General features: G+C 63.2%; 62 protein-coding genes, 1 tRNA gene and 1 pseudogene (2 of these 64 cut by a window edge). 23 read left to right on the top strand and 41 right to left on the bottom strand.

The features are described from left to right. The 11 genes from FJ546_RS25950 to FJ546_RS25900 form a co-directional block, all read right to left on the bottom strand. Positions 1-174, bottom strand: the 5' end (the start) of a protein-coding gene (locus FJ546_RS25950) for an acyltransferase (protein ID WP_140891911.1). It extends 930 nt beyond the left edge of the window; 174 of the gene's 1,104 nt are visible here — the first part of the coding sequence; its start codon is at positions 172-174; its stop codon lies off the left edge, out of view. A gap of 74 nt (positions 175-248) precedes the next feature. Continuing rightward, positions 249-2,678 carry an SGNH/GDSL hydrolase family protein gene (locus tag FJ546_RS25945; RefSeq protein ID WP_140891910.1) on the bottom strand — a complete coding sequence of 810 codons (2,430 nt, stop codon included), beginning with the start codon at positions 2,676-2,678 and terminating at the stop codon, positions 249-251. Between the two features lie 290 nt (positions 2,679-2,968). Then, positions 2,969-3,289: a T6SS immunity protein Tdi1 domain-containing protein gene (locus FJ546_RS25940; protein ID WP_246686972.1), complete on the bottom strand. Its 321-nt coding sequence runs from the start codon at positions 3,287-3,289 to the stop codon at positions 2,969-2,971. Beyond that, positions 3,211-4,713 carry a hypothetical protein gene (locus tag FJ546_RS31755; RefSeq protein WP_246686966.1) on the bottom strand — a complete coding sequence of 501 codons (1,503 nt, stop codon included), beginning with the start codon at positions 4,711-4,713 and terminating at the stop codon, positions 3,211-3,213. The genes FJ546_RS25940 and FJ546_RS31755 overlap by 79 nt, the downstream gene beginning before the upstream one ends. After that, positions 4,714-5,253: a hypothetical protein gene (locus FJ546_RS25935; RefSeq protein WP_140891909.1), complete on the bottom strand. Its 540-nt coding sequence runs from the start codon at positions 5,251-5,253 to the stop codon at positions 4,714-4,716. It lies immediately after the preceding gene. A gap of 3 nt (positions 5,254-5,256) precedes the next feature. Further along, on the bottom strand, positions 5,257-5,925 hold the full coding sequence (locus FJ546_RS25930) for a hypothetical protein (RefSeq protein WP_140891908.1): 669 nt from the start codon (positions 5,923-5,925) through the stop codon (positions 5,257-5,259). 266 nt (positions 5,926-6,191) lie between these two features. After that, complete coding sequence (locus FJ546_RS25920; RefSeq protein ID WP_140891907.1) at positions 6,192-8,675, bottom strand: hypothetical protein; 2,484 nt, start codon at positions 8,673-8,675, stop codon at positions 6,192-6,194. Positions 8,676-8,768: 93 nt separating this feature from the next. Beyond that, positions 8,769-9,362, bottom strand: coding sequence for a hypothetical protein (locus FJ546_RS25915; RefSeq protein ID WP_140891906.1), 594 nt, complete (start codon positions 9,360-9,362; stop codon positions 8,769-8,771). A 124-nt stretch (positions 9,363-9,486) separates the two neighbouring features. Continuing rightward, positions 9,487-10,476 (bottom strand): Coat protein, encoded by a 990-nt coding sequence (locus tag FJ546_RS25910; protein ID WP_140891905.1) that lies wholly within the window; start codon positions 10,474-10,476, stop codon positions 9,487-9,489. 180 nt (positions 10,477-10,656) lie between these two features. After that, complete coding sequence (locus FJ546_RS25905) at positions 10,657-11,568, bottom strand: hypothetical protein (protein ID WP_140891904.1); 912 nt, start codon at positions 11,566-11,568, stop codon at positions 10,657-10,659. Between the two features lie 97 nt (positions 11,569-11,665). Then, positions 11,666-12,238 (bottom strand): hypothetical protein, encoded by a 573-nt coding sequence (locus FJ546_RS25900; protein WP_140891903.1) that lies wholly within the window; start codon positions 12,236-12,238, stop codon positions 11,666-11,668. Positions 12,239-12,509: 271 nt separating this feature from the next. Here FJ546_RS25900 and FJ546_RS25895 point away from each other — a divergent pair, with 271 nt between their 5' ends. Beyond that, the gene (locus tag FJ546_RS25895) at positions 12,510-12,827 is read left to right on the top strand and encodes a YMGG-like glycine zipper-containing protein (protein WP_056570230.1); all 318 of its coding nucleotides are present in this window, start codon (positions 12,510-12,512) and stop codon (positions 12,825-12,827) included. Positions 12,828-12,921: 94 nt separating this feature from the next. On the opposite strand, the gene FJ546_RS25890 is transcribed toward FJ546_RS25895, so the two are convergent. From FJ546_RS25890 to FJ546_RS25870, 5 genes are all read right to left on the bottom strand, one after another. Next, entirely contained in the window at positions 12,922-13,236 is a 315-nt protein-coding gene (locus FJ546_RS25890; RefSeq protein WP_140891902.1) for a hypothetical protein, read from the bottom strand. Positions 13,237-13,244: 8 nt separating this feature from the next. After that, on the bottom strand, positions 13,245-13,526 hold the full coding sequence (locus FJ546_RS25885) for a hypothetical protein (RefSeq protein WP_140891901.1): 282 nt from the start codon (positions 13,524-13,526) through the stop codon (positions 13,245-13,247). Next, positions 13,526-16,039 carry an HNH endonuclease gene (locus FJ546_RS31355; protein ID WP_181168090.1) on the bottom strand — a complete coding sequence of 838 codons (2,514 nt, stop codon included), beginning with the start codon at positions 16,037-16,039 and terminating at the stop codon, positions 13,526-13,528. The genes FJ546_RS25885 and FJ546_RS31355 overlap by 1 nt, the downstream gene beginning before the upstream one ends. A 421-nt stretch (positions 16,040-16,460) precedes the next feature. Then, positions 16,461-16,781 (bottom strand): hypothetical protein, encoded by a 321-nt coding sequence (locus FJ546_RS25875; protein ID WP_140891900.1) that lies wholly within the window; start codon positions 16,779-16,781, stop codon positions 16,461-16,463. Then, the gene (locus FJ546_RS25870; RefSeq protein ID WP_246686965.1) at positions 16,778-18,553 is read right to left on the bottom strand and encodes a portal protein; all 1,776 of its coding nucleotides are present in this window, start codon (positions 18,551-18,553) and stop codon (positions 16,778-16,780) included. Before FJ546_RS25870 ends, FJ546_RS25875 begins: the two co-directional genes overlap by 4 nt. A 309-nt stretch (positions 18,554-18,862) precedes the next feature. On the opposite strand from FJ546_RS25870, the gene FJ546_RS25860 reads away from it, so the two are divergent. Next, positions 18,863-19,477 (top strand): methyltransferase domain-containing protein, encoded by a 615-nt coding sequence (locus FJ546_RS25860; protein WP_140891898.1) that lies wholly within the window; start codon positions 18,863-18,865, stop codon positions 19,475-19,477. 227 nt (positions 19,478-19,704) lie between these two features. Here FJ546_RS25860 and FJ546_RS25855 read toward each other — a convergent pair whose 3' ends face one another. Beyond that, a complete protein-coding gene (locus FJ546_RS25855) occupies positions 19,705-20,274 on the bottom strand; it encodes a hypothetical protein (protein ID WP_140891897.1) in 570 nt (189 codons plus the stop codon). 377 nt (positions 20,275-20,651) lie between these two features. After that, a complete protein-coding gene (locus FJ546_RS25850) occupies positions 20,652-21,035 on the bottom strand; it encodes a hypothetical protein (protein WP_246686964.1) in 384 nt (127 codons plus the stop codon). Between the two features lie 416 nt (positions 21,036-21,451). Here FJ546_RS25850 and FJ546_RS25845 point away from each other — a divergent pair, with 416 nt between their 5' ends. Continuing rightward, positions 21,452-21,871, top strand: coding sequence for a hypothetical protein (locus FJ546_RS25845; RefSeq protein WP_140891896.1), 420 nt, complete (start codon positions 21,452-21,454; stop codon positions 21,869-21,871). 78 nt (positions 21,872-21,949) lie between these two features. Here the strand turns inward: FJ546_RS25845 and FJ546_RS31350 are convergent, their stop codons facing one another. From FJ546_RS31350 to FJ546_RS25815, 6 genes and pseudogenes are all read right to left on the bottom strand, one after another. Further along, positions 21,950-24,139, bottom strand: coding sequence for a hypothetical protein (locus FJ546_RS31350; RefSeq protein ID WP_181168089.1), 2,190 nt, complete (start codon positions 24,137-24,139; stop codon positions 21,950-21,952). A gap of 382 nt (positions 24,140-24,521) precedes the next feature. Further along, a complete protein-coding gene (locus FJ546_RS25835; protein ID WP_140891895.1) occupies positions 24,522-25,277 on the bottom strand; it encodes a terminase family protein in 756 nt (251 codons plus the stop codon). Between the two features lie 207 nt (positions 25,278-25,484). Next, complete coding sequence (locus tag FJ546_RS25830) at positions 25,485-25,838, bottom strand: hypothetical protein (protein ID WP_140891894.1); 354 nt, start codon at positions 25,836-25,838, stop codon at positions 25,485-25,487. 121 nt (positions 25,839-25,959) lie between these two features. Next, positions 25,960-26,619 (bottom strand): annotated as a pseudogene (locus FJ546_RS25825) (terminase family protein); the annotation flags it as partial. Continuing rightward, entirely contained in the window at positions 26,576-26,971 is a 396-nt protein-coding gene (locus FJ546_RS25820; RefSeq protein WP_140891892.1) for a hypothetical protein, read from the bottom strand. The gene FJ546_RS25820 and the pseudogene FJ546_RS25825, both read right to left, overlap by 44 nt. After that, entirely contained in the window at positions 26,964-27,377 is a 414-nt protein-coding gene (locus FJ546_RS25815; protein WP_140891891.1) for a hypothetical protein, read from the bottom strand. Before FJ546_RS25815 ends, FJ546_RS25820 begins: the two co-directional genes overlap by 8 nt. A gap of 325 nt (positions 27,378-27,702) precedes the next feature. On the opposite strand from FJ546_RS25815, the gene FJ546_RS25810 reads away from it, so the two are divergent. Further along, on the top strand, positions 27,703-27,972 hold the full coding sequence (locus FJ546_RS25810) for a hypothetical protein (protein ID WP_140891890.1): 270 nt from the start codon (positions 27,703-27,705) through the stop codon (positions 27,970-27,972). A 115-nt stretch (positions 27,973-28,087) separates the two neighbouring features. Beyond that, a complete protein-coding gene (locus FJ546_RS25805) occupies positions 28,088-28,393 on the top strand; it encodes a hypothetical protein (protein WP_140891889.1) in 306 nt (101 codons plus the stop codon). Between the two features lie 59 nt (positions 28,394-28,452). Here FJ546_RS25805 and FJ546_RS25800 read toward each other — a convergent pair whose 3' ends face one another. After that, a complete protein-coding gene (locus FJ546_RS25800; protein WP_140891888.1) occupies positions 28,453-28,878 on the bottom strand; it encodes a DoxX family protein in 426 nt (141 codons plus the stop codon). A gap of 531 nt (positions 28,879-29,409) precedes the next feature. Between FJ546_RS25800 and FJ546_RS25795 the strand changes: the two genes are divergently transcribed. From FJ546_RS25795 to FJ546_RS25780, 4 genes are all read left to right on the top strand, one after another. Next, positions 29,410-29,589: a DUF3606 domain-containing protein gene (locus tag FJ546_RS25795; RefSeq protein WP_010910426.1), complete on the top strand. Its 180-nt coding sequence runs from the start codon at positions 29,410-29,412 to the stop codon at positions 29,587-29,589. A 212-nt stretch (positions 29,590-29,801) separates the two neighbouring features. Continuing rightward, the gene (locus FJ546_RS25790; RefSeq protein WP_140891887.1) at positions 29,802-30,257 is read left to right on the top strand and encodes a GFA family protein; all 456 of its coding nucleotides are present in this window, start codon (positions 29,802-29,804) and stop codon (positions 30,255-30,257) included. A gap of 116 nt (positions 30,258-30,373) precedes the next feature. Then, positions 30,374-30,610 (top strand): DUF982 domain-containing protein, encoded by a 237-nt coding sequence (locus tag FJ546_RS25785; protein WP_140891886.1) that lies wholly within the window; start codon positions 30,374-30,376, stop codon positions 30,608-30,610. A 26-nt stretch (positions 30,611-30,636) separates the two neighbouring features. After that, positions 30,637-30,882: a DUF982 domain-containing protein gene (locus tag FJ546_RS25780; RefSeq protein WP_140891885.1), complete on the top strand. Its 246-nt coding sequence runs from the start codon at positions 30,637-30,639 to the stop codon at positions 30,880-30,882. A 122-nt stretch (positions 30,883-31,004) separates the two neighbouring features. On the opposite strand, the gene FJ546_RS25775 is transcribed toward FJ546_RS25780, so the two are convergent. Then, the gene (locus FJ546_RS25775) at positions 31,005-31,307 is read right to left on the bottom strand and encodes a hypothetical protein (RefSeq protein ID WP_140891884.1); all 303 of its coding nucleotides are present in this window, start codon (positions 31,305-31,307) and stop codon (positions 31,005-31,007) included. Positions 31,308-31,461: 154 nt separating this feature from the next. Between FJ546_RS25775 and FJ546_RS25770 the strand changes: the two genes are divergently transcribed. From FJ546_RS25770 to FJ546_RS25740, 7 genes are all read left to right on the top strand, one after another. Then, on the top strand, positions 31,462-32,364 hold the full coding sequence (locus FJ546_RS25770) for an alpha/beta hydrolase (protein ID WP_140891883.1): 903 nt from the start codon (positions 31,462-31,464) through the stop codon (positions 32,362-32,364). A gap of 197 nt (positions 32,365-32,561) precedes the next feature. Continuing rightward, positions 32,562-32,858, top strand: coding sequence for a hypothetical protein (locus tag FJ546_RS25765; protein ID WP_140891882.1), 297 nt, complete (start codon positions 32,562-32,564; stop codon positions 32,856-32,858). Positions 32,859-32,895: 37 nt separating this feature from the next. Next, a tRNA-Gln gene (locus tag FJ546_RS25760) sits at positions 32,896-32,969 on the top strand. 115 nt (positions 32,970-33,084) lie between these two features. After that, positions 33,085-33,273, top strand: coding sequence for a type II toxin-antitoxin system HicA family toxin (locus FJ546_RS25755; protein ID WP_140891881.1), 189 nt, complete (start codon positions 33,085-33,087; stop codon positions 33,271-33,273). A 6-nt stretch (positions 33,274-33,279) separates the two neighbouring features. After that, positions 33,280-33,681: a type II toxin-antitoxin system HicB family antitoxin gene (locus FJ546_RS25750; RefSeq protein ID WP_140891880.1), complete on the top strand. Its 402-nt coding sequence runs from the start codon at positions 33,280-33,282 to the stop codon at positions 33,679-33,681. 1,131 nt (positions 33,682-34,812) lie between these two features. Next, a complete protein-coding gene (locus FJ546_RS25745; RefSeq protein WP_140891879.1) occupies positions 34,813-35,058 on the top strand; it encodes a DUF982 domain-containing protein in 246 nt (81 codons plus the stop codon). Positions 35,059-35,174: 116 nt separating this feature from the next. Further along, positions 35,175-35,408 (top strand): DUF378 domain-containing protein, encoded by a 234-nt coding sequence (locus tag FJ546_RS25740; RefSeq protein ID WP_140891878.1) that lies wholly within the window; start codon positions 35,175-35,177, stop codon positions 35,406-35,408. A gap of 189 nt (positions 35,409-35,597) precedes the next feature. Here FJ546_RS25740 and FJ546_RS25735 read toward each other — a convergent pair whose 3' ends face one another. Next, positions 35,598-36,719 (bottom strand): PAS domain S-box protein, encoded by a 1,122-nt coding sequence (locus FJ546_RS25735; protein WP_181168088.1) that lies wholly within the window; start codon positions 36,717-36,719, stop codon positions 35,598-35,600. A 76-nt stretch (positions 36,720-36,795) separates the two neighbouring features. After that, positions 36,796-37,035: a hypothetical protein gene (locus FJ546_RS25730; protein WP_140891877.1), complete on the bottom strand. Its 240-nt coding sequence runs from the start codon at positions 37,033-37,035 to the stop codon at positions 36,796-36,798. Positions 37,036-37,307: 272 nt separating this feature from the next. Between FJ546_RS25730 and FJ546_RS25725 the strand changes: the two genes are divergently transcribed. Both FJ546_RS25725 and FJ546_RS25720 read left to right on the top strand, forming a co-directional pair. Next, positions 37,308-37,613, top strand: a complete 306-nt coding sequence (locus FJ546_RS25725; protein WP_140891876.1) for a hypothetical protein — start codon at positions 37,308-37,310, stop codon at positions 37,611-37,613. Between the two features lie 163 nt (positions 37,614-37,776). After that, complete coding sequence (locus FJ546_RS25720) at positions 37,777-38,781, top strand: aldo/keto reductase (RefSeq protein ID WP_140891875.1); 1,005 nt, start codon at positions 37,777-37,779, stop codon at positions 38,779-38,781. Positions 38,782-39,022: 241 nt separating this feature from the next. On the opposite strand, the gene FJ546_RS25715 is transcribed toward FJ546_RS25720, so the two are convergent. Next, the gene (locus FJ546_RS25715; RefSeq protein ID WP_140891874.1) at positions 39,023-39,322 is read right to left on the bottom strand and encodes a DUF1236 domain-containing protein; all 300 of its coding nucleotides are present in this window, start codon (positions 39,320-39,322) and stop codon (positions 39,023-39,025) included. 212 nt (positions 39,323-39,534) lie between these two features. Here FJ546_RS25715 and FJ546_RS25710 point away from each other — a divergent pair, with 212 nt between their 5' ends. Then, positions 39,535-40,218 (top strand): DUF1236 domain-containing protein, encoded by a 684-nt coding sequence (locus FJ546_RS25710; protein WP_140891873.1) that lies wholly within the window; start codon positions 39,535-39,537, stop codon positions 40,216-40,218. Between the two features lie 125 nt (positions 40,219-40,343). Here FJ546_RS25710 and FJ546_RS25705 read toward each other — a convergent pair whose 3' ends face one another. The 7 genes from FJ546_RS25705 to FJ546_RS25675 form a co-directional block, all read right to left on the bottom strand. Continuing rightward, entirely contained in the window at positions 40,344-40,574 is a 231-nt protein-coding gene (locus FJ546_RS25705) for a hypothetical protein (protein WP_140891872.1), read from the bottom strand. A 109-nt stretch (positions 40,575-40,683) separates the two neighbouring features. After that, complete coding sequence (locus FJ546_RS25700) at positions 40,684-41,580, bottom strand: aminoglycoside phosphotransferase family protein (RefSeq protein ID WP_181168087.1); 897 nt, start codon at positions 41,578-41,580, stop codon at positions 40,684-40,686. Positions 41,581-41,697: 117 nt separating this feature from the next. Continuing rightward, positions 41,698-43,686: an AI-2E family transporter gene (locus tag FJ546_RS25695; protein ID WP_181168086.1), complete on the bottom strand. Its 1,989-nt coding sequence runs from the start codon at positions 43,684-43,686 to the stop codon at positions 41,698-41,700. Between the two features lie 205 nt (positions 43,687-43,891). After that, positions 43,892-44,965: a D-alanine--D-alanine ligase family protein gene (locus FJ546_RS25690; RefSeq protein ID WP_140891870.1), complete on the bottom strand. Its 1,074-nt coding sequence runs from the start codon at positions 44,963-44,965 to the stop codon at positions 43,892-43,894. A 29-nt stretch (positions 44,966-44,994) separates the two neighbouring features. Further along, positions 44,995-45,612 carry a C39 family peptidase gene (locus FJ546_RS25685; protein WP_140891869.1) on the bottom strand — a complete coding sequence of 206 codons (618 nt, stop codon included), beginning with the start codon at positions 45,610-45,612 and terminating at the stop codon, positions 44,995-44,997. 123 nt (positions 45,613-45,735) lie between these two features. After that, entirely contained in the window at positions 45,736-46,251 is a 516-nt protein-coding gene (locus FJ546_RS25680; protein ID WP_140891868.1) for a hypothetical protein, read from the bottom strand. 211 nt (positions 46,252-46,462) lie between these two features. Further along, positions 46,463-46,891, bottom strand: a complete 429-nt coding sequence (locus FJ546_RS25675; protein WP_140891867.1) for a VOC family protein — start codon at positions 46,889-46,891, stop codon at positions 46,463-46,465. A 336-nt stretch (positions 46,892-47,227) separates the two neighbouring features. On the opposite strand from FJ546_RS25675, the gene FJ546_RS25670 reads away from it, so the two are divergent. Next, on the top strand, positions 47,228-47,482 hold the full coding sequence (locus tag FJ546_RS25670) for a hypothetical protein (RefSeq protein WP_246686963.1): 255 nt from the start codon (positions 47,228-47,230) through the stop codon (positions 47,480-47,482). Between the two features lie 22 nt (positions 47,483-47,504). Here FJ546_RS25670 and FJ546_RS25665 read toward each other — a convergent pair whose 3' ends face one another. The 4 genes from FJ546_RS25665 to FJ546_RS25650 all read right to left on the bottom strand — a co-directional run bounded on the left by FJ546_RS25665 (position 47,505) and on the right by FJ546_RS25650 (position 50,435). Next, positions 47,505-48,692 carry a PLP-dependent aminotransferase family protein gene (locus FJ546_RS25665; protein ID WP_246686971.1) on the bottom strand — a complete coding sequence of 396 codons (1,188 nt, stop codon included), beginning with the start codon at positions 48,690-48,692 and terminating at the stop codon, positions 47,505-47,507. A gap of 162 nt (positions 48,693-48,854) precedes the next feature. Next, complete coding sequence (locus tag FJ546_RS25660) at positions 48,855-49,307, bottom strand: GNAT family N-acetyltransferase (RefSeq protein WP_140891864.1); 453 nt, start codon at positions 49,305-49,307, stop codon at positions 48,855-48,857. Between the two features lie 188 nt (positions 49,308-49,495). Next, positions 49,496-49,828, bottom strand: coding sequence for a hypothetical protein (locus FJ546_RS25655; protein WP_246686962.1), 333 nt, complete (start codon positions 49,826-49,828; stop codon positions 49,496-49,498). Between the two features lie 109 nt (positions 49,829-49,937). Beyond that, complete coding sequence (locus tag FJ546_RS25650; protein ID WP_246686961.1) at positions 49,938-50,435, bottom strand: hypothetical protein; 498 nt, start codon at positions 50,433-50,435, stop codon at positions 49,938-49,940. Between the two features lie 103 nt (positions 50,436-50,538). Between FJ546_RS25650 and FJ546_RS25645 the strand changes: the two genes are divergently transcribed. Next, positions 50,539-51,135 carry a DUF922 domain-containing protein gene (locus tag FJ546_RS25645; protein ID WP_140891947.1) on the top strand — a complete coding sequence of 199 codons (597 nt, stop codon included), beginning with the start codon at positions 50,539-50,541 and terminating at the stop codon, positions 51,133-51,135. A gap of 6 nt (positions 51,136-51,141) precedes the next feature. On the opposite strand, the gene FJ546_RS25640 is transcribed toward FJ546_RS25645, so the two are convergent. Next, entirely contained in the window at positions 51,142-51,675 is a 534-nt protein-coding gene (locus FJ546_RS25640; RefSeq protein ID WP_140891863.1) for an alpha/beta hydrolase, read from the bottom strand. Between the two features lie 108 nt (positions 51,676-51,783). Between FJ546_RS25640 and FJ546_RS25635 the strand changes: the two genes are divergently transcribed. Together FJ546_RS25635 and FJ546_RS25630 are read left to right on the top strand one after the other, a co-directional pair. Next, positions 51,784-52,266: an Lrp/AsnC family transcriptional regulator gene (locus tag FJ546_RS25635; protein ID WP_140891862.1), complete on the top strand. Its 483-nt coding sequence runs from the start codon at positions 51,784-51,786 to the stop codon at positions 52,264-52,266. A 67-nt stretch (positions 52,267-52,333) separates the two neighbouring features. Beyond that, positions 52,334-52,890: the start of a cytochrome-c peroxidase gene (locus tag FJ546_RS25630; protein ID WP_140891861.1), read on the top strand. The gene runs 724 nt beyond the window's last position; the window shows 557 of its 1,281 coding nt (coding positions 1-557); it begins with the start codon at positions 52,334-52,336; its stop codon lies beyond the right edge, outside the window.

Here is a 52,890-nt window from a genome sequence, read left to right as displayed (position 1 = left end):
CAGGAAAACCACGAAGCCGGAAATCACAAAGAAGAGGTCGACGCCAGATGGGCCGATGGCCCCGACGAACTGTGACCAATGATTTCGCATAGGAACAAGTGGGTAGAAGGAGTGGGTGAACACCACCATCAGCGCCGCGATGGCGCGGAGGCCCTGAATATTCTTGGAATACATGCCGCATGCCTAGTTCTGACGGCAGGTGGCATAGCAGCACAAGGCAGACGCGGCAAATGCTCAGGCGCTAAACTTCACTCCCAATGCGCGTCGGACAACCGCATGAACTTGTTGGTGGCATCGACGCCATACACATTCACCACGCCGGTTGACAGGATTTCAATCCAACCCTGGGTGTTCGCCTTCTGCGTGACCGTGGGGAGCCAGATTGTCCGGCTTGGCCGCATATACGTGGGGAGCTGCAGGACCTGTGTTCCATCCGCGAGGTTTGCACCGGCCGCGTTGGAAATGATGCCGTCAATGTGCTTGTAGCCTCGCTCATCCATCCAGAAAACCGGGGAAGTCAGCGCGGCCCAATTGTTCGTGTACCACCCGGCAGGAATTGCCATGACCGGATAAGCCCGCGTACGCCTCGGGCTGATGACACCGTAGGCCGACCTTGCAACGCCCTGAGCTATCTTCGTGCGAGCCAAGCGGCTCTCATGGATGTTGTCGAAGACGTTAAGGTCCACACGGTTCTGATCTGACGCCCAGGTAAGATATCGCGCAAGGCTCGGGCCACAAATCTTGCCGGCGTCGGTGATGCTGACTGGCTTTCCATTCCCGCGATAGGTTGCGCAGACCTGTCGCATGATTTCGCGATACGCCGGCACACGCTGCCCGCCCGCCGAGTTCTGCCCTTGGTTTGCAAAGCCGGTCTTCGCCACGCCATCCGCACGGTCCCAGAAGGCGGGCGTAAGGAGGACATGGAGGCGAGCCCCGAGGGACAGCGCTTGATCGAAGAGGAGGCCAAGGTCGGTAGCGAAGGTCGCCTGGCTGGTGTTGCCCTGGGCGTCGTTGGTGCCGAGCCCAACGAACACATCGGTATAGCCGGTCATGTTCTCGGCGAGGAGGCGGGTCTTCTGCTGCACCAAGGTTTCGCCGGCAACCGCGATGTTCTTGGTATACTCCCATTGCGTTCCCATCGAACCCTGCATGATGCGGGCAATGTCACGCGGCCAGCCGATGATGATGTCATCCATCTTACTGTCGCCGACGAACATAGCCCTGATGGGGCGCGAAGCGAGCCTGGTCGGGTTCTTGGTCTTCGTAAAGTTGTAGTAATTGGAAATGCCCGTAAGGGAACCAGGAAAGTAGATGGCAGGGCCGAGATATAAACACGGCGAAGGCAATTCACCTTCGGCTAGCACTACCCCATTCAGCCCAATCTGATACTTGGTTGGCGACACCATATCTACCGTTATGGATGCTCCGCAGAAGGTGTACGCCGTCTCGTTGGATGCGGCAGTACCATCGCCAAAATGGGGTATGGGAACTTCAGACCATGTTGAGGGGGCTGTCACTTTCCGGTGGAATATTGACCCGCCAATCCCGGCATAGACGCAGTGATACCCACCTTCGTAGACCAGCACCGCGTACCCCACATCACTCGTGTTGTAGCCGATGACCCACGAATATTGGCAGGTAGGCTCAGGCACCATGCCTGCAAGCTGGACGTTGCCTGCATCCGCCGTCGCCCTGTTGATGGTGATTACGTTAGTTGATTTGGCGATACCATTCGTAGAAGTCGCGAAGGTGTTGCCATTGGGCCATGCCGCCTTGAGCATAGAAACCTGTGTGCCCGACATATCGGCGGCAGAGGGCTCGTCATAGCCCACATCGCCATCGGTGAGGAAGTCGAACTTATCGACCGGTTCCGAATGGTGCTTGAACGTCACATTGATTGAGGTGCTCGTAAACAGAAGATTGCCCGGTCCTACCACAGTGACGGCCGGGGCTTTAGCGTCGCGCTGCGTGGAGGTCCGGTCGTTATAGACATTCGGTCCGTTGAAGGTCGGATTGCTCGTCGCATTGATCAGGATGCCGGTAAAGTCACTCGTCGTCGAGAAATAGAACACGCCAGTGTTCTTTCGAACCATGACAAGCGTTTCGCCGTGCGTAAGCGCGGCCTTCGCCGCAGCCCACGCGGCGTCATTGTTGGTGCCTGTGTTGGCGCCGGCGGCACCGTCATCGACAAAGCCAAACTCAGTCGAGTAGCGCGCCGTCCTGCTTTCGACAAAGGCCTTCACGCTTTGCTGGGACGGCACCTTCGTGGCACTGTTAGATGCCATGTCGTCCTCGTCGAGGAGGTCAGAGCGGCGCAGCGCGTCGCCGTCGCCGGTGATGTCGATCGGGTCGGCGCCGACAACCGGGTCAAGCGTGTTGAAGCGGAAAGTAATTTCCCCGTTCGTAAGACCCGCTTGAACAAAGGCGGTCGTGCCCTTCTGCATCGTGCGCGCGGTGCGCGCGTCGGCGGCGCGGAACCACTGGCCCTCGCTCGCCGTATAGATGCCGTTCGCGCGGGCATCGGCCTGGTTCTTCACCAGCACGCGATCGCCCACTTCGGTGACCACGCCATCGATGGTCTGCAGCCCATGGAGGGCAATGTTGGCCGTGGTCGCCAGGCGCACGGGTTCGCGCTCACCGGTCAACAGGCGAACGGCGGCAGTTGCAGGTCGGGCCATGAGGCTTGCTCCATGAAAAAGCCCCGCGAAAGCGAGGCTTGAGGATTTCGGATCGGATGAAGGGCTGGCAATGGGGTGGACGGAACGGTCGCGTCAGCCAACTTCGCCAACCGTTATCGTTTATCTCCGGATATCTCGTCCCGCGAGCGTTCGCGCCTTTCGAATTACGATGACAGTGCACTATTTCCCTTTTTAGATTCCGGCGTCACCCCCAATCGACCCAATCGACAAAGGTGCGCCGTCTCCGTGAGTGACTTTCATAGCCTATAGAAGTAAATTCGCTGAGCTCCTCAGCCACCCCTGAGATTTACAGGCGTGCCCGGCGGCAACCCTTTTACCTTCGCTATGACCTGGCCCAGAATGTGCCAATAAACTTCGAGGTCCGACAACTCCTGGTTCGAGAGGTCATCTTCTCCACCGAGGAATAGTGGCTTCTTGTAGCCAATGCATTGGTCATAGCCCGGTTGTGCCCCGCCAGCCGCCAACCAATCCTCCAAATATATGTTGGCAGACAGCGCCGCGTCAGGATCTTCTATGACCAAGACGTCATGGTAAGTCTCGATATTGTTAGGTATTTCAAGCGCTTCGGCCGTACCTGGCTCAAACAGCACCACGCCAGGCTGCCCTTGCTCAAGTCTCTGGCTGTCGACTGCAAACGCAGAGCCCTGCCAATCGTAGCCAAAAGCATGTGATGCGCCCATTGGTTTCCGGGAACGCCAGGCTGATCCTCGCCAGTCGCGGCCCCAACTGCGGTTCGAGCGCCAAGACCGGTTAGGCCAGTCTCCGCCGCTGCGCCAACCCCTCCTGCCCGGCCGAGCAGGCCAAACAGGCCCTTGGCGGCGCCATACCCTGACAAGCCGGCCCCTAGGCCTTCAGCGACCCAGCCGGCAAGCACGGCACGGTCCTCGGCATCCTCTGTCTCGGCCTGCTCACGGCCAAGACGTTCGTGATAGCTCTCGCCGGACTCCGATGGTGCCATCCCGGCGACGAGCGCGTCCGCGCCTCCAGCGGTCGCGCCCTTGGCTATGGTCCTCCCGATATCCCCGAATGCCATGCCGAACTGCTGCAACGACGACATGGTGCTGTACTGGGCCTGAGCTGGGTGTTCCCCAATCCAAGCCAGCCCTGCCCTGAGCGCCGTAAGCTGAGCTTCCAACAACTCTGGCGTCATGTTTGGATCTCGGGCGGCCCTAGCCCGCCATTGGGCTTCCGCTGCCACAGAAAACTGTTCGGCCGTCGCTTTGCGCGCACCTGGGTCGCGGATCGCCAGGACAATCGAACTCGCCCTCGCAAAACGCTTGCTGAATGGCACGTTTGGGTCGATGTATTGTTTGGCTTCTTGGTCTGCGACAGACCATGGCAATGGCAGTTTTCTGTCGAAACCCATCTGCTGTTGGGCAGCCCTGGTCCAAGTGACGGCAGCCTGGAAATCCTGCGGCGTTGAGACCTTGCTCCAGTCCGGAGCCTGCCCCGGGAACAATTGGCCGACATAACTGGCGGGATCGGCGTCGCGGGCGCTCAGGATCAGCTGGGCGGCGCCGGCTCTTACTTCGTACCGTTCGCGCTCTTCCGGTGAGCTATCGGTGCTGGGTTCGAAATCGCGAAGCTCGGCATGTATCGCCTGATTCGGCACCCGATACATGTCGAAGAAGGACTTGGCGACGCCGGCGGTTGTCCTGAACTGATCGAAATGCTTCGGGCCATCCTCGGTCCCATAGATGTTGACGAAATCCTGAGCTGTCGGCTCCTCCTCCGGATATTTGCCCGTGGCGGCGATGACGGCCGGTGCGTTCTGCTCCGCAAGCAGGACCCTTGCGCGCGCACCGATCAGTTGGGCCGTGGTGGCGTGTTGGCCTGATCCTTCAACGCCGCAACATCGCTGGGCTTCAGATAGGTGATGGCGTCGAGTGGAACGGCTGTCTTGATCGCCCAGCCCCTGCATGGCGCCGCCGACCGGCGATCCCTGCGGATATTGCGGCGCATTGCCGGTATCGAGCCGGCGCTGGGCAATGGAAAGCGGGATGACGTGGGCCATTTAGGTGTTCCCTGCCCACGCCGCCCTGAGAGGCGAGCTGCCGAAGATCACGGAGCGCGTCGGCACCGTGCTGGCGGCCATGCTTGAGGCCAGGCTTTTCGTCGGGTCGTAGATCTTGGAGAGCCCGCCAACGAGTGCGCCGCCGGCGCTGAAGATCGACGCCGTCACCGCCTGCTTGCCGGAGAAGCGCGAAATGGCGGCCTGGCTGTTGAGGTTGTTCTGCCGCAGCTTCGAGCTGTACTGGATCGCGTCGAGGTCGACCTGGCCCTGCCTGGCGTTGGCGGCCAGCACCTCGGTCGGCGAGCCTGATATGCCGACGCCGGAGGCGCCGGCTTGGGCGCGCGCCTGGGCCTGCAGAAAATCCTGCTTGTGGCGTTCCTGGCCCTGCTCGAAGGCGGAACTCTGCGCCTCGGCCTGCGCCTGCTGCTCATAGGCCTTGGCCTGGTAGTCGGCCATCTGCTTCGACTGCTGGCCTTCGACCAGCGCGCCGCCGACCGACAGGGCAGTGCCCGCCAGTCCAAGAAGGGCAAGTGTGCACATGGCTCAGCCTCGTTCGCTCAGAGAGGGGGTTGCGGGAATGAATTTGCTTTTGACGCCGTCCACCGGCGCGCCGAGCGGCGGGCGCGGGTCGAGCGCGCCGCCGGGGGTCAGGAAGGACAGAAGCAGCCTGTCGGCCTGCAGCGCCGGCCGGCTGAGCCGCGCGGGTGCAGCCGCGCGCGGCCCCCTCATGGCGGTGCGGCGGGTGGTGGTCAGGTTCACCTTCAGCTCGCTGACGCCGGCTGCGTCGAACAGGCCATTGGCGGTGGCGATGCCGCGGGCGAGCGCATCGGCCTCGAACAGTTCCTGGCGCAACTGCTCGACCAGCCGGTGCACGCCGCGCCAGCGCTCGCCGAGCCTTGCCGCCCTGGCCTTGATCTCCTCGCCGAGCGCCGCGATGTCGGCGCGGGCTTCGCCGCGCACGGCTTCCGCGCGGCGCTTGCCGGCGGCGTCGATGGTTTTTTCCAGGAGTGCGATGGCGTCATTGCAGTCGTCGAGCGCGGCGCGCGCGGCGGCCAGGTCGCCATCGCCGAAGACCGCGCGGTCCTCGGCTTCAGCCAGTGCGCTTTTGCGGGCGAACGCGTCGTTGAGGTCGGTGTCGAGCAAGGCGATGACGGCTGCGAATTCGGCAGCCGTCCGCGCCCTGCCGAGGGTTTCGGCATGGGGGGATGTCATTGGAGGAGTGTCCTTTTGGGGAGAGAGGCGGTCCGCGAAGCTGCCGATCTCCCCCCTTGTGGGGGAGATGCCCGGCAGGGCAGAGGGGGGCGTGAAGGATCGCGGCGTCGCCCAGCTGGAGATTATGAAATCAGAGCTGGATCGGCGGCCGTTTCGTCTGGCGGCGTGCAGGCAAAATCCGGATAGGCCGGCGGGACAGCGCCCCCCTCTGGCCTGCCGGCCATCTCCCCCACAAGGGGGGAGATCGGCAGCTTCCACACCTCACTTTACGGCTCGGCGTCGAACACTGGCGTGAAGGCGCGGATCGTGCAGGGCGTCGGGTTGACGTGGCGGATGCGTACCTTGCCCTGCCCTTCCCAGCTGTCGTCGATCGGCACCTCGACATTGCCGGTGAACAGCGTTGCCCGCCCATCCGGCGCGACGATCGAGGGCATGCGCACCGGTTCCCACCGGCCGCGCGTGAAGGACTGCACCTCAAGACCCGTCGTGTCGGTCTCGAGCAGCGACAGGATCGCTTTCGCCACCTTCTTGCGGCGGCCGATGATGGAGCCGTCCTTGCCGCCGACATCGAGCTCCAGCGTGTCGGCGCCCGCCGCATAGGGCAGGCCGAGCTGCCATTTGGCGGCGGCCGAGCCGCCAGGCAGCGTCACCGTGCCGCCGCCGCTGACGATGAGCCCGCGATAGACCTTGCCGTCGGCCAGAACATCGACGGCCTGGCCGGCAAGATGCGCCGCGCCGCCCACCATGGCCACCGCGGCGCCCGTATAGGTCAGCCCGCAATCGACCTCGAAGGCGTCAGCGATGGCGCCATATTCGAACGGCGCGGTCTTGATCTCGATATAGCGCCTGGTCACGCCGCCAATGGTGCGCTTGACGACCAGCCAGAGGTCGTCATTGCCGTCCTGGCCCGGCGTCACCGCGGCACTTTCGACGACCGCCCAATTTGAATCATCGGGACCGGATCCGCCGAAAGCACCGCCCAGGCGATGCCGGTGCATGCCCCTGACTTCCTGCGACGGCTGGTGCGTATAGCCCCCGAGCTCGCCATTATCGAGCGGGAACCACAGCAGCGGGTCGGGGTCGGTCTGGAAGGCCAGCTCGACCACGCCCTGCTTGGGAATATGTTCGGAAATCTGGCCGACATCGTCCGAGGTGAAACGGCTCTGCGCCGTCTGCGTCAGCTCGGCGATCGATTTGCGCGAGCGCGTGACATAGAGGAACGACTGGCCGGCATCGACCGGTCGGATGCGGGCGCAGCCAAAGGTGCGCGAGCGCCGGTTCTTGAACGAGGACGGCGTCAGCGCCTCGTCGATGCCCGAGCCCGAAAGCGCGCGCACGCCGCCCGACGTGCCGATCAGCAGCGCGCCGTCGGAATCGGCGATCCAGGCAATGTCGTTGGCTTGGCCGCCGCCGGCCTGGACGAACTCCAGCGCATCATCGTCCTTCTCGCCCAGCGCGAAATTGTCGAAGTCGCCGGTGGCCGAGGCGTAGACCGAGAACTTCCGGCTGAAGGCCAGGCGTTCCTCGTAGAGCGAGCCGCTCTCGACATATTTGCCGGGCACGAAGGTGCCGAGCCGCCAGCGGGTGATCGGCGACAGGTCGGGCAGCGCATGGCCGTAAAGCCTGATCTGAACAACGGTAGTGCTGCTGCGACCGGTAATCTTGGCCCAGCGCCAGACATTCTCACTCCCGAGAAGCCGGATGGACCGGCCAACATCCGACGTTTGAAACCCGGTGCCGTTATTGATGCCGGCCGTCGATGAGGCTGTCAGATTGAAGGGCGTCATCGTATCGCCGTTCTCTGCCAACGCTATCTCGGCGATGCTGCTGTTCAAGGCGTCGCCGCCACCACCACCGGAAAACGCAAACCTGTAATATTCGTAGGTGGTGGTGTTCTGGAAATCGTAGAAGCGGACTTCCGAGCCGGACCAACCAGTCTGCCCAGCCCGTCCATCCAGGGCAACGTAGTTTACGCCATCGTTTGACCCCGTAAGCGTCCACTGCGTCGGCGTGTCGCCTGTTGCCGCGACGTTGCTTGATGCCGCGATCCAGTATGCATTCACAGCCCTGCCTTGCCCCGCAGGGAATTGATACTGGACGAACCCGCTGCTGTGGGTCGTGAACACGACTTCCTGGGCGATACTGCGATCGAACACCGTCCATGTGTTGGTGCCGGTGCCATCATCTGTAACAGTGCCGCTCGGAGCCGTGGCGGAGCTCATCTTGGGCGTGGCGTGGCCGGTACTGGCAGGGGTCAGCGTGGTCGGGGTGGTGTTGATTTCGTCGTAGGGGCCGTCGAGAAACGCGAAGTCCGTCAGGGTCCATGCCGTGTGCGCGGTGCGCGTCAGAACCTTGGGCGCGTAGTCTTTGTGCACGATCCACATCTGGTCGGCCGACTGGACATAGGCGAGTTTGAACAGGTCCGCCTCCAGATAGGGCGATGCGACCTCGACCGTGCCGACGCGCGCGCCATAGGCGTAGACGCGGATGTAGAGGTCGCCGAATTCGAGCACGTAGGCCTGGTCGGCCGAGAAGATGAACGGGATCAGCCGCGTCTTCTTGGCTGAAATCTTGACCTCGCCGGCGAAATAGGTGCCGCCGCGCTTGCGGATACCGCCATGCGGCAAGGTGACGAAATTCTCGCATCGGGCCAGTGCGGCCCGATAGAAATCGAGCGAGGCGCGGGCATGCAGGCGCGGCGAGATTTCGCCACGCGTGAAGACATCCTGGACGGGATAGAGTGCGGTCATCAGCGCAGAACCCTCAAAGCATGTCGCCCAAAAGCATGCCCACGGGCCTGACCCGAGAGTGTGAAGCGGTTTGGGGCAACGACATGCGCAAAATCAAAGACGAAAGTCGCCGCGCTGGCTGGACCAGGAGGCGGAGTAGAAGCGGCCACCGCGCTGGATGGCATTGGCGTTGAGCGCGGCGTCCAGCGCCCGGTCATAGGCCGAGCGGGCAATGTCGATCATGCCGGACTTGTGCGTCAGCGGATGCGCGACCTTGATAGCGAGCGCCGCCACCAGCACCTCGGTGAACAGCGCGTCCCAGTCGTTGGGATCGGTGAGATTGGCGACATAGCGGATGGTCAGCGGACCCGGCTGGTCGCAGTAGATCAGACCCGCCTCCTGGCGCCACGAGATCGGCACGCCGTCCGGCTCGCCATTGTGGGTCAAGGGCAGCGGCCGCAGGCAGTCGGCCGGCAATTCATAGACGAAGGACAGGCCGCACGCGTTGCCGCCGGTATCCGACCCCACCACCATGGAGCGCAGGATCGAAAACACCCAGGCATATTTCGTCAGTTCGGCTTCGCACGTCAGGTCGAAATGTAGGTTCAGCAGGCGTGCCGCCTTGACGTCCTGATCGAGACTGTCGATCGGCGCCTCGTCGAGCACGGCCAGCGCCATATTGGCGATATCGAGCGGGGTGATGGCCATTGTGTCAGGCCTCCATTGGTTTTCAGGTCGGCAAGTCGCGACCCTTTGCGCGAAGGAATGCAGTCCAGATGAAATCAGCGAGGGGCGGGAGCGCGAACGCCCCCGCCCCCTCGCCTGCGACCAATCAGGCCTCGGTGGTCTTCAGCGCGATGAAGGTCATGTTCTTGACGCTCGAGGCGGTGCGGTCCCAGTTCGCCGCCAGCGCCAGCTCGGCATCGGTGGCGAACTCGCCGGCCGAGGAAGCATCGAGGAAGCGGGTGCCGGGAACGTGCGGCACGAAATGCCGGCGGCCGACCATTTCGGTGACGCCGCCGCCATGGCCCTGGCGCGGCTTGCGGTCGAACTCCAGCGGCCCGCCTTCGGTGTTGACCGGCAGCTCGTTCCACAGGATCGCCTTGTCCTTGAACATGAAGGCGGTGTAGACGTTCGCGACCACCGGAATGTCGTCGTCGACCACGGCCCGCAGGCCCATATAGTAGGGGATCAGCGGCCCGCCCTGCTCGGAGGACGGCACATAGTCGATGAGATCGGCGAGCTTCAGCGCCTTCATCTGCTTGGAGTGCATCCAGATCGTCTTGAACTTGTCCGCGCGGTCACCCATCAGATAGGCGGCCTCGATGATGTCGGTGTCGACGATGGAGGCACCCGTGGTACGCACCAGATCGCCGCCATCATTGGCGATGTTGTCGGCGACCACGCCTTTCAGGATGCCGAGCAGGGTCAGCTTGTTGGCGCGCTGCCAGTACTCGGTCTGCCGCTTGACGATAAGCTTCTGCGGATCGTCGCCCGCCAGGATCGAGGTCAGGTCCGGAACGCCCCACGCCTGGGCGCGGACATTGCGGGCGGCGACCTCGCGGCGCGAGCCGACCTTCTTCATCTCGATGGAATCGGCCGGGTCGTCATTGACCGGCTCGGACGGGTCGTTGCCGAGATCCTTCCAGCCGGGCATGTCGACGGAGCGGCCGCCCATCGACAGTTTGGACGAGATGGCCGGGTCGGAGAACAGGATTCCGGCCTTGTAGATCTCGAGCGACTGCACATGTTCCTCGAAAGCATATTGCGCATAAACGGACGGTACGATCGCGTCCGCGATGCGGGTGTAGGCATCTGCCATTCTTCTCTTCCTTCAGGTTGGGTTTGGCGGTGACGCCCCCTCACCCAGCCTCCGCTTCGCTCGGCTGACCTCTCCCCGGCGGGGAGAGCAGCCGAGACGGCGGCGCCAGCCTCTTCGCCCCACCGGGGAGAAGGCGGCCGCGAAGCGGCCGGATGAGGGGGTTCGGATACGACTGACCTCTCAGAGAGGGTTGTTGGGCATCCAGAGGTCCGGATTCTCTCCGGCCTCGCGGGCCAGCCGCCTTGCGCGGGCGGGGTCGCTTTTGACGAGGGTTGAAATGGCCGTCAGGTTGCGTTCGCCGGCGGCGTTGCGCTTGAACGGATTGCCTCCGCTCGAATGTGCACCGCCGTCGATCGTGTCCTCCCTGAACATCGCTTCGCCAATGGCGTGGAAGGCCTTGGCGATCTGCGGATCGGTCAGCGCCCCGTCAGGCAGAACGATGCCCTTCGCCTTGTAGACGTCGACCAGGCCGAGCTTCTTCATCGCCCGGTTGGCGACCTCGAGCTTCTGGCGAAAGCCGTCGCCGTCGGTTGGCCCCCAGTCCCGCACAAGGTCGTCATGGGTGGCTTCCACCGAGCGGGCGAGCGCGATCTCTTGGCGCGCGGCCTGCTCGGCCATGTAGCCGACGAACTTGTCGTGATAGGCCTGTGCGATCTTCGGGCTTGCACCCGCTTCGACCGCCCAGGCCTTGGACGCATTGGCGAGCTCGTCCGAATAGGCGAAGTTTTCCGGCAGGCCTTCCGGCCTGCGGTATTCGACCTTTTCCGACGAGGTGACCGGACGCATGGTCTCGGGCAGCCGGGCATGAAAACGCTCCCAGTCCTCCCGCGATGCGTCCGGGCCGGGGACGCGCAGGCTCTCACCTTGCTGCCGCTCCAGCTCCGCATAGGATGTGAAAACCCTGTCGAGGCTTTCAGGCTTGGTCCAGCCCTTGGTTTCAGCGAGCTTGCGGTTGCCTTCGGAAAGACCGTCAAACCAACTTTGGCCGACAGGTGCGGCGGACCCGTTCTCCGCGCCTGCCGGTGGCCGTACTGGGTTGCCCGCCGGCAGCGCACGCGCCACCACGGACCCGGCGTCTGCCAGATCTGTCATGTGATGTTTCCTTTGTTGAGATTCGAAGACGTGATGGCGCCAGGCGGCGAAGCTGCCAATCTCCTCCCACGTGAGGGAGATTGGGTGTTGTCAGCACCTAGACATTATCGCCCCAGTTCTCCCACAGCAGCGTGATCGCGCCGGTCACCGCGATCGTCCCGTCGGCATCGATATCCGTGCCGGTGGCGAAGGCCAGGTTGAGATAGAGATCGACCGGCGTCGTCGTCCCATCCAGCGTTGCCGCGGCGGCGATGTCGGCGGTCGAGGCGGTCGAAAGCGCGGCGCCCGCGCCATCCAGCGTGCGTGCCGTCGAGGCCAGCACATTGACCATGGTTCCGGCCAGCATCGCGCTCGACGCGGCCGCCGAACCGAGCGACCAGGTCAGTGCGGCATTGTCGTTGATGGTCGAGGCGCGGGTGGTCAGCACGGCGAACTGCAGCCGCGCCGTGCCGCCCTTGATGCGAACCTTGCCGTCGGTGAAGTCGAAGATCTTCTGGCTGGCATAGGCCAGCGCGTCGGTCACCGGCACCTGCATGCCGGCGAAGGTGAAGACGGTGCGGAAAGCACCGCCCTGCCCCGTGGTCAAGGCCTTCAGGCCGAGTTTTGGCGGGGCAAGGCCGGCCTCGCGGGCGGCGGCACGGACAAGCGTCCGGGGAAGACCTCGGGTCATGGCATTTCTCCATTGTTTCAGTGGGGACAAGCAGTGGTGCGCGCAGCGCGCGGGAAGGGCCAGGCTTGGCTTCGACCGAGCCGTCTCAGTCTGAATCATTTTGACAAGGGCGAGAGCTAGCGCCTTGTTCGAAAGGGATGTTTTGCGCTCCCGGTCCATCAACGCCCGAGAAACCATGTCTTATATCGTGAGCGTCCGTGCCCCCGTTCCGCCGCAATGCGACCGCACGGGACGATCGATAGGGATTTCAGACTTTTAAGGGAGACCTCGCATGACCTTTCACAAAGCCATAGCCGCCGTGCTGATGACCGCGGCACTTGCCGGCTGCCAGTCGCAGACCGAAGGCCAGCAGAGGGCCACCACCGGTGCGCTCATCGGCGGCGCCGGCGGCGCTCTCGTCGGCCAGGCGATCGGCGGCAACACCAAGAGCACGGTCATCGGCGCGGCCAGCGGCGCGCTCCTCGGCGCCGTCGTCGGCTCGGCCACCACCCCGCAGCGCCGCGGCGAGGAAATGTGCCGCTACCAGGACCGTTACGGCCGCATCTACACCGCGCCTTGCGACGACCGCTACTACAACGGCAATTACTGATCCTCAGCTCCCTTCTCCCCGTTCACGGGGAGAAGGTCCCGGCAGGGCGGATGAGGGGGAGCGCCAAGGCCTGAAAGCTGGCGCTCCGGAACGCTCAAGCCGCGAAATTATTGTCCACGAACATCTCGGCAAATTGCTGGGGCGTGAGCGTCACATTGTTGTCGCGGGCGATTTTGAGATTCCTTGCCCACATGTCCCTGATCGCCTCCGGCATCGTGTCAGGCATGTGCATTGCCTGTGCAATTGCATCGTCCCATTGTCCATCGCCACCATAGATGGCCTGGAGTTTGGGGCCCATCGCTTTCAGGGCATCTTCCGATTCCCGAGAGAGTTCTCCAATCGCCTTAAGCACATAAAGCTCAAGAAGCCTGAGCAGTGGCTTTCCTTCATAACGTGGATCGTTCGCCATTTTCCCTCTCACGCATCGTAGGTGGCATAATAAATGAGCCTTTCACAAATGGCCGAAAGACTGGGCTTTTCTTCCAACGATGCGACCCATGCCTCGGTAAATTCGATCGCGATGAATATTTCGATGAAATATGTAAGCCCCGCTTTCGCGGCCGCCTTCGGAGGGACCGTGCTATCGTCGGGTGCGGTCGCAACCATTGCATTGGAATCCTCGGTCCAAGGTTCCGCCACATAAATCGTGTCATCCTCGTCAAAGTCCGACAGCCTTCCAACGATATCCAACAACTTCATTATTTTCCCCACAAAGAAAATCCTCCTCGACGATTCGGGTGCAATGCTTTCTGGAAGATAGTCCCAGGATCGTGCTGGGATCTAGGGACGAGTTGCATGACACCAGCCTTCGTATCGTGATGCCAAGTGTAGCCCGGGGGCGCTCTGCGGGGAACGAGTCCCCTCTTTGTCCGCTGAAGGTTAATTCCCGCCTCCTGCAGAATTTTTGCGAAATCCGGCTCTCTTTCCATTAGAACCAACAGGGCTTCGTTGGCTGCCTGGAAATGGCGCGGGCGCGAAACGTTCGGGTACAATGCCGGATCGAGCCTTGTTTCAAACACCACACTATAGAATTGACCGGTGGGTGCCGGACTTGCGCCAGCACCACCTGCACCTTCCGCGACAAGTTCGGGTCCAGGGTTGGGTAAATCGTCTGCGCCCTTGTAAAGATCCGCTCCTTCGGAAAGAACTTCCTCTGCCGAATTGGCGAGCTTGCCATTGCCGCCGCGAACAAGTGCCTCGGCCCCTTCAGCTAGGTCGTCGGACCGCCTCAAGACCTGTGAGAGTTCCTTCACCAGAGGCCCGGCAATCTTGCCGGCTTGTTTCAGCCCGACGGACGCCAATTGCTCAACGGGCAATGCTCCTGCGACATTGAGAACCATGTCGCCGTAGTCGCCATATCTGGCGGACGTACCAGCCTTATCGGCCGCGAATACTGCACCCAGGGGCGTGAGGTCGGATAGCGAAAAGCCTTCCTCGCCACCTCCCGCAGAGCCAAGCAGCTTCACCGTCAGATTCTGACGCGCGCTGCCCGGCTTACTGTCGCCGGCGGCAAATCTACCGATCCTATCTTGAAGCGTAGGAATGTAGTTCGTAGCTTCTACATTCGAGTCCCGCAGACCCAACACAGCCGCTTTGCGCAAATCGATCAGCATCTTGGGATCGACCATCGCGTCCCGACGTGTTCGATCAGCTAGGCTTCTCTCTGTCTGAGCTGCACTTGTCCGAAGCAAGTGGTCTAGCATTGCCTCCTGGAAAGTTTGGGTAGGAAGAGCAGCAAAGATGTTGCTAAGGGTTTGATCTTGCGGTTTGGTTCCGTTTTTGAGTCCGTCAACGACGCCTCCAGCCACGGAGTTGGGCAGCGGTTGTATCCCCTCGAAGCCCAGTTGCTGCTGAGCGGCGATCGAGCCGATAATCGCCGTCTGATAGTCTTCCGGCGTCGAAAGATTGTTCCAAGCCGCATCGAGATTCGTGAACGTCTTGCGGACATAACCGCCCGGATCGCCCCGCCGCTCTTTGAGCGTGAGGTCGGCGGCCGTGGCTATGGCGTCATGACGCGCGCTGTCCTCTTCCGGCGTCCCACTATCGGTCTTGGGTGAAGACTCTTTGACCATGGCCCGCACGGCCTCGTTCGACATGCCGCGCATGCCGTGGAACTGGCGACCGACATCCATCGCTTGGTCGAAAGCCCGGAAGCGCCTAATACCTTCGGTAGCACCGTAGACGGCGACGAACTGCTCCAGAGTAGGAGTTGGGCCTGAATACGTTCCGGTTTCCCTGATGGCGGCCGATGCGTTCTGTTCGGCCAGGTTGATGCCGGTGCGCATTTCGACTTGCCGGGCGGCGTCGGCGGCCAGGGCTTTCTGGGCTAGGGCCGGCCGATCTTGAGGCGGAATATCGTCCCGGAAAGCCGGAGCCACTCGCTGGTCTGGCGTGAGCTTGCCAACGCGATCGCCGGTCGCGGCAGAGGCCTCCGAGCTGCCCGAGGCAAGAACCCAGGTGATCTGAGAAGCGCCGGAGGCATCGCCCCCCGAAGACTCTCCCGGCGCCCCTGCCCCAAACATCTCCAGCGCGCGCTTCGGGTCCTTGGCGATCAGCGCCTCGAAACGCGCCTTGGCGGCGGTGCTGAACCAGTCCTTCACCTTCTGCTGCCTGATCGCCGGGTCGAGACCCATCTTGTCGATCAGGTCGAGCCCTTGCTGGCGGGCCGCTTCGAAGGTCACGCGATCGTCGGGGTTGGCGTTGCCGATGGCGATGGCGCTGGTCTTCAACGCTGTGTCGACCTCGGCCTGTTCATAATCCTTGCGCCGCTGAAGCTGCCGTGCCGCCATGCGCCGGCCGCCGGTGTGACGCATCGTCTCCTTCTGCCTGGCGAAAGCGGCGCGCTGGCTCTCGGGCATGTTTGGCAAGGCGGCGGCGAACAGCTTGTCGAACAGCCCGGTCTTGACCACCCGGCCGCTGTAGGGATCGACCTGGCCGTACATGGCTTCATGCAGGCCGGCACCGTCGGCCGGCGCGTTCGCCGTCACCTCGTCCTCCGCCTGCGCGATCTGGCCGTTGAACCGGCGGCGTGCCAGCTCGGCGTCGAACGCCTCCTGCTGGTCCTTCATCTGCTGGTAGCGCTCGGCGGCAGCGGAAAGGTGATCGCCAAAACCCTGCATGGCGCCGCCGATTGGCGATCCCTGCGGATATTGCGGCGCATTGCCGGTATCGAGCCGGCGCTGGGCAATGGAAAGAGGGATGACGTGGACCATCTAGGTGTTCCCTGCCTGGCTGACTTCGAACAAAGGCGCGCGGCGCCGGCGATCGCGGCACAGCCGGATCGCACCCGCTGCGTTGTCGCGTTCGCGGGTTTTGTCGGATCGATTTCTTTGGAAAAATCCTGCGGCAGCGGTGCTGGCTGTGCGGGGTCGAAGGACCTCGTCGGCGGCGCTACCACGCCGCGGAATCGCGGCGGCTATTAGCCCCCTTCTCCCCGTTCAACTGGGAAAGGTCCTGGAAGGGGATTCCGAAGGACGGGCAGGGCCACCAAGTCTCGACAAGCTGGCGCTGCCCCTCACCTGTCCGCCGGCGTTCGTCGTTCGAAAAGCCAAGCAGCTGGCTTTTCCGTCCGCTGTGCGGAACCACTCCTCAACCCCGTAAACGGAGCGAGGAGCGCAGCTTAGCGGGCTCCGCCTACCCTTCCGCCCGCGCCGCTCTCTCCAGCGCCGCCAGCTGCGTCTCGTCCAGCGTCAGAAATCCCATAATGTGCTGCACCACTTCGGCACGGGCATTGCTGAGCGCGCTGTGCAGTTCGAAACCTTCGGGCGTCCTGGTCCTTGCCATCCACTCACCATAGGACGGCCGCCGGTAGTAGCCGACGGTCGCCGCGAGGTCGGCCAGCACCATCTCGCCATCCTCGCCGGAGAACACGCGCAGATACGCCTTGGTCAGCGCGTCCCGCGCCTTGGCCGGGCCGCCGGCCTGACTGGCGCGGGCAAAGCGTTTGCCGCTCATGCGCCGCCTCCCGCCGGCGCCTGGCCAGCCGCTGTGCCTTGCCCGCCCTGCCCGCCGCCGCCCGCGCCCTGCAGCATGTTCTGCAGGCCGTCGAGCAGGCCGCTGTCGCGCGCCTGCACCGCCGCCGGCACCGCATCCTTGGCGGCCTTGCCCGCGCTGGCGATCGCCGCCATGCCGGCCTGCGCCTGCTGAGCCTTGGCGCGCGCATTGCGCAGACCGTCGACCTCGTCCTTGCGCCGAAAGATGCGCTGCGGGCTGCGGCCGGCGCTCTGCACGATCTTGATCGCCTCGTCGCTGTCGATATTGTCCATCACATCAGGATCGAACTGCGCCATCTGCATGGCCGTCGTCACCACCTGGATGGTGTCGCGCGCCTCGGCCGAGCGGCGCAGCACGTCGAGCGGGCCGGTGAAGGTCGGCCGCATTGTCTTGCCGGCCAGGCTTTCCGGCGGCACGAAGCGGCTGTCCTCGTCGTAAAGCCCCTTGTCGACGAGAATGCCGAGCTCGCGGTCGAGATTGGCGGCGAAGCCGGCCTGGATGATCGAGCCGGAAGGCCCGAGCAGCGCGCCCTTCTCCTCCTGGCGGATCAGCGCTTCGGTCGCCGTCATCTGCGGGTTCTGCACCAGCGTCTGGAACAGGTTGACGAACATCATGTCGCGGATCTCGTCGGCGCGGCTCTGGGCGTAATTGAAGGCATAAGTCGGGTTCTGCCCGGTGGTGATCGGCGCAATCAGCGGCCGGCCATTGTCGTCGATGAGGCCGGGATAATTCTCGCCGGGATTGAGCACCGGCACATAGTCGAGCCTCGCCTTCGAGGCGGTCGCCGGATCGGTGATCTGCTGCAACGCGCGCAGCCCGGAGCGGCGCACGGCGTTTTCCTCCCGTACGGTCGTCAGTGCCTCGATGGCGGGTGAAATGCCATAGGGGTCGCCCTCATAACGGCGCCAGTTGAAGGTCGACACCGGAAAAGTGCGGAACCCGCTTTCCCTGGCAATTTCCTCTTCGTCCTCGATGACGTGGTAGGAGGCGAACGCGGTGTCGAGATACTGGTACTGGTCGCCCAGCCGATACATCTTGCGCTCGGCGCGCGGCTGGATGCACTGGACCAGCGAGATCCTGGTCTCGCATTTGACCGGATCGTCGACCAGCACCTTGATGCGCGCCGGCAGTTTTTCATAGCCGAGCAGCTGCGCCACCTGCCGCGCCGTGCGTTCGTAACGGCGATGGAAGATGTCGACCTGGCCCCAGCGGTTGCGACTGAGATACCCCTCGACCACAGGGATCGAGGCATAGTGGATCAGCGTGTTGCCGAACCCTTCCTCGGCGTAGAGATAGGCCGGGCCATAGCGCACGACATTGCGCAGGCAGGCTTGCGTGGCGGGGACAAAGTTCGAATTGGCGGAGTAGCGCAGCGAGAACAGGAAGTCGCGCAAGGCTTCCGCCCATTCCTTCTCCTCGTCGGTCTCTTCGTCGTTCATCGCCGCCGTCGACAGCCCATGCCATTTTTCCGACTGCGGGATGATCAGGCTTTCAAGCCCGGCGGCGAGCCGATTGGCGGCCGAGTTGATGGTGTTGGCGTAGACGCGGCTGCCGCGCCGCTCCTGCCGCTCGGCCTGCGAGTCCGCCCCGCCGCTCCGGCGCCCGTTCCAGACATCGGGCGCGTCGGGGTCGCAGAACTCCGCCACCTGCTCCCAAACGGCCTCATACTGGCTGCGCTCGGTCTCGAGCTCGGACTGGCGGGACAGGATATCGCGAGCGCGGGAATCGGTCATGAGATGGCCTCGCTTGGTAAGAAAGGAATTGGATGCATGGAAGGGCGCAGCGCCGAAGCTGGCAATCTCCCCCCAAGTGGGGGATATGGCCGGCAGGCCAGAGGGGGGCGTCGTAGAGCGCTAATTTTCGCGCCCTCAGGAGGGGACAGGTAGTGACTGCGCTACCGTTCGAGGTCGGTGGGACAGCGCCCCCCTCTGCCCTGCCGGGCATCTCCCCCACGAGGGGGGAGATCGGCTGTCTTGTCATCTTTTGCCCATTTGCCTGGGCTAAGCTGTTTTCACGGCGGGCTTTGGAGGAGGGTCGATCTGATGACGACAAGCCTTGCCGGCACCCTGAAAAACCGCGGCAAACAGGTGGCCAAACGCCTGCTCGGCTATGATTCCCGCAACTGGCTGCGCATCCGCCAGATCGAGGCGTTCACGGTCTTTCTCGAAGCCGGCAACCGCAAGGCCGCCGACGTCATCGAGATCTCGCCGGGGTGGAACCGCTATTGGCGGGCGATGTGCCCCAACTACCGCTCGGTCGATTTCCCCGCCTTCGACATCTGCAAGGACCGCACCGAGGAACAATATTCGATCGTCATCGCCGACCAGGTGCTGGAACATGTCCGGCGGCCGCTGGCGGCGGTGCAGAACATCCACGCCATGACAAGGTCCGGCGGCTGGGCGATGGTGGCGACGCCCTTCCTGTTTCGGGTCCATGCCCGGCCGCACGACTACAACAGGTGGACGCCCGCCGGCCTCAAGCAGCTGATGGTCGAGGGCGGTTTTGCCGAAGCCAACGTCAAGGTCCATGGCTGGGGCAACAAGGCTTGCGCCAGGGCCCATATCGGCGGCCCGGTGCGCGCCTACGGCTTATGGCGCGATCTCAGCAATGACGAGGAATACCCGCTGATGGTCTGGGCGTTTGCGAAGAAAGGGTGAGCGGCGGATCTGCCGATCTCCCCCACACGGGGGAGATTGGCCAATCACCGCTTCTTCACCAGCCGCGCGTGCCGGCGCCAGTACCACCAGTCCAGCACGCGCCGGCGAAAGCTTCGCTTCATCGCGGTCATGGTCAAAGCCCCAGGAGCACGCGGCGCTGGCCGGTGAGGCTCGACGGCGCGAGGTCGGTCTTGACGGTGCCCTGCGTGCCCTGGCGCCGTTCGAGCTCAGCCCGCAAGGCCGCCTCGCGCGCCTGCACATCCTTGTCCTGCACGGTCGGCGCCGGTGGCAGCGGCTTCAGTTCCGGTGGTTTTTGAAACAGACACATGGTTCCAGCCTTCTCTTGTCCAGTCGTAGAGGAAGAAATCTTCGCCGTTGCGGCCGTAGCCCGGCAGCAGGCAGCGCTGCGTGGCGCCCAGCCGGCCAAGCCAGCGCAGCGCCAGGTGATTGGCGGCCAGCGCTCGCGCCTCGACCCGCCAGGCGCCGCGCGCCGCGACCTCAGGCCCAAGCACGGCATGAAAGAATTCGGTGATCCCGGGCACGCAGCGCTTCATGCGGCGCGTGCCCCAGCTCCAGGCGATCCACAGCCCGCCGCGCTGCTCGGCCGCGCCGAACCCGGCTTCCGGATTGCCGTCGAGCTCGGCGACATAGGCAAAGCCCTGCAAAGCGGTCAGCGCCAGCAGCGCCGGCGACCACTGGTCAAGCTGGCAGTCGATCTCGGCGCGGTCGTCGGGGCGCAGGTTGGCGGCGATGTAGGAGAGATCGCGCAGCGTGGCGGGAATGATGCGGATGGGCATGGATGGACTTTCGTCAGTTGGCGAAGCCGTCGAACGAAAGGAAGTGCCGATGCGCCCTCCGCTTCGTTATGCCACGGGCCAAGCAAGGAGCGGCGCGGCGCAGGCCCCTGGATCTGCTCCGGCCCAAGGGATCCATTCCGTGACATCAAGGCGTTGCGACGATGCAAAGGTGCCGCGTTTCCCTGGCGATCATCGCGGCATGTATCCGCCCATCGCCAAAAAACAAAACCCGCCTCACCGGCGGGTCGTTGGCGCAAATCAGCACCATGGACAAAAATGTACCATTGCTGCCCTCATGCCGTCAATTGGCTTAAGGAAAAAATTCCTATTCAGAGCTGTTTCGAGCCGTCGCCGCGACAACAAAGGCAACGATCCCGTTACTGTTCGTAGGGTTCGACCACCGCAAACGGAATGCCTAGCGATTCCAGCAAATCCAGAACGCGTTTCGAGATAACCAGGAGATAGTTGGCTGCGATCCCGAAGTCGTCGCGGCCTGCCTTCCCATTCACTTTCAACCAGACGAAGGGTGGAAGTTCCTGCCCAGGTTGATCCTCATGAAACTCCTCGGATGTCGTCACTTCGACGTCTGCGAACGTCGCACCTGAAAAACCCATCTCCTGCAGTGACCGCTGGGTTTCCTGAGTGACGAGGTAACACGGGAACGTCGTGACGAGCACATCACCAAACCAGCCCTCTACTTCATAGTGAAGCGTGGTCACAATCGGCGGATGGACGCTCGCGTCAAGAACGGTGGTTGCCAAGCCCACCAGCGACGTTCGGTTCCATGTAAAAATATTGCATCAATCACCTATTGGGAATTACGGTGACAGTGCACCATGTTCCCTGTCTCAGTCTCGAGGTTTCCCATCAGTCACATAGATACGGGAGCTAAAAGTGCACTTTCACCGTAATTCCAAAACGTGCACTGTCACCGCAATCCCAAGAGCGCCGGCCAACAATGGTCAAGCTGGCAGTCGATCTCCGCAGGATCTTCGGGCCCAGGTTCGCGGCGAGAGATCGCGCAGCGTGGCGGGATGATCCGCAGGGTCATGCGGAGCCTTCGTCATCAAAGGGCTGCGATTGCAGTTGTCTGAAAAATGCGGTTGCCGCTAACTCAATACTTGCCACAACCAAAATGAGGTATTAGCATAATAAGCACAACTCTAGGAGGCATTATTTGCGATCGTTCATTCTCGCCGTGGCGGTGATGTTCACGTTGCCATTTGGCGCCGCCCAGTCGGACGACACGGATCAGATAGATACCTTGTCGAAGAGCTGTCCAAAGGGCGTGCTTTTTAAATCATCCGAGTCCGGAATTGTCGTAACCGTCGTCAGACAAGGCTTCGGCAAAGCCGTCTTCACAGAGGATAAAAACCTTTGGCAACCGGCCACGGCTGCGGAGATACTGACGAAAGAAGGCGACCATGGATTTATCTATGGTCCGATGCGCTCCTACATGTTTGCGGTAGACTCCGAGGCCCTCAAAGACTTCAAGTGGAGGCCAGCGGAATCCGACCCCAATGCTTTTTATACTGTCCGGACCGATGACGGCAGCGAAACGAGATTCAACCTTGTTGATGTCGGCTGTGCCCCATAGGTCTGGAGTAATAAAATTCTCATGACCTCGGCACAGGCCAACGAATGGCGCTCTAGCCATTGCGTGGAATAGAGTTGTTCATCGCTCGGTGGGATAATAGTCCTCTGGCAGATTGATACTGAATTCCCCGGGACGGTACTTTTGAAACGCAGGCTCAGTGCCGTGATGATGTCGACCCAATATCGGTCCATCCAGTGCTTCGAGCCAAACGCGATTCTTGGGGCTCGACGTCTTAGGGTCGCCATAGTTCAAATGATCTTCGACGACAGACGGTGCGCCAGCTGCACGCATCACCAAATATTCGTCAACCAATTTTGACGCCCTGTCAAAACGTGGATCGTAGATTGATAACTGATCGACATTGGATCGATTATGTTGTTCGCGAGAGACTGGTCCATTCACGTCGGAATATTGGTCCTTAGAGTTCACCACGCTTTCGATGCTATAGCCCCAGCGATGAGATGCCAGACGATTCAGGATGGCATCGATCACACCCTTCGCCTCGATGTCTCCATCACTGACGATCCATTCCGTCATGAGGGTCTTTTTAAGCCGCAGGATATCAGATGGAGATAGGTATATTGCCTTCGCAAATCTCTTGGCCTCCATGTCCTTATTGAGTCCCTCGGCTTCGAGCGCGGCCGGCGTCTCAGATTGCGTCGCCTTGACATCGTCCAATTGCGTGGCCAACGCTTTTCGCTGCTTCGGATCATTGATCGCTTCAAGCGCCTTGCGCTCGGCTTCCTTTGGGTCGGACGCGTCGCTCCATGCCCTAATCAAACCTTCAGCGTCGGATCGGGGCAGCGGCTGAGGTTTCGCGATCCCCAATTGACGTTGGGCGGCAAATGACAGGGCGACCGCCGCCTGCAAATCCTGCGACGTCGACAAGTTCTTGAAGCCTTTATCGACGCTCGGAATCACCTTGCGGGCATAAGCTGCCGGGTCGACCTGCCTCTGCTGTATGATGAAGGCGGCGGCGTCCGCGTTCAGTTCATAGCGCTCCTGATCTTTCTCATAGCGCGCCTGATCCATTCTATACAGTTCAGGATCTTGCTTCTGCGAGAAGCGGTTCGGGAGGGGCTTTTCGGCAAAGATCGACGCATCGACCTGACTTGTCGGCATGACGCGCATATCGGCAAGATATGGGCTGACATCCGCCCTCCAATTGAAAGTTCTGGATCGTTTGCCGCCCTCTTCGGCACCAAAAACAGAAGCGAACTCGGTATCGTCATGCCTCGAGCCGGAATAGGGCGTCATGTTGGTTATGGCTGCCCGCGCGTTCTGAGAAGCGATGTCGAGATCGGCATGTGTATTGATGAGACTTGCCGCATCTGCGGTACGTGCCTTGCGAACGACGTCGTCATATGAAGCGGGCGACAGCTCGGCAAGCAGGTTGTCGATCGGAAAATTGTCTTGGAATGCCTGCCCTATCCGTTCATTCGGCGTAAGCCGGCGAGCGCGGTCACCTTTGTCGGTCGACGCATTGGAACTGTCCGTTCCGGCAACAGAGCCGGTGCCATCGATGCCCTGCTCCGGCCGATTGCCTTTGCCGTTGGCAGACGCCGTCAGTCCGAGCAGATCGAGCGCCCTTTTCGGGTTTCCGGCTATCAGAGCCTCGATGCGCGTCTTGGCCGTGCTTTCTCGCCAGGCGGCCTCGGTCTGCGATTTGCCCTGTGGATCGAGGCCCATCTTGTCGAGGACATCGAGGCCGCGCCGGCGGGCAGCGTCAAAGGCAACAGTGTCGTTCGGACTGATCTGAGCGATGGCGTCGAGCTCGGCGCGCTGGACCTCGGCCCACTGCGCCTGTTCATAATCCTTGCGCCGCTGAAGCTGCCGTGCCGCCATGCGCCGGCCGCCGGTGTGACGCATCGTCTCCTTCTGCCCGGCGAAAGCGGCGCGCTGGCTCTCGGGCATGCCGGGCAGAGCGGCGGCGAACAGCTTGTCGAACAGCCCGGTCTTGACCACCCGGCCGGTGTAGGGATCGACCTGGCCGTACATGGCTTCATGCAGGCCGGCACCGTCGGCCGGGCCGTTGGCCGTCACCTCGTCCTCCGCCTGCGCGATCTGGCCGTTGAACCGGCGGCGTGCCAGCTCGGCGTCGAACGCCTGCTGCTGGTCCTTCATCTGCTGGTAGCGCTCGGCGGCAGCGGAAAGGTGATCGCCAAAACCCTGCATGGCGCCGCCGATTGGCGATCCCTGCGGATATTGCGGCGCATTGCCGGTATCGAGCCGGCGCTGGGCAATGGAAAGCGGGATGACGTGGACCATTGGCGGTTTCCTGCGTGGCTGGCTTTGAACAAAGGAAGTGCGGCGCCGGCGATCGCGGCGCGACCGATCGCACGCCGGCGGCAGGCGCGCGTTTTGCGGTTTGTCGGATCGAAGGGTCTTGAGAGGCGTGCGGGTGTGTGAGACGTCCCGAACGGACTTTCGTCATCCACGGGTGGAGCAAGGAGCGTAGCGACGCGGCGCAGACCCCCGGAACTGCTCCGCATTCCAAGGGATCCATGCCTGGGCCCTCGAGCGCCGCAACGGTGCAGAATTTCGCTCCGCTGCACTCCACGGCAGAGGTAACGGAATGGATCCCAGGGTCTCCGCGACGGAGCTTCGCTCCTGCTTCGCCCTGGGATGACGAAGCAACAACTCTTCGCCCCTACCGAAACGCCCCCAGCGGATCGCTCTGGCCCGCCGGCCGTCGTGCCGCCTTGAACTCCGCCGGATCGACCACCGCCTCGCGCAGCATCATCACGCCATAGCGCGTCGCCGCCATCAAATCGTCCTTTAGCTTGACCACCTGGCCGTTTTTGCGATGGAAAAGTCTGAACTCCTCCCACCAGGCGGCGAGCGTGGAAAACACCTTGAAGCGGCCGGATTGCATGCGGTCGAGCATCTCCATCAGCCCGGCCTCGACCGAGACCGAACCGTCCGCAAATTGCGCGTGGCGCGACAGCATGTTCAGCCCGTGCGCGGCATATTGTTTGGCCAGCGCCACGCCGGCCCCCTCCAGCGTCTCGCGGCGGCCGTCGCGCGGCCAGGCGAAGGGCAGCCATTCGCCCCAGGGTTTCAGGGTCAGCGTCTGCATCGCCGGCGTCTGTTGCGAGGCCCGCGCTGCTTTGGTGACATAGACGACATCGGCCTCGGTATCCCAGGCGAGTTCGACGGCGGCCGAAGGATGGTCCCAGCCGAAATCGAGCGCGCCGAGGCGCGGCCAGTAGCGCGGCAGCCGGAACGGCTCGCAGGCGATCAGCGTCTCGGCGACGGGAAAGATGCGGCCCGAGCCCAGCACCGGAATGCCGCGAGCCCGCGCCTCACGCTCATGCTCGGGATAGGCGGTGATGATCGCGGCGCGCTGCTCGGAGCTGTAATGAGCGGCATCCTCGATGGTCATGAAGGTGACGTGACGGGACATGGGTATTTCCTGAATCACCTTGCGAGAAGGCGAACCTATGATGTTGTTCGGACACGATTTCCTTGCCACGGTGAGCGCCGCCTCTCATCGCCCTGCCGGGCTGTCGCCCAAGGGTCTCGCCAATCGAGGATGTTGCACAAAATGCAGCCAAGCTGCGGCCAGGTAAGGAGCAGGCAAACCCGACGCTGAAGAGCGGACGCCGAATAGCTATGACTTATACCCCTCGTTGAGGCAGTCGTTCTGCCAGGCCCAATCGAAGTCGGCCCGCGACATGGACTGGCCCATGCCCGGCTCGACAAACGGGCCGGCGGTGTTGTCGATATAGACGATGAAGCGCGCCTCTTTGGTGAAGGCGCCGACTTTGGCGGTGATGACACCGCAGGTCTGGCCGGTCGAACTGTCGCCGGTGAGTTGGACATGCGAGAAGGTGGCCGAAGCATCGCTTATCAGGTCGCGCATCTTGCCTTCGGCGGCACTGATCGCGCCGGCGCGCCAATCGCCGCTCCCGGTGCAAGCCGAAAGCAGTGCCGGGAGGAGGAGCAGTTTTGCTATTTGGCGCATGTTGGTCCCCAAACGTCGCGCCGCAAGCTACTCGACCATTGGTTGCCGCCAAAGCGGCATTGCAGATCATGGTTTCGCAGCGGTTTCACCCCTTCCCCATCCTCTCCACTTCCCCCGCTGACAAGAACAGCAGCACCACGTCGCTCATGCCGAGCAGCGGCGTGAAGGTGACGATGGTGATGCCGCCCGTCGCGTTGGTGCGGGTCAGGCCTTCGGAATAGATGTCGAGCGGCGGCTCCTCGTCGAACCAGACGCCGTGCAGCGTCTCGCCCTGCCATTTCTCGCGGCCCTTTTCAAAACTCTTGAACGACAGCACGCTCTCGCCGGCCTGGACGTCGCCGCCGCCGCCATGGCGCACGACGACGCTGTCGAGCGCGCCCGGCGCGCCGCGGCCCATGATGGTGTGACGAATAGCATCCGCCGGGATCATGCCGGTGCCCCAGGCCGCCTGCTGCTGCGGCGGGCCGACCAGCACGCGCTGCGGGTTGTCGCGCGTGCCCTCGCCGGTCACGCCGGCGGCCCACAGCCGCACGGGCGTGTCGAAAACCTTGCCTTGCCACCACGCGGGATAACGGCCAGTCAGGTGCATGGCCCATTCGGCGCCGCCGGCCCGGGTCTTGCCGAGCTGGTTGCCGGCCATGAACAGCCTTTCGCGGTTGAGCGCACCCGCCGCGTGAAACTCGGCCTGGCGCCGATACGGTTTGTACGCCGCCAACTGGTTGCCGCGTCTGCGGCGATCAAGCTCCGCCAGCAGCGCCAGATATTCCGTCTTCGCCGCGATCGGCGCCTTCTGCGAGGAACGGCCCGAGGACGGTTTCGAGGCTGCGGATGCGGCTGCGGATCTCTTCATCGCTCAAGGCGTCCAGATGGTTGATGGCGGCATCGAAATCCCTGGGCAGCACCGACAGCACGATCTTCAGATACTGGTCGGGCTTGTCGGCCCGCACCTCGGCGATGACGCCGGCGCCATGCGCGCGGAAATCGGCCCGCACGGCGGCGAGAAAATCATCGCCCAGCGTCTTCTTCGTCCGTGTCGCGCGGGTCTTCGGCGCCAAGGCAGCCTTGGCGACGGGCTTGCGTCTTGCCGGCTTTGCATTGCGGCGCGCCGGCCCGGCGGCGGCTTCGTCAGCCATCGACTTGATCCATGGTGCTGGCTGCGTTTGCGCAAGCAGCCAAGCCGGTCTTCGGCACCGATCTGGCCGGCTTCCTCGCGCGGGATTTCCTTTTCGCCACCTTGGCCCTCTTCGCGCGCTTCGGCTTTGCGGTCGCGGCGGGTTCTGGCGCACCGGCGCGTTTTGCCACGCTGGCCTGCGCCCTGAGCCGCGCCAAGACGAGACCCATGGCGTGGCCGCCGATGCCGGCTTGGGGAAAACCAAAGCCACCACCCGCGTCCCGCACCATGCCGATCAGCACGCCCGATCCCACCGGCTCGACGCGCCCCAACCGCACCTGCGGCGGCGCGCCCTCGCACGCGCCGATGGCGCTGACGATGTCGCGGCCGTCATCGTCGGTGATGATCGTGGCGTAGCGTTGGGTCATTGGATTTCTCGCAAAGGTCGCGCTCTACGGCCCGCCAGCATACAAAGTTGGCGGCTGACAAGGCGCCAGAAACACAAAACCCGCCTCGGCGGCGGGTCGTTGGCGCAAATCAGCACCATGGGCAAATATGTAGCATGGCTGCCCTCACCCGGTCAAGGAAAAAATTCCTAGATCATGGAGCTTCTCAAGCCTCCTTCTCGATCAAGCTCTGCGCCGTCGCCGAAACCCGAACCGGATAGCCGGCTTTTCATCAGCCGGCAGCTGTGGGACCATCAGAAGAAGCTCATGGAATGATTCGCGTCGCACGGCCTTGCAGGAGAGGGCGATGGACAGACCAGCCATGGCATCCGTCTTCAGGATGCGGCATGCTCCAGCCACGGTTTCCGGTGTGCGCAGCACCGGTCAAGGGCAGGCTGATCCGATCATCCGCGTGAACTCGCTTGGCGACGCGATCCGCTTCGTCGCCAACGCCTACCCCAACTACGACATCAGCGCCGTCGCCATCACCTGCGGCGATCCGTCGATCCCGCGCCTCGGCAGCCTGGAGGTCAACGCGGTGTGGCGCGAATATGGCGAACGCCTGACGCAGGAATAGGCCGGTAGCACGAGCCAGCGCCTGCCCGGCATCCCGGTTGAAACCGGCTCCCCGCCTGGCTTCGGATCGGAAACGCCGCTGGCGCGTTTCCCCTTTGGTCAATGGAGGGAACCCCATGAACGTCGCCAATCTGCAACTCGAAGGCCTGCTGATGGCCGTCGCCTCGATCAACCACGTCCTGGTTCGCAAGGGGGTGCTGACATCGCAGGAGATCGACATCGCGCTGCGCAAGGCCGAGGCCAGCGAAACCGGCGAGGAGCGATCCAACGGCATGTCGGCGTCGAGCCGCGACGCCGTCAATTTTCCGATCCGGCTGCTGGAGCTCGCCAACCAGTGCCAGCCGGAGGCCGACATGCCGTCCTTCTCGAAACTGGCCCGCATGGTCGGCCAGATGAAGGAGCCCTATAACGATCAGCTGTGAGGCCCGGGCAGTTCACCGTTTCACGCAAGCGGCGAACTCCTCCGATCTTGTTGCTCGTCTCAAGCCTTGCCCGGCCAGCCAAGGTTCAGCGCCAGCGTCCGTCCCGGCCCATGGACGGCGGCGAAGAGCAGGCCGGCGGCGAACGGGAAATGCGACATGAAGGCGCCGAACTCGGCCTGGTTCGAGGCCCAGTGCGACGGGCCGTGAAAGGCAAAGCCGAGGAAGGTGACATAGACAGCCCCCACCAGCGCCGCCGGGGTCAGGAGGGCGCCGGTCAGGAAGGCTATCACCAGCAGCGTTTCGAGGATCGCGGCGCACCAGGCCAGAAACAGCGGGAACGGGAAGCCGGCGGCGGCGATGTAGCCGGCGGTGGCGCCCATGTCCATGAACTTGAAGACCACCCCCATCAGGAACATGGCGGCGAAGACCAGGCGGGCGATGAGAAGGGCCGCGGTCTGCCACGGCGATTGAGTGATGTCCGGCATTTTGTCTCTCCAGGGTTGCAATGGATATCGACCCAAGGACGAGCGACGCCGTGCGGTTCCGACACCGGCCTGAATTTTTGTCGGCAAGCGCGGCCGCAACGGACGCCGTCGCCGGTCTGGCGCTGATGTTCCACAACAATTGGCGATCTTGAAACTTGTCCGTAACCGGCAAAGTGGTATCGTTAGACATGACTAATGTACAGGTATGTCCGGCGCATCCATTTGGGGGGTAAGTTTTGGGCGCTGGCGTTTTCCAATGCCCACGCTGGACAAGCTCCAACGGGCTTTGCTGTCCCGTCGGCACGCATCAGCGCGGCTGTCCCGGCGCCAGCGCTCCTTGCGCCGAATGCGGCGGGGCCGATCCCCATGCCGCCGGCCCCGCATCGGCCTGACACCGTCGATCCGCGTCGGGCAGGCTTCTGTCCGCCGTCTGCCTTGGAACCAGCAGCGCCGGTCGCTGTTATGTCTGATCACGGCATCCTGTATACTGATGCCCCGCGACCGTGCGGCTGACAGAAAGCGAGGCACGCCATGCCCGACGACAAAACGAAGATCAAGCAGGACCGCAAGCTGGTTTCGAGCGAGGAGACCTACGAGGTCGCCGCCTTCGCGCGCAAATACGGCATCCCGCAGAGCGAAGCCCAGACCATCATCAAGCGCTACGGCCCGTCGCGTAAGAAGCTCGACAACCACATGGCCGCGCGCGGGTAGACGGGGGCGCAGCGAGCAGCAACCATTTCGCCGGCATTGCGTTGAAGGATGCTGCGGGCCGCATCGACCGGGTCGGGGAGCACCCAACCCGGTCGGCGGTACGATGAACGGAATTGTTCCCGGTTTCTGGCCGACGAAATGGCCAGCATCTGTTCCGCCCGACCCTTGGCATGCCAGACTGACGAAAGCCAGACCGAGGGAGGGCCGCGATCATGTCCGACACCACACGCAGAACCGGCAGTTGCCTGTGCGGCGGCGTGCATTTCGTCGTCACCGGCCAGCCGACACGCGTCGGCCTTTGTCACTGCAAGGACTGCCGCAAGGCCAGCGGCTCGGCCTATTCGGCCTTTGCGATATGGTCGCGCGACGCCTTCGAGACATCGGGCGAAGTCGCTTCTTACGGCACGCGCAGCTTCTGCCCGACCTGCGGCAGCCGCGTCGCCTGGGTCGGCGACGATGAAGTCGAGGTGATGCTCGGCAGCCTCGACGTCGCGCCGACCGACCTGGAGCCGCAATATGAATTGTGGATCGGCCGCCGCGAGACCTGGCTGCATGCCTTGCCCGGCACCGAACAATTCGAGCATGACCGGCCCTATGACGGGCCAGCGCCGGAAGACGCCGCTCCGCCGCCACCGAGACCTTTGTCCGAGGCCGTCACGCACGACTGAAAATTGATCTTTCGGGCCTGGAACCCTCCCTTGTCGACGGCGTTATCCGGCGCCCCTCACGAGTTCCATTTTCCACAATCGCGGTCAGTGTCGGGCGAATGCCACGGAGACTTCAGTTGAACGACAAGATATTTCCCCGACCGATCCGCCTGAAATTCGCCCCCGAGCGTGAACGCATCGTGCGTAGCGCCTGGGAGGGCCTGGAATGCCTGGGCGACTGGCCTGCCGGCCGAGGCCGGCGATATCAGGCGGCGCTGCGCTGCTGTCGCGATGCGCTGGACGGCTGGACACCGCCGGAAAAGGCGATGCGGGCGATGATCGAGGCCGCGCGCGAAGCCCGCATCCTGCAATAGTGGAAAAACCAGAGGCGGGAAAAGCAATGGCCGATGTGATGCTGTCGACACCGGTGCGGATCAAGCCGCATGGCTCGGACACGATCCGCGAGGTGGCGACCCTACAGGACGCCAGTGAAGTCCTGATCGACTGGCCGCAAGCCAGCCGCGGTCCCTTCTACCAGGCCGCGCGCGCAAAGATCGAAGCTGCGCTGGAAAACAAGGACGGCACGGCGCAGGCGCAGGAAGCCTTTACGGCGCTGTGCGCTCATGCGGGCGTGCTGGTTCGCTAACCCAGAAAAGCAGGCGATGCCCCTCGCCTGCTTTTCTGTTTGCTGTCATCACTATTTTTGCGCGGGCAGATCGCCATCCACGATCGGGGTCTCGAACCCAAAATTCTTCGGCGCCAGGCTTCCTACTTGGCCGGCGGCTGAGCCGGCACCTGGCCAGGCTTGATCACCGGTGTCTTGCCCACGTCGGGCGCCGGTGTCGCCATGCCCTGATCGCCGGTGGGCGGCGGTTTCAGCACCCCGCCGCAATCATCGAGCTTTTCGCTCAGATTGCCGCCACCTGGCTGCTGCTTGCCTTGATCCGGCTGGACCCGGCATTTGTCGGCCTGCGGGGCCGGGTTGTCGGTGCCTTGCTGCTGATCCGTCTGTGCCGCCGCCGGCACGGCCAGGGCCAGCATCAGCGACGCGATGGCCAGAGGTTTTTTCATCTGAGCCTCCTTTGCTTTGACGGCTGCCCGCGGCAGCCTGCCTCGCAGGGACAACGCCCAACTGCGCGAAAGGTTGGCGAACAAAGATGGCGCACCGGGCGACCGCCCGCAACCAAATCCGGCCTCCGGCCGTTGCCGGCAAGGAGGCACCACCATGTTCGGCAATTTCCAGTCGATGGAAATCGATACCGGCGAGGCCGGCATATTTATCCGGCGTGCGGGCAACGGTCCGGCGCTGCTGCTCCTGCACGGTTTTCCGCAGACCCATCTGATGTGGCGCGACGTGGCACCGGCCTTGGCCGAGCGGTTTACCGTCATCTGCGCCGACCTGCGCGGCTATGGCGCCAGCGCCTGCCCGTCGTCCGACAGCGCTCACGCCCCTTATGCCAAACGGGCCATGGCCGCCGACATGGCGGCCCTGATGGCCCAACTCGGCTTCGGCAGCTTCATGGTCGCCGGCCATGATCGCGGTGGGCGGGTGGCGTACCGCATGGCGCTCGATCATCCCGGCCGCGTTGAAAAGCTTGCGGTGCTGGACATCGTCGCAACGGCCGACGCATGGGATCGGGCCGACGCCAGGCTGGCGCAGGGTTATTGGCCCTGGTCACTGCTGGCGCAGCCCGAGCCGTTGCCGGAGTTGATGCTGCGGGGATCCGCCGCGGCGGTCGTCGACAACGCGCTCGGCGGCTGGGGGTCGTTGCCGTCAACGTTTCCGCCCGAGGTGCGCCAGGCCTATGTCGATGCCTTGCGCGATCCCGCCCACATCCACGCCATCTGCGAGGAATATCGCGCGGCGGCGACGCTTGACCGCGAGCATGACCATGCCGACAAGGCCGCCGGCCGGCGCATCCGCTGTCCGGTGCTGGCGCTGTGGAGCGGGCAAGGTGCGCTTGCCGACTGGTACGCGGGCGACGGCGGGCCGCCGGCTCTTTGGCGAGGCTGGGCCGATGACGTCCGCGGACGGCCCATGCCCGGCGGCCATTTCTTCCCCGAGGAGGCGCCGGAACAGACCGCTCAGGCATTGGCGGACTTCTTCGGCGAACCGGGTGGGGCCTAGGGGGCGACCTTGCCAGCGCCGCCGGCACGGTTCTCTGCATCGTGCGATCGGGCGGCAGGCGGATCGGTCCTTTGCGGGCACGCCTCAAAGCGGTGGTCGCGGCCGCTGCCCGCACAATGCGCGGCCCGTCGCGGAACCGGCGGACACATGATGGGTTTTATGGGACAATGCAGCACCCGAACAAAAGAGAAGCCGCCATGCCCGCTCGCCTTCCTGTCCTGTTGATCACCTTGGGCTCCGTGCTCGCCGCGACCAGCCTGGCCGAGGCCCGCCCCGACAGCCGCGGCATGAGCTGCGCCGAGATCCGGGCCATGATCCAGAGCCGTCGCGCCGTGGTGCTGACCACCGGGCCAAACACCTATGACCGCTATGTCAGGCAGTTCGGCAATGAATGCGACTGGCCGGAAGTGCCGATGTCTGCCTATATCCCGGCGCGCGACGGGCATTGCCCGGTCTATCGCTGCGAAGAGCCGGTCGACAATTTCCCGAATTGACGCCTCGCCGTCCCGACGGCATAAGCATCCGAGCTTCTCCCGCTTCGTCTAATGGTAGGACAGCGCCCTTTGAAGGCGTGAATCGTGGTTCGAGCCCATGAGCGGGAACCAATCTTTCGATGGTTTGGTGCGGTCTCGACCGAAATCGTCTGTCTAAGGCAACGGTTTGAAAGGCGGACTTTCACTATTTTGTTGCATTTTTCGCAACAAGTGTGTATTTATACACATGAAAAATGCAGACGTGGTCAAGGCCTTGGAGGCCGACGGTTGGTACGAAGTCGCTCGAAAGGGCAGTCACGCACAATTCAAACACAAGAAGAAAGCCGGCAGGGTCACGGTCCCGCACCCCAAAAGGGATATCCCTTTGGGGACTTTGCGGAACATTGAACGTCAGTCCGGTCTGAAACTGGGGTAGAGAGACATGAAGCAGTATATCGGACTGATCCATAAGGACGCCGACAGCGACTTCGGCGTGTCCTTTCCCGATTTTCCCGGCGTTATCACCGCCGGCACCGATCTAGACGACGCTCGCGCCATGGCGGAGGAGGCGCTTGCCTTCCACATCGAAGGGCTTGCGGAAGATGGCGAGGCGATTCCAGAACCTTCCAGCCTGGAAGATGTCATGGCCGACGCCACCAATCGAGACGGCGTTGCAATCTTGGTAGCGATGAAGACCGAGGCCAAAAAAGCTATCCGAGTGAACATCACGCTCCCTGAAGATGTTCTGAGCCGGATTGATGCCTTTGCTGAGGCGCACGGCTATACCCGATCCGGCTTTATCGCGAAGGCAGCTCAAAGGGCCATGGAGCTTGAGGCGGCCTAAAGGATCGCGAGACGCTTTCCCGCAGCGACGCCTCTAGCGCTTCGGCAAGATGGCGACGATCGCCGGCGGCGGCGGGGCAACGCAAATCTAGAGCGCGCCGCGTTTTTCGGTTTTCGCCGAAATTGGTGAAAACCGCCTTGGAAATGGTTCTGTCCGAAACCGGAAACAACCTGGGAAGCATCCGCTCCCCCAAGCCTGCCTTCCGCGATCACACCATATGCCAACGCGGCCATTTGGATCACAGTGCAATCACAAGTGGTCGATTCCTTCGGGATGTAGCCACTGCGAAAGCCCGCTGCGGGTCGTTCCCGTGGTGGACTTCCCATGAGGGACTAAGGTCCCATGGCCCCCACGCAAAGGTCTGATGTAACCGCTTTGGTTCCGGTATCGTCCATTGGACGTTCCGTCACTTTATCCAATCGCGATATACATCTCCTTCATTTGAATGCTTCAGTTGCATTGGCCGTGCCGCATATATGGCCAGCCGGCAGCCGCCCCAGGCCGGTTAGGCCCGGTGCGCTGTTTACCCCAACCAGAGGTGTACCGGGCCGCCTTTGGAGTGAAAGCCCGCGCTCTCGGCCAGAGGCGCGCGGGCCGATCGGAAACCCGATCTTCGGCAGGGGACGCCCCCGCCCTGCCGACAAACACAAACAATTAGAAATGACTAATGTTCCATCAGCCCGTGATTCACCTTCGACGGAATGCCGGTTTCCCGTCGCGGCAAAATCGCCAGTCAATTAGCGCAAACTTAATTAGCAATTTTGGATTTTAACGAATCGTTGACCGCGCTGTCCTATTTTGGAACAGCGCGGTCAAACCCCAACCGGACCGCGCAGGCGGCTCCGGCAAACCGGCCCCTGTTGCACTGCCGGAGCCGCTACCACACCACACAGAATACCAGCAATGGTTGAATCAACAGTTACCACGCGTGCTTTCCGGGGCGCCACCGACGCCATTTTCCAGCCAACGTCGCGGATCGGGGGAGCCCGCGGAACCTTCACGACTTGCGCTCCGTCCCCGAGCCAACATTCGAAGGTGCCGCCACGCCCAGCCTCACACGACAGTGATTGGAACCGGTGAAACTTTGCGCCGACATGCGCGTTTTTCGCCAGCAACCTTGTCGAGGTTCCAATGCAACCTGCGTGGTTCTCCAAGCCCGTGGTGGTTTCGGTCGGTGTGGCCGGCGCCACCCGCCACTTGTCCAATACACAGCAGGCCATAGAGTTGTTGACGACACATTGGCGCGACGCCGGCAGCGTGAAACATCAGTCCGCGCTGCGCGCCTGCCGTCGAGCGACAAGCGGCGACGTGTCTCCCGATGTCGCCAGGGAGGCTTTGGTCGAAGCCGCGCGAGAGGCGCATATACTGGTCGAGTAGGCCGTATTCACGGATCACAACCCTCATTCACAATTTCGTGATCGACGGAACCGTCTGAAACCGCAAGCGTTTTTTTTAGCGGACGTCTTTTTGTCAGGCAACATCAGGAGGCGTTTATGCGCATCATGAACCTCGTCACCCTCGCCCTCATCATCCTTGGCGGTCTCAACTGGCTGTCCATGGGTGTGACCGGCTATGACGTAATCGGCATGGTCCTTGGAGGCGCCATGCTGGCCCGCCTGGCCTATGTGATCATCGGCCTTGCAGCCATATGGCAGCTCATGCCGGGCTTCCAGAGCTTCACCGTTGGGGAAGTCGATGCTGAAAGGCATCTCCCGCATCACCGGTGACCGGCAAGCCGGGGCGGCGGAAAACCTGCCGTCCCGGTTGGCAACGATGCCCTTTGGCGGGCGGTGTCCAGGCGCATCGCCTGATTATCGCTGGTCTTGAACAGTGCTGCGATTGCAATGGCGGTCAAAATCCTGCCGTTGCCTGACGAGAGATGACGCCAATCTCTTGTTACGGGGCATACGGGACGTTCAGATGCCGAACCCCAGCGCTGCGCCGCCGTCGGCTTCGACGCCGGCTTGCGGCACGATGATCGATGCCAACGGTGCACTGAGCCGCCAGCTGAGACGGCCGGGCGAGCGCTCCAGTTGAGCCGAACCGCCCAGCGACTGCGGCGCCACCCGCTGCAGGACAACGGTGCCGAACCCCTTGCGCGCGCTCTCCTCGCGCTCCGGACGGGGCGTGGACGTCTCGGTCCAGAGCAGCTGGAAGTCGCGTCCGCCCGATGCACCGACCCAGTCCTGGGGGCCGGAGCCTTGCGTGCTTGAGCCGATTGTCCAGCTGATCTCGACCTTGCCGTCTTCGCTGCCCAGCGCGCCATATTTGGCGGAATTGGTGCCAAGCTCGTGGAAAGCCATACCGAGATTCTGCACCGCATTCGACTGCAGCGTCAGGACGGGGCCGGAAAGCAGGATCTGCTCCTCGCGGCCGAAGGGCTTCAGATGTTCCTGGATCAGGTCGAACATGCTGGCGCCGGCCCACTCCGAGGTGACGAGCAGATCATGCGAACGCGACAGCGCCATGATGCGGGCGCGGATCAGTTCCTCGAACTCCTGCGGGTCGCTCGAGCGCTTGCTCGTCTCCCTGACCATCGACAGGATGACTGCGAACTGGTTCTTGACGCGATGGTTGACCTCCCGCATCAGCAGCCTGATCCGGCGCTCGCTCTCCTTTGCGGCGGAAATGTCGCGAGCGATCTTGGAGGCGCCGACGATCTCGCCATTGGCGTTCCTGATCGGCGAAACCGTCAGCGAGACGGAGATAAGCGCGCCGTCCTTGCGCCTCCGCGTCGTCTCATAACTCGCCATGCGTTGGCCACTGCGAACCCTGCTGATGATCTCGGTCTCCTCGCTCTTGAGGTGATCGGGGATGAGCATGAGGATCGACTGGCCGATGGCCTCCTCGGCGGTGTAGCCGAACATGCGTTCGGCCGCCAGGTTCCAGCTCGTGATGATGCTGTTCAAATCCTTGCTGATGATGGCATCGAAAGAGGAATCGACGATGGCCGCGAGGCGTGCGTCGGCGGTCGCGTCCTGTTTTTGTTTGTTTGTTGCGATGTCCGCCGTCGCCGCCACGATTTCGCTCATTGGCATGAGGTAGTGTGCATGCGGATCAAGACAATCTCCCAGGGCGCAATTCGCATGCGGCGCGCCACGGATGAAGCCGGCTTCACTCCGAAGGCCGATCGCTCGTCTTGCCGTCGCCGTTGGGCAGCACGCCGAACTCCTGCGACTTGACCCCCTGCTCGGCCGTCAGGAACCCGTCCGAGGAAAGACCGCGCCGCAGCAGCTCCCGGACCGCTGCCGAGCGGCTCGGCATGCGCCTTTCAAAGCGCCAGTTTTCCAGCGCCGCCAATTCGTCCGTGGTGAGCATGATCTGCAGCCGTTCGGGACGTTCCAGTTCAGTCATGTGCGCGCTCCTCGCTCAGGACTAAAAATACGGTAAGTTAGTATCTAGCTCATTCAGCTTATAATTAGGGTAGCGCTCGTGATGCGTCAAGACCAGCCAATGAGCCCTCCGCACATCAAACTCATGATGGCCATCGAACGCCTGATACACATTCCGGTAATTATCCTAACTAACTGATTTTATTTGATATTCCTAAAATTTTGCTTGCCAGGCCGACACCCCGGGCGCATGCTTCAACCTGAACAGAACACCGTTCCCTTTGGGAGGTTTCGATGCGGTACGATTACTCCATGCGCTTGCGCGATGACGTCAATTCAGTGGTCGAGAGGGCATTCAAGACGGCCGGCATCGTCAACATCACGGGGACGGCCGAGCGGGTCAGGATCATGAACCTGGCCGAGAATGTCGCCCTCGAGGACATTGAATATCTGGTTCTGCGGGCTGCCCAGCTGCTTGGCGCGGCAATCGAATTCGACACCATGAGCAGCGGGTTGGCGCTGTCTGGAAACGGGATTGTCGAGGGTGGTGAACCGGCGATCAGCCCCCTCATTCTTTCGCAGCCGGCCTCGATCCAGTGATGTCGCCCTGGTGCCGCGCCCTCCGGTCCGGCCTGACGCATGGCTCCGGCCTGGGCCTGGCCGGCACCCTTGATCACAGTCGATTGAGACAGCGCTGGACACCTATGGGAATTGAGCGCGCGCTCTATATGGTGCTGCAACCCCCAACCGGAGCAGCGCAGCCATGACCCTCGCGACACGAAAACTCGGCAGCCAGGGATTGAAGGTCTCGGCCATCGGCCTCGGCTGCATGGGCATGAGCCAGTCCTACGGCCCGGCCGACGAGGCCGAGTCCATCGCCACGCTGCACCGCGCCATCGAACTTGGCTGCACCTTCCTGGATACCGCCGAGGTCTATGGCCCGCACACCAACGAGGCACTGCTCGGCCGGGCGCTGAAGGGCAAGCGCGACCAGGTGACGATCGCCACCAAATTCGGCTTCCGCATCGAAAACGGCAAGCAGCTCAGCGGCGTCGACAGCCGGCCCGAGCATATCCGCGAGGTTGTGGAAGCCTCGCTCGTCCGGCTCGCCACCGACCATATCGACCTGCTCTACCAGCACCGCGTCGACCCTGATGTGCCGATGGAGGATGTCGCCGGCGCGGTCGGCGAGCTTGTGGCAGAGGGCAAGGTACGCTTTCTCGGCCTGTCGGAGGCAGGTAGCGCCAACATCCGCCGGGCGCATGCCGTCTTTCCCGTCTCGGCGCTGCAGAGCGAATATTCGCTATGGGAACGCAATCTGGAGCCCGAGATCATCCCGCTGCTCAAGGAACTCGACATTGGCCTGGTGCCCTTCTCGCCGCTCGGCCGCGGCTTCCTCACCGGCGATGTCAAGCGCGCCGAGGATTATCCGGAAGGCGACTACCGCCGCAACGATCCGCGCTACCAGGGGCAGAATTACGACGCCAATGTCGAGGCGGCCGGCACGGTGCGCGACATCGCGGCCGCCCGGCGCGTCAAGCCAGGACAGATCGCGCTGGCCTGGCTGCTCGGCAAAGGCGACGATTTCGCTGTCGATATCGTGCCGATCCCCGGCACCAAGCGCAGAAAATACCTGGAGGAGAACATCGCCGCCGCCTCGCTGAAGCTCGACGTCGCCGAAATGGCGGCGCTGGACGAGGCGCTGGCGCCGGGAAAAATCGCCGGTCCGCGCTATGGCGAGCGCGGCATGGCGATGGTCGATCGGTAGCTCGCTCCAGCGCGTTCATCGCAACCGGAATGCGGAAGCGGATGCTTTTCCGCACGCTCCCGGCAGTCTGCCGCTGAAGTCTCTTGGTGATGGCCCAAAGGCTCCCAGCCTGATGGCAGCTGCCCGCGAGGAATGGCCAGACAGACATTCTGCTGTCGCAAACCGTCGGCCCCCGTCAGCCTTCGAAGATCGGAGCGGCAAGGCCCGCCACTGGGAAGCGGCGGGCCTGGATGGGCTTGGATCACTGAATGATCTTGACGATCTTGCGTGTGTCAGGATCAACCACGACAGTTTGATTATCGACCACGACGTAGCGGTATTTGACGTTGGGAACTTCATGGAGTTCGACGGTATCGGGTAGAGCTGTGCCGACATTGAGTTCGACCCCCGGAAGCTTGACGGAAGCCAGCGGCTGCTTGTGCACATACTCCTTGATCACCGTTTCCTGCTCGGGCTGGATGACCACATCCTGAGCGGCGGCAGCGCCAAAGCCGGCGAGCAGCAAAAGTCCTGCCGCGGCAGCGGTAAGATGCATCCTCATGATTGTCTCCTTTCATTTGCAAGCCCTTGCGCGGGTTCGTGCAAGCACTTTGCGCGGGTTCGCAGCCACAACTCGGGCTCCCGCCGTAACGCCATCGGAAGTGGGTTGTTCCTTCAAATTTCCGCCTGTCGCTTTTGCCAATTCGCCTGGAACGAAATTTTTTCGTCGAGGTTTACCCCGCGAAGGGACTGATGCTTTCGAGGAGACCTCCCATGAAGCATATCTTGATCACCAGCATGCTCGCGCTCGGCATCGGATGCGGTGCCGCGGTTGCTCAGACACAGCCGGCCGAAACCCAGTCGGGCGGTGACGCCAATTGCGCGGCCGGCGCGGCCGACTGTCAAAAAGGCTCGAAGATGAAGATGGGCGAGCAGGCCCAAGGCAAGGCCAAGGCCCAGACGGACCAGCAGGCTCAAGGCAAGCCGAAGCTCAAGACCGACGAGCAGGCTCAGGGCAAGGCCAAGGTCGAGACCGACCAGGCCCAAGGCAAGGCAAATACGACCACCGATCAGCAGGCCCAGGGCAAGGCCAAGGTCCAGACGGACCAGCAGGCCCAGGGCAAGGCAAATGCGACCACCGATCAACAGGCTCAGGGCAAGGCCCCGACACAGACTGATCAGGGTTCGACCGCTTCTATCAGCAATGTGACGGTCGAACAGAAGACCCAGATCACCCAGGTCATCAAGGAGACCCGGGTCGAGCCGGTGTCCAATGTCGATTTCGACATTTCGGTCGGCGTCGAAGTTCCACGGCACAAGATCCGGCTGCATCGTCTGCCGGCGCGCATCGTCAAGATTGTTCCGGCCTATGAAAGCTACGAGTATTTCGTATTGGCCGACGGTCGGATCGTCATAGTCGATCCAGACACGTTGAAGATCGTCCTTATCCTGACCTGACTTGGGCCAACGCCCTGAAACGCCCGCCACATCCAGGTGGCGGGCGTGTCCATGAAATCTGCCGTTGAATCAATTGTGGAGGCTGCCATGTGCTGGACAAGGCAGGGGATTGAGCAGTCCGGGCGTCAAAGCTGGATTTCAGCGCCTGCCTGTTCGTCGAACAAAACCGAGCAGCCTCGTGCAAGCGCTACCTTGGAAAGGGCGTTCGCCACCACATCGTCCGGTGACACGAAATCGCCGGTCAGCACCCGCAACTCTTCCACACCTTCAGCCATCGAGACAAAATTTCCAACCACGCGATCGTGCTTGCAGGCCTCGACCACGTAAAGCAGATCGACCAGTTCGAAGCTGCGCATGTTCAGCCTCCAATAGAAATCGTCCCTTGCAGGATCATGAAACGCGTTGGCGGAGCGTAATGTTCCGACAGACCCGAGTTAGCTCTAGCTCGCCGTCGGCTACCAGAGATCAGATGTCAGGATCGTCGAGAGTGCGAGCGAGCGTGCTGCGCCCCAGCGCGCTCATGGCGGGGTTGGTGCCACGGTAATACCAGACGAGACCCATGGCCTGCTGGAACGCCCAGGCAGCACCGCGCTTCCATAGGAGCTCCTCGACCTGAAGGCCGCTCCGAAAGGTCGCCCTTCGCTCGCGGTCGAGAAGATGCCACGCGACCACCAGATCCAGCGACGGATCGGCCGGCCCGAAACTGCCGCCATCAAGCACGCCGACAAGACGCTCGCCCTGCACGAGAAGGTTTGCCGGGATAAGGTCCTTGTGGCTCATCACGACAGGACCGGCGGCGGGCATCTCCCGCAACCGAGCCCACAAATCGCGCAGTCTGGCCACATCAAGCAGGCCTTCGCTGTTTTCAAAGCAAACAGCCATCCAATCGTCATGATCGGGGAGATGTCCGCCACGTCCTTGTCCGTCGAAGCGCCGGCTCCGTGTGTCCGCCTGGCGTAACGATGCCACGAGGCGTGCAAGGTCAAGCGCGAACATCGTCGATCCACTTAGCCCGTGCGGCGTGGCGACCTCGCCTTCGATCCACGTTTGCAATGCCCATGGCATTGGATATCGAGGACCGGGCTCGCCGAGGCCAATCGGTTGCGGCGTCGCAAACAGGCAATGTTCGCCGATCTCGACCATGGCAGCGGCCTCCGACCGAAGCATATCGGCGCATTCGGCCGGGTTCATCGCCCGCGGCGGGAAGCGCGCAGCGCTCTTCGAGCCAATGCGGAAGATGGCGTTGACGGTTCCCGACGATCCGACCGAGGTGATGTCCGCATGACGATATTGGGGAAACTGATCGACGATCATCTGGCGGGCGATATCGATGTCGATATCCACCTGATCGTCATGCATCATGAGTTTTCGTCCTGCCGGGCATGATCCGCTGGCGCCGTCGACCGGGATGAGGCGCAAAGCCAGTATAAGCGCCTTTACCGGTAGGTCGAACCAGCTCGCAGCGATCGGCTTCCGCCCCTAGCCCGCCGCCGCGGACGGCACTTTCCTTGGCGCAGCGCGCGGCCGGCGCATGCGCCGTTTGGCGACGAGCTTCAGCGCCACCGGCGGCTCGTTCGACAGCGCGCCTGTCACGGCGTCGACCATGCCGTGGGCGACGAAATCCGCGTTGATATCCTGGGCGAGCTTGGCCGCCGCTTCCTTGTCCCCGTTGCCGGTTTCCGACCAGAACACGATGCCCACCCGCAGTGCCGCCTTCGCGCGCTTCAGCCGCCGGACCAGGAAGCGGGCGTGCTTGACGGAATCGCGGTTGAGGAAGCCGACCACCACGGTGCCGATGGTCTCGAGCTCGAGATGGCGGATGCCGGCGGGTTCCATGTCGACGAAGTCAGCCTTCGACGCGGTCGCTCCCTGGACCTCCAGCACCTGCGCCAGCATCGCCGCGGCGGCATCGTCGAGCTCGCCGCGCCCACCGGCGCAAAGCACCGATAGACCACTGCCGTCGGGCAGCTCGACCTCATCCTCGTTGGCGACATCGCCGCGCTCGCCCCCTTCCCCGGCCACATGCCGGCTTTCGTCCTCGGCCGCTTCCTCCTTGGCATCATCTTCGAGATTGGCCACCAGCGCGAGCGCGCTGGCCGCCACCTGCCGCCTTTGCAGGTCGCCCATGACGCCACGCACACGGTCGCGCTCGCCCAGCAAAAGAGCCGGGATGGCCACCTTGTCGTAGAATTCGACCAGATATTTTTCCTCGAGCATTTCCTCCGCGTGATCGGTGGCTTCGTCCGGGTCGCCAGCCAGGAGCCGCTGGTAGAGCCGCGCATGCGGTTCCAGTACCGGCTCGTTGCCGAACAGCACGTCGAGGAATTCAAACTGCGGCACATGCCTGCCCAGCACCACGAGGCAGACGGTGAGCGGCGTCGACAGGACGAGCCCGAGCGGCCCCCACAGCCACGTCCAGAAGATGGCGGCAACGATGATCGCCAGCGATGACAGCCCGGTCCGCGAGCCGTACAGCCAGGGCTCGACGACATTGCCGGTGACCAGTTCCATCACCACGAACAGGGCCGCCGTCCACAACACGAGCGACCAGCCGGGTGCCACGGCCAGCGCCAGGAACAGCGGCAAAAGCATGCCGATGGCCGGACCGATATAGGGAACGAACCGCAGCGCCAGCGCCAGCAGCCCCCACAACAGCGCATTGGGAATGCCAAGGACCCACAGCCCGATCGTAATCGGTATGGCATAGAGGATGTTGACCACCAATTGCATGAGCAGGTAGCGACCCACGCGCTTGGCTGCATCCTGAAGCGCCTCGGTGGTGCGGTGAAGGTCGCCATAGCCGACAAGCCGGATGAAGCGATCGCGCAAATCCTCCCGCTCGAGCAGCATGAAGATGACGACGACGATGACCAGTCCGGCCGATCCCAGCGGGCTGATCAGCGGACCGACGATGTTCTGCAGGACCTCGAGCGGCCTTTCACGCGCAACGATCTCGACCGGCACCGGTTCGCGCGGCGGCTTGTCGGGCGTGGCGGCCGGCAGCGTGGCGTCCTGCCGGTCGATCTCCTGGCCGACACGCTCGACCACGCTGCTCAACCTGGCGATGATCCCGCCCCCGACGCCGGTTTCCTTGAGCGAGCGGATCTTGGCTAGGATGTTGGTCTGGTAGACCGGAATGTTCTGCGCCAGCTCGCCGACCTGCGTGGCGACGACGAAGCTGAACAGGGCAAGGGCCGCGAAGGCGCCGAGCACACTGGCGATGACGGCGGCGATCCGGGGAATGCCGATCCGTTTGAGCGCCGAAACCAAAGGCGCCAGCGCGAAGGTCAAAAGCAGCGCGATCGCGATCGGCAGGAACACCTCGCGGCCGAAATACAGCGCCGCCACCGTCGTCACGGTGGTCGCCACATTGGGCAATGCGGTTCGCGGACGAGGCGCGGCGGCCGAAAGAACATCGTCCAGCCCATGCGCCTCGGACGCCGTCCCGTTTCGACGATTGGCCGCCACTTGCTGTCTCCCCCTGCCAGCGCCATGGTCTGTCATATTGAGCCGGCGTGCAACATTTGCCGGCAGACCGCTGGTTACCCTTCAATTCCGGGCGGGTCAGTATGTTCCCTGCGGCCCGAGGCAATGGAGAGAAGGATTTGTCCGCTTGTCGGGATTCACGCTCCAGGGCGGACGGCAAGCCTGGCGTGACGCTGCGCTGGGCCGATCAGCGCGCCGCATGCCTTGCCAGAGCGTGCTCGATCAGCACGTCGATCACCTTGCTGTAGCCGATGCCGGCCGCGGCAAGCGCCTTGGCGTACATCGAGATGTCGGTGAAGCCCGGCAGCGTGTTGACCTCGTTGACCAGCAGCGAACCGTCGGCGCGCAGGAAGAAGTCGACGCGCGCCATGGCCTCGCAACCGAGCGCCCGGAAAGCCCGCGCGGCCATCTCGCTCGTCCTGGCAACGACATCCGCCGGGACATCGGCGGGCACCTTGACCAGCGCGCCGTCGGCATCGAGATATTTGGCCTCATAGGTGTAGAAGCCATGCTTGCCGGCGGGAATGATCTCGCCCGGCAGCGAAACCGTCAGCGAGCCGTCGGCCCGCTCCAGCACCGAGCACTCGATCTCGCGGCCGTCGACGAACTCCTCGATCAGCGCCTTGCTGTCATAGCGCAAAGCGGTTTCGACCGCCTGCTCGAAGCCTTCCCTGTCATGCACCTTGCTCACCCCGAAGGACGAGCCCTGGCGCGCCGGCTTGGCGAAGAAAGGCAGCCCAAGCGCCCCGGCAGTCTCCTGGAACGAACCGACATCGCCTCTCAGCACAGTGACCGAGCGGGCAACGGCAAGCCCCGCCTCGCGCAGCAGCCGCTTGGCGACATCCTTGTCCATGGCGGCTGCGGAAGCCAGGATGCCGCAGCCGACATAGGCGACATCGGCAACCTCGGCATAGCCTTGCACCGAACCGTCCTCGCCGAACGGCCCGTGCAGCACGGGAAAGACGACATCGACGGGGTCAGGCTGTTCGCCATTCTTGGTGAGAGCCACAAGCCGGCCCTTGCCGCCGGGCAGCAGCGCGACCTCCACGCCGTCCTCCGACACCGGAGCCCCTGCCCCGTCGGCGCCAGCCTCGGACGAAGGCTGCAGCCGCCACCTGCCGTCCCTGGAAATGGCGATCGGCACCACCTCGTAGCGCGTCCGGTCGATCGCCTTCAGCACATTGGCGGCCGAGAGCCGCGACACGTCATGCTCGGCCGAGCGCCCGCCATAGAGGATGGCGACCCTGATCCTATCCTTCATTGAAAAGCCTTCATCGAAATCCCTCGAAATCAAATGGTGACGGCAATGCCGCGATTGGCAAAGAAACGGTCGAAATCGGCTGGCGCCAACACTGCGTTGGCCTGTGTGGCGCCGGTATGGCCGGATGGGTTATGAAAGCGAAAACCGTCCTGCGACGCCGCGGTGACCAGCACCAGATGGCCGCCCTTCGACGGCGGCTCGCGCTCGGGCCAGCGGATCGAACTGCTGACCGAGGCGATGAAGAAGCGTGACTGCCTGAGGATCGCCGGAATGTCCGACGTCGCGACATTGGTCATCACCTGCGCCTCCAGCCCGAATTCCGCCTGCATGAAGGTGACGAAGGGTGCGTAGATCAGGCCCTTGATCGAGCCTTCGTTGACGACATAGCCGCCATACACGGTGCAGCGTCTGGCCAGTTCGATCGTCGGCACGATCTCGCCGCGCGTCGCCAGGATCATTTTCAGGCACGCCATGCCGCAGATGTTGGCGGCCCAGACCGCGTATTCGTCTGGTGTCTCCGCGCCCGACCCTTGCCATAGCGGATCGCGCCGCAGCGCCACTTCGGCGCCATCGGCGAGCACGGCCAGCGTCATGTCAGGCGTTTCCCACTGGCTGAAAAACGGCACGGCTTCAGGCAACGGGTTCATACGGATTCTCGGATAGTTGGTACGATCTCGTATACGAGGATACGAGATCGTTGGAAAGCCGCTTGGGCCTCCATACAACGAAAACCCTGACGGGCAACGCTCCGGCGCGCAGCGCCGCCCCGCCTACTCGGCCTTCGTCCAGCCGAAGACCAGCCAGGCGTATTTCGATTTCTCGTCGGGCTCGGCGGTGTAGGTCATCTGGATATCGCCGTCCTTGGCGTAGATGTCGAGCCTGGGCGCCGTGTCCAGCTTGAGCCACAGCGAGCTTTTGCTGAAGGACCAGGTTCCGCACCAGACGCAGGCGCCCGACGCCGGGTCACCCGGCTGATGGAAATTGTAGCGGCCGTCCGCCGTGATCTCCAGATAGTCGAACGCGCCGTAGAAGGCGGTCACCGTCTGCTGAAACTCGGCGGCCGCCGCTTCCTGTTCGGGCGTCGGCGCATCCTTCATGTCGCGCGGCGGGCGGATGGCTGAGCCGCTGAGCTTCCATTTGCCGACAAAGTCCTTCTTGGTCGGAAGATATTCCTCCTGAGCCTGCGCCGATGAAATATAAGAAACTGGAAATATGCTTGTCGGCAAGATGGCTCCGCCCGCAAGTAAAAGCGTGGCAGCGCGGATTGCCCTGGTCGATTTCTGCATGAAATATATTTCTCCACGATGGGAAAGGATGTCTCGGTCCGGCGGGAATTTATGGCACACCTTGCCTGGACGCCGATTCCCGCCGCCTTTGCACGGTTAACATTGGGGCCATCGATCTGGCAACGACAGGGACGCCGTCAATCCGCGTTGGGCCAGGGCGCGCGCAAAAATGCCGCCGACCGGCGGCTGCGGCTGCGTTTGATGGAAGTCCCTAGAAGGTGATCTTCACCGAAGCGACGCTGCGCGTATGCGCACCGTGATGGACGGCCTCGATGTTGTTGCCGTCGGGGTCAAGCAGGAAGGCGGCGTAATAGCCGGGATGATAGGGCCGCTCGCCCGGCGCGCCATTGTCCGTGCCGCCGGCCGCCAGCCCGGCCTTGTAGAAGGCATCGACCATCGCGTGGTCCCTGGCCTGGAAAGCCAGATGGTGTCGGCCGGTGAGTTTTCCCAGTGCTGCCCGGCTGTCGGCGCTGGAGATGAACAGCTCGTCGGACCAGAAATAATCCTTGCCAGTCCCGCCGATCGGCACGCCGAGCACCTGCAAGACCGCCTCGTAGAAACACCTGCTGGCGGCGAGATCCCTTACCACCAGCTGGATGTGGTCGATGAGCCGGCCGCGATGCAGTTCCTGGGTTTCCACGAAAATTCCTCCTCGCAACGGTCCAAATCTAAATTCGCTTGGGGCGCCGTCAATGCGGGCGGGCGCAGGCTACTGACAGGCGCTGCCTTCCGGCGCCGTCGCCGAAAATCCCGCACCTAGGTCCTTTGCAAATGAAAAGCCCGCCGGAGAGGGGGAAACCGGCGGGCTTTGGAAAGCCTCGTTGAAAAGGCTTCGGATGTCTGCGGGGGATCAGACGCCTAGGAACAGCTGTCGGCCGAGGAGGTTCCACGCCGATCTCTTTTCGGGAGAAAAATTCTCCTGACGGGAACTTTCCGATCAAACCGCAGTTTCGTGGCGCGGCGGGAGGAATCACGATTGGATTGTTTTCAGAAACTGGAGGCGCTTATCGACAGCGCCGGGGCCGGCGACGTCGAGGAGGCAAATACCTTGCTGCGACGCTTCAAGGGCAAATCGCAGGCGGTCGCCACGGCAATGGACGAGTTCATGCTCGACTTCGTGACATTGGTCTTCGTCGTCGAGACCGGCGAGGAAGATTTTGAAAAACCACTCCGCAAACTGGCGCGCACCAGGCTTGCGATACTCAGGCATCTGGTCACCGTGACGGCGTAGAAATGCCGCTTCCGCGACCGGCCTACCGCTTCAGCAGCGCCGCCAGCCGTGGAATGCCCTCGGTCACGGCGCGGCGGTCGGCCAGCGTGAAGGACAGCCGCAGCGTGTTGCGCCCGGTGCCATCGGCGTAAAAAGCGTTGCCGGGCACGAAGGCGACGCGCGCCTCCTTCACCGACCGCGCCAGAAGCTCGGTGGCATCGGCGCCTTCCGGCAGCGTCACCCAGACGAACATGCCGCCTTCCGGGCGGCTCCAGGTCACGCCCTCCGGCATGTTGGCTTCGAGCGCACCGAGCAGGCCGTCGCGGCGCTCGCGATAGGCGCCGATGAGTTTGTCGACCTGGCCGTCGAACACGGATTCGGCGACACGGTGCATGACCAGCTGGTTGATCGACGGGCTGTGCAGATCGGAAGCCTGCTTCATCAGCACCAGTTTTTCCACCACATGGCGCGGCGCGCAGACCCAGCCGACGCGCATGCCCGGCGACAGGATTTTCGAGAACGAGCCGCAATAGAGCGTGCGCGCCTTGTCGATAGAGCCGCAGCGCGCGCAATCGAGCGCCAGGATCGGCGGCACGCCCTCGCCGTCATAGCGCAGCGCCCGGTAGGCGGCGTCCTCGATGACGGCGATGTCGAGTTCGCCGGCAAGATCGAGCACCGCTTCGCGCTGCTTCCTGTCCAGCGTGTTGCCGGTCGGGTTGGCGAAGTCGGGCACCAGGTAGGCGAACTTGACCTTGCCGCCCCCTCTTGAAAAAGTGCTGGGCGCGGCCGCCGCCGCGCGATAGGCGTCCGGCGTCATGTTGCCGCCTTCCGGTCGCAGCCGGTCATAGCGCGGCTCATAGGCGTTGAACGCCTGCAGCGCGCCGAGATAGGTCGGCCATGTCACCAGCGCGGTGTCGCCCGGCGACAGGAACAGCTTGCCCAGATAGTCCAGCGCCTGCTGCGAGCCGGAGGTGATGAAGATGTTGGCCTCGTCGCAGGCGACGCCGAGCTTGCCCATCTGCCCGGCGATCCAGCGCCGCAACGGCAGATAACCTTCCGACACCTGGTATTGCAGTGCAGATCCAGCCTCCGCACCGCCCAGCACCTCGGCATAGGCATCGCGGATCGCCTCGGCCGGAAACAGCGCCGGATCGGGAATGCCGCCGGCGAAGGAGATGATATCAGGCTGGTCGAGCAGCTTCAGCAGCTCACGGATTTCGGAGGCCTTCATGCGCGACGAGCGCGAAGCCAACAGGTTCAAAAGGGTCAAGAACGCCTCCCCGACGATTTTCATATAGGTCAATGTAGCTGACCTATATCCGCTTTGTCAGGCAATTTGAATAGTGCCTGAAAGCCTTCCGCTATACGCCAGTCAGGGGCGGAACGGATGCGCCTAAAGGCTCTTCTTGTAGCCAATATGGCTGCCGGTGAAGCCGAGGTTTTCATAGAAGCGGTGCGCATCCGCCCGCCCCTTGTCGGTGGTCAGTTGCACGAGGCCGCAGGCGCGCGACCGGCATTGATCGATCGCCCATTCGACCATCAGCCGGCCGATGCCGCCCGAGCGCCGATGGCCGGCGACGCGAACTGCCTCGATCTGCCCGCGCCAGGCGCCCTTGCGCGACAGCCCGGCAAGAAAGGTGACCTGCAACGTGCCGATCACCTCGGCTCCGTCCACGGCCACCGCAAGCAGCTGGTTGGGATCGGCATCGATGGCGTTGAAGGCATTGAGATAGCCTTGTGCCAGCGGCAAGGAAGCATCCTCGCGGGCGGCGCCCAGAGGATCGTCGGCCAGCATGGCGACGATTGCCGGCAGGTCGGAGGCTTGCGCCTTGCGGAAGGTGATCATGGCGCCGGGATAGCGTGGCGGGGTGGCGGCGGCAAGACGGCTTCTTCCTTGCCCCCTTGTGGGGGAAGGTGGATCGGGGTGTTCCAGCGGAGTGAGGCGTTGGTGTTTCCAGGAGCACCCCGAACTCGCTTCGCGAGGCCACCTTCTCTCACAAGGGGAGAAGGAAGAAGCGCTAGTTACCTTCGCTCTCATACACCCTTTGCGTCTTCATCAGTGGCCGGTCCAGCCTTTCCCCTTCGGCATATCCAGCCAGATTCCCCGGCCGCTCTATGCCGGGCAGCAGTCTCGTGCATGGCTCGGCCGCGCCGATCACCGTCCGCACCGGGATGACGCCGGCCCCACACCGGATGGCCATAGTCCTCCTCGTCGTCGCCGATGCCCTTGGCGCGCACCTTGGCCGATGCTTCCTCGATGCGCATGCCGATCACCATCGTCGCCTTGGCTTCCTGCGCCAAGATCGGCCGCAAGGTTTCGCTGCGGCCGGGATAGGAGCGGTCGACGACGTCGGCCAGCGCCTTCATCTTTTCCTCCGGCTCATCAACAATCCATCCCCTTCCTTCGTCATCCGGGGGTCTGCGCCGCGTCGCTTCGCTCCTTGCGTCGCCCTAGGGATGGCGAAGGCGTTGGTCATCAATCCGCATCAACGGCGGGCTTGGCCTTCCCGCACTGCGCCAGCACTTTGCCTATGGCCCCCTTCGAACCCTTTCCCGGAAAACTGGTCGAACCATACTTGGCCGAACTGACCGACACATCGCCCTTCGATCGCAACAGATCGAGCAGCGGATCGGCTTTCTCCAGGTCCACCACGAAGTAATTGTACATGGCCTCCAGCTGCAGCGTCCTGGTCACCGTCTTGCCGTCGGCCTTGAAATCGAACGCGCCGCTGAGGTCGGGCTCCAACTGCTGGCCGCTGGCACCGAGATCGTAGCTCAGCACCGGTTTGTCGAAACAGGCCAGCATCAGATGCGCGTCGCCTTTTGGTCCGCCGCAGACCGAGGCGGTCAGCACGCTGCCGCCCTCGTCCTCCTCCATCTTCGCGCTCCAGCCGCTGCACGACCCGGCAAAAGCCGGCTGCGCGGCCTGCAGCACAGCCACTGCACCGGCGACGACGAGATATCCAGCTCTCATGAGTTCCCCCTGACAATTGCGGCATCCGCCGGCAGCATATAGGAAAAGCGAGCCGGTGGCATTGCCCGGTCCAGCACGGCCGTTCGGTCCAGCCTTGGAGAGCATTGTGTCGAGAGTTCGTCTGTGTCTTCTGCTGGCCGCCCTGGTGGCCTTGCCTGTCACCGCCCATGCACAGTGGAAGCCGCTCGAGAAGGTCGAGACCTACGCCATTTCGGGCCAGTCCGGGCCGGACCTCTATCGCTCGATCGGCGAGAACGGGCCGAATGTCGGCGTCGCCCGCGCCATCGCCCACACCAATTTCAAGCTGACCTGGACCAGGGACTATCAGGCGCGGGCCGGAGCCTGCGTGCTGGTGTCGGCCAAGCCGAAGCTGGTCATCACCTACACCTTGCCCAGTCCCTCCGCGCCGCTGCCGCCTGCCATCCAGAAGAACTGGGAGGTTTTCCTCGCCGGCGTCAGCGCCCATGAGAAGGTGCATGGCGCCACCATTGTCGACATGGTGCGCAAGATCGAGGCGGCGACCGTCGGCCTGACAGTTGCCGACGACCCAAAATGCAGCAAGATCCGGACCGAGATGACCAAGCGCCTGTCCGCGCTCTCGCAGGCGCAGCGCCAGGCAAGCCGCGATTTCGACCGTGTCGAACTCGGCCCGGGTGGCAATCTGCAGAGGCTTATCCTTGCCTTGGTGAATGGCGGCTGAGCGCCTTCAAGCCTCGCAAACCAGACCGTCGAGAAGTTTGAGACCTTCCGGCCAGTCGCTCAGGCCGCTTTCGGCATTGATGTGGCCGAACGGGCCGATCACGGCCAGGCGGCTGCCCCATTGCGTCGCCCGCGCCTCGGCATACTCCTGCGAGCCATAGGGGTCGTTGGTGCTGGTCACCACCAGCGAGGCAAAGCGCAGCTTGCCCTGCGGAATCCGGGCGAAGGCCATGCCATATCCGGGAAAGACCGCCGACGCCGGATCGGGAACGCCGACCAGCAAGGCGGCCTTGACGGGCCTTTGCGAAATCTTCTGCCAGTGCGCGATAAGCAAGCAGGACAGGCTGTGCGCAACCAATACAGGCGGCTCGGGCGCCGCGATCACGCCAGCCTCCAGCGCCGCCAGCCAGTCGGTGAAATCGGGCAGGTCCCAGCTTGAGGGCCGGAAGCGCCCCATCGCCGGATTGGCGTCTTCCCAGCGCGATTGCCAATGCGCCGGGCCGGAACCGCCGCTGCCCGGCAGGATGATGAAATACGTCATGTCGCCTTGCTCCTATCGATTACGGCTGCATGGTGGCGGCTTGCGCTGGCATCGGGAATGGGAAACCATCGGAAAAGTCATTTCCTCGCCGATGGATTCAAGGTGACCATGAAGACCAGCGATGAGCGCGCGCCGCTCGACCCGACCGACATCGCCATTATCGAGGCCATGCAGGAGAACGGCCGCATCGGCATATCGGAGCTCGGCCGCCGGGTCGGCCTGTCGCAGCCGGCAACCTCCGAGCGCGTGAAACGGCTGGAGGAGCGCGGCGTCATTGCCGGCTACACCGCGGTGATCGATCCGGCCGCGCTTGGCCTCGGCATGATGGCCATCATCCGTGTGCGCACCACGCATGAACAGATCCGCCCCTGTCTGAAGCAGTTCGCCGAAATGCCCGAGATTACCGAGGTGCACCGGCTGACAGGCGAGGACTGCTTCATCCTGAAAGTGGTCGTCCCCTCGCCCGCCCACCTTGAAACCATCGTCGACGCCGTCGCGCGCCATGGCGCGGTCACCACGGCGCTGGTGCTGCGCAGCGAGACGCCGAAGCCGATCGGCCGCGAGCTGATCCGCGCGAACACGGTTTCGTGAGGGCTGAACAAGTGATCAATCCGTTGCAGTGCGAACCTAACTGCTGAGCGAAATGGACCTGGAATTCATGACCACAGGACGAGGCAAACGCCTGATGATCGCTGCCGCGGCCGCATCGTTGTTCGGCCTTGCCATCGCTTTGCCGGCAAGCCTTGTCCGCGCCGGACCAGGCAGCGTGCACCCTGGCCCGCTATCGCGCGCCGATGCCTTCGCCAGAGCCGAGGCGCTGACCGCGCTTGGCCGCAAAATGTTCTTCGACCCCGCTCTCTCCGCCTCCGGCAGGCAGGCCTGCTCGTCCTGTCATGACCCGCGCCACGCCTTCGGTCCAGCGTCGGCGGCACCCGTCGAGATGGGGGGTCCAAACCTCGACCGGCCGGGCGTGCGCGCCGTGCCGTCGCTGCGCTATCTCCAGGCGGCGCCTGCCTTCACCGAGCATTTCTACGATTCCGAGGACGAGGGCGACGAAAGCGTCGACAATGGCCCGACCGGCGGCCTGACCTGGGACGGCCGCGCCGACCACGGCAAGGAACAGGCGAAAATCCCCCTGCTCTCGCCCTTCGAGATGGCCAACAAGGATGAGGCCGCCGTCGCCGCCGCCTTGCGCAAGACCGCCTATGCCGGCGA

Origin of the sequence: Mesorhizobium sp. B2-4-19 (genome assembly GCF_006441315.1) — a bacterium.
Classification (GTDB): domain Bacteria; phylum Pseudomonadota; class Alphaproteobacteria; order Rhizobiales; family Rhizobiaceae; genus Mesorhizobium.
This window is presented reverse-complemented; position numbering and strand designations above follow the sequence as displayed.

Bases quoted from the DNA above. Each gene is read 5' to 3' on its own strand.
- FJ546_RS25770 (WP_140891883.1), top strand. From the start codon at position 31,462: ATGTTCGGCAATTTCCAGTCGATGGAAATCGATACCGGCGAGGCCGGC.
- FJ546_RS31755 (WP_246686966.1), bottom strand. From the start codon at position 4,713: ATGGCCCACGTCATCCCGCTTTCCATTGCCCAGCGCCGGCTCGATACC.
- FJ546_RS25700 (WP_181168087.1), bottom strand. From the start codon at position 41,580: ATGATGCATGACGATCAGGTGGATATCGACATCGATATCGCCCGCCAG.
- FJ546_RS25635 (WP_140891862.1), top strand. From the start codon at position 51,784: ATGAAGACCAGCGATGAGCGCGCGCCGCTCGACCCGACCGACATCGCC.
- FJ546_RS25780 (WP_140891885.1), top strand. From the start codon at position 30,637: ATGGCCGATGTGATGCTGTCGACACCGGTGCGGATCAAGCCGCATGGC.
- FJ546_RS25875 (WP_140891900.1), bottom strand. From the start codon at position 16,781: ATGAGCGGCAAACGCTTTGCCCGCGCCAGTCAGGCCGGCGGCCCGGCC.
- FJ546_RS25740 (WP_140891878.1), top strand. From the start codon at position 35,175: ATGCGCATCATGAACCTCGTCACCCTCGCCCTCATCATCCTTGGCGGT.
- FJ546_RS25945 (WP_140891910.1), bottom strand. From the start codon at position 2,678: ATGGCCCGACCTGCAACTGCCGCCGTTCGCCTGTTGACCGGTGAGCGC.
- FJ546_RS25790 (WP_140891887.1), top strand. From the start codon at position 29,802: ATGTCCGACACCACACGCAGAACCGGCAGTTGCCTGTGCGGCGGCGTG.
- FJ546_RS25775 (WP_140891884.1), bottom strand. From the start codon at position 31,307: ATGAAAAAACCTCTGGCCATCGCGTCGCTGATGCTGGCCCTGGCCGTG.
- FJ546_RS25855 (WP_140891897.1), bottom strand. From the start codon at position 20,274: ATGCCCATCCGCATCATTCCCGCCACGCTGCGCGATCTCTCCTACATC.
- FJ546_RS25930 (WP_140891908.1), bottom strand. From the start codon at position 5,925: ATGACATCCCCCCATGCCGAAACCCTCGGCAGGGCGCGGACGGCTGCC.
- FJ546_RS25935 (WP_140891909.1), bottom strand. From the start codon at position 5,253: ATGTGCACACTTGCCCTTCTTGGACTGGCGGGCACTGCCCTGTCGGTC.
- FJ546_RS25725 (WP_140891876.1), top strand. From the start codon at position 37,308: ATGCGGTACGATTACTCCATGCGCTTGCGCGATGACGTCAATTCAGTG.
- FJ546_RS25805 (WP_140891889.1), top strand. From the start codon at position 28,088: ATGAACGTCGCCAATCTGCAACTCGAAGGCCTGCTGATGGCCGTCGCC.
- FJ546_RS25705 (WP_140891872.1), bottom strand. From the start codon at position 40,574: ATGCGCAGCTTCGAACTGGTCGATCTGCTTTACGTGGTCGAGGCCTGC.
- FJ546_RS25910 (WP_140891905.1), bottom strand. From the start codon at position 10,476: ATGGCAGATGCCTACACCCGCATCGCGGACGCGATCGTACCGTCCGTT.
- FJ546_RS25730 (WP_140891877.1), bottom strand. From the start codon at position 37,035: ATGACTGAACTGGAACGTCCCGAACGGCTGCAGATCATGCTCACCACG.
- FJ546_RS25895 (WP_056570230.1), top strand. From the start codon at position 12,510: ATGACCTTTCACAAAGCCATAGCCGCCGTGCTGATGACCGCGGCACTT.
- FJ546_RS25655 (WP_246686962.1), bottom strand. From the start codon at position 49,828: ATGAAGGCGCTGGCCGACGTCGTCGACCGCTCCTATCCCGGCCGCAGC.
- FJ546_RS25640 (WP_140891863.1), bottom strand. From the start codon at position 51,675: ATGACGTATTTCATCATCCTGCCGGGCAGCGGCGGTTCCGGCCCGGCG.
- FJ546_RS25660 (WP_140891864.1), bottom strand. From the start codon at position 49,307: ATGATCACCTTCCGCAAGGCGCAAGCCTCCGACCTGCCGGCAATCGTC.
- FJ546_RS25755 (WP_140891881.1), top strand. From the start codon at position 33,085: ATGAAAAATGCAGACGTGGTCAAGGCCTTGGAGGCCGACGGTTGGTAC.
- FJ546_RS31350 (WP_181168089.1), bottom strand. From the start codon at position 24,139: ATGGTCCACGTCATCCCGCTTTCCATTGCCCAGCGCCGGCTCGATACC.
- FJ546_RS25685 (WP_140891869.1), bottom strand. From the start codon at position 45,612: ATGAACCCGTTGCCTGAAGCCGTGCCGTTTTTCAGCCAGTGGGAAACG.
- FJ546_RS25745 (WP_140891879.1), top strand. From the start codon at position 34,813: ATGCAACCTGCGTGGTTCTCCAAGCCCGTGGTGGTTTCGGTCGGTGTG.
- FJ546_RS25920 (WP_140891907.1), bottom strand. From the start codon at position 8,675: ATGACCGCACTCTATCCCGTCCAGGATGTCTTCACGCGTGGCGAAATC.
- FJ546_RS25830 (WP_140891894.1), bottom strand. From the start codon at position 25,838: ATGCGCCAAATAGCAAAACTGCTCCTCCTCCCGGCACTGCTTTCGGCT.
- FJ546_RS25690 (WP_140891870.1), bottom strand. From the start codon at position 44,965: ATGAAGGATAGGATCAGGGTCGCCATCCTCTATGGCGGGCGCTCGGCC.
- FJ546_RS25905 (WP_140891904.1), bottom strand. From the start codon at position 11,568: ATGACAGATCTGGCAGACGCCGGGTCCGTGGTGGCGCGTGCGCTGCCG.
- FJ546_RS25720 (WP_140891875.1), top strand. From the start codon at position 37,777: ATGACCCTCGCGACACGAAAACTCGGCAGCCAGGGATTGAAGGTCTCG.
- FJ546_RS31355 (WP_181168090.1), bottom strand. From the start codon at position 16,039: ATGGTCCACGTCATCCCTCTTTCCATTGCCCAGCGCCGGCTCGATACC.
- FJ546_RS25800 (WP_140891888.1), bottom strand. From the start codon at position 28,878: ATGCCGGACATCACTCAATCGCCGTGGCAGACCGCGGCCCTTCTCATC.
- FJ546_RS25860 (WP_140891898.1), top strand. From the start codon at position 18,863: ATGACGACAAGCCTTGCCGGCACCCTGAAAAACCGCGGCAAACAGGTG.
- FJ546_RS25680 (WP_140891868.1), bottom strand. From the start codon at position 46,251: ATGCAGAAATCGACCAGGGCAATCCGCGCTGCCACGCTTTTACTTGCG.
- FJ546_RS25650 (WP_246686961.1), bottom strand. From the start codon at position 50,435: ATGAGAGCTGGATATCTCGTCGTCGCCGGTGCAGTGGCTGTGCTGCAG.
- FJ546_RS25870 (WP_246686965.1), bottom strand. From the start codon at position 18,553: ATGACCGATTCCCGCGCTCGCGATATCCTGTCCCGCCAGTCCGAGCTC.
- FJ546_RS25885 (WP_140891901.1), bottom strand. From the start codon at position 13,526: ATGAAGTTGTTGGATATCGTTGGAAGGCTGTCGGACTTTGACGAGGAT.
- FJ546_RS25735 (WP_181168088.1), bottom strand. From the start codon at position 36,719: ATGCCAATGAGCGAAATCGTGGCGGCGACGGCGGACATCGCAACAAAC.
- FJ546_RS25795 (WP_010910426.1), top strand. From the start codon at position 29,410: ATGCCCGACGACAAAACGAAGATCAAGCAGGACCGCAAGCTGGTTTCG.
- FJ546_RS25710 (WP_140891873.1), top strand. From the start codon at position 39,535: ATGAAGCATATCTTGATCACCAGCATGCTCGCGCTCGGCATCGGATGC.
- FJ546_RS25900 (WP_140891903.1), bottom strand. From the start codon at position 12,238: ATGACCCGAGGTCTTCCCCGGACGCTTGTCCGTGCCGCCGCCCGCGAG.
- FJ546_RS25835 (WP_140891895.1), bottom strand. From the start codon at position 25,277: ATGTCCCGTCACGTCACCTTCATGACCATCGAGGATGCCGCTCATTAC.
- FJ546_RS25750 (WP_140891880.1), top strand. From the start codon at position 33,280: ATGAAGCAGTATATCGGACTGATCCATAAGGACGCCGACAGCGACTTC.
- FJ546_RS25715 (WP_140891874.1), bottom strand. From the start codon at position 39,322: ATGAGGATGCATCTTACCGCTGCCGCGGCAGGACTTTTGCTGCTCGCC.
- FJ546_RS25915 (WP_140891906.1), bottom strand. From the start codon at position 9,362: ATGGCCATCACCCCGCTCGATATCGCCAATATGGCGCTGGCCGTGCTC.
- FJ546_RS25810 (WP_140891890.1), top strand. From the start codon at position 27,703: ATGGACAGACCAGCCATGGCATCCGTCTTCAGGATGCGGCATGCTCCA.
- FJ546_RS25890 (WP_140891902.1), bottom strand. From the start codon at position 13,236: ATGGCGAACGATCCACGTTATGAAGGAAAGCCACTGCTCAGGCTTCTT.
- FJ546_RS25815 (WP_140891891.1), bottom strand. From the start codon at position 27,377: ATGACCCAACGCTACGCCACGATCATCACCGACGATGACGGCCGCGAC.
- FJ546_RS25820 (WP_140891892.1), bottom strand. From the start codon at position 26,971: ATGGCTGACGAAGCCGCCGCCGGGCCGGCGCGCCGCAATGCAAAGCCG.
- FJ546_RS25765 (WP_140891882.1), top strand. From the start codon at position 32,562: ATGCCCGCTCGCCTTCCTGTCCTGTTGATCACCTTGGGCTCCGTGCTC.
- FJ546_RS25665 (WP_246686971.1), bottom strand. From the start codon at position 48,692: ATGAAGGCCTCCGAAATCCGTGAGCTGCTGAAGCTGCTCGACCAGCCT.